This is a genomic window from uncultured Allobosea sp., from assembly GCF_945956895.1.
GTDB lineage: Bacteria > Pseudomonadota > Alphaproteobacteria > Rhizobiales > Beijerinckiaceae > Allobosea.
Genome location: NZ_CAMFJF010000010.1, coordinates 1 through 54942 on the forward strand (window position 1 = coordinate 1; position 54942 = coordinate 54942).

The window sequence follows — 54942 nt, forward strand, 5'->3', positions numbered from 1 at the left end:
ACGCCTCCACGCCCGCCGGCCGAGCCGACGGCGCCCGCAGCTCCCCGCGCCGCTCCTCAACCTTCCGCGCCGTCTGCCCCGGCTCCCCAGCCCGGTGCAGGCGCGCCGCCCTCAGCGGTTCCGCGCGGCGGTCCGGCCGTTCCGCCATCGGCCGCGCCGAGCCAGCCGCGCCCTCCGGGAGCCCCTCCTGCTGCGGCCCCTGTCGCTCCGTCGCAGTCCGGCACTCCCTCCCAGCCGGGCGCTGGCGCCGCGCCATCTGCGGTGCCGCGCGGTGGTCCGGCCGTTCCGCCTTCGGCCGTCCCGTCCCAGCAGCGTCCGCCGGCTGCGGCGCCGCAGCCCGGTGTTCCCGTTGCGCCCGGTCAGCCGGCAACAGGTGCCCCGACGCCTCCGTCAGGCGGCGCTCCGGCCCAACCCGGGCGTCCCGCCCTCGGAATCCCTGCGACCGGGGCGCCCGCCGCTCCGGCTCCAGCCCTGCCCGGCGCGACGGCTCCAACGCCGCCTGCCGGCGCGGCACCCGGCCAACCCGGGCGTCCCGCTCCCGGCATGCCGTCCGGTGGAGTGCCGGGTACCGGTGCGCCGGCGCAATCCGGCGTCGCGCCTGCCCCCGGCCAGCCCGGTGCCGTGCCGGGGCAGCCGCCGGCCGGTATTCCCGGCCAGCCGGCCCAGCGTGAAGGCCGCCGCGGCGGCATCTCACCAGGCGTGGCCGGCGCGATCGGGCTTGGCGCCGGCGTCATCGGCGGCATCATGGCCGCGCAGGGCGCGCAGCGCTTCGACGACATCCGCCGGGAGCGGCAGGAGCAGCGCGAGGGCGACCTGACCATCATCCGCGAGCCCGGTCGCACCATCATCCGCGACGATGACGGCCGCGCCATCATCCGCCGCGACGAGGACCAGCACTTCCGCGATCTCGGCTGGCAGGGTCGGTCCGAGCGCCGCGACGGCGAGATGCGTACGGTCTTCGAGCGGCCGGACGGCACGAGGATCGTCACCGTCACGGACGAGGAGGGCCGGCTGATCCGCCGCACCCGCATCGACCGCGACAATCGCGAGGTGATCATCATCGACAACACGCTGCGGGACCGTCCGGGGCGCTTTGCCGACGATGTCGTCGTGCTGCCGCCGCCGCCGCTGCCGATCCCGCGCGAGCGCTATATCGTCGATGCGGACCAGGCCGACGAGAACCTGATCTACGAGACGATCATCGCTCCGCCGATCGCCGCGATCCCGCGTCGCTACACGCTGGACGAAGTGCGTTACTCGCCGGACTTGCGCGCCCGCATGCGCAGCGTCGATATCGACACGATCAATTTCGATACCGGCTCCTGGCAGGTCGGACAGGATCAGGCCCGGCGCCTCGCGGTGATCGCGGATTCGGTGAAGCGCGCCCTGCAGCGCTCGCCCAACGAGGTCTTCCTCGTCGAGGGGCACACCGACGCCGTCGGCGCCGATGTCGATAATCTCTCGCTCTCCGATCGCCGCGCGCAATCGGTCGCGGAAATCCTGACGCGCGACTTCCAGATCCCGCCGGAGAACCTGACGACGCAGGGCTATGGCGAGCAGTACCTGAAGGTGAACACGCAGGAAGCTTCGCGCGAGAACCGGCGCGTCACGCTCCGGCGCATCACGCCGCTGCTCAACGGCCAGAACCAGTGACGACCGGGCGGGGCTGCCTTCGAAGCAGCCTCGCTCCCCAACAGGCGCAGGGAACAGTCGTTCCCTGCGCCTGTTTCATTCCCGGAGGATAGCCGAAGGGGGATGCCGCCATGAGAAAGCTTGCTCCGGTTCTGGTCGGATTGCTCGCCGCGAGCCTGGCGGGAGCGCTCGCCGCACAGGCACAGACCGTCTCGCCTCCCGTCGAGCAGCGGGCTCCGGGCGTGCCGCCGGCGCCACGGTCGGGAGAGGGCGTTCGCCCGGCTGCGCCCAACAACGCAGCCTCCCGCGCCGAGAAGCGCGGCGCTGGAGAGGACAAGGCGCAGGTTCGGCCCGAGCGCGATTTGCCGATGCCCAAGCCGGTTCCATCGATCATCGCACCTTGAAGATCGGGGTTGAGGGTTTGGTAGGGTTGCCGGGCTAGGGTGCCCGGCATGAGCGACTCCGTTTCCCTCGCCACCAGCATCGTCTCGATGCAGGCCGACACCACCCGGCAGGCGCTGTCGGTCGCGATGCTCAAGCAGAATGCCAACGCCGAGCAGGGCATCGTCGCCATGCTCCAGCAGAGCGCCGAGCAGACGCAGGCTACGCTGCCGGCCGGGCAGGGCACGCTGGTCGACCGGACCGCCTGAGCCATTCCTTCTCCTCGACAACCTGTTTGAAAATGGGCAGCCCTCATCCTGAGGAGCCGCGTCAGCGGCGTCTCGAAGGATGCTTCAGGAGGCTCCCGAACGATCTGGACCATCCTTCGAGACGCGCCTGCGGCGCTCCTCAGGATGAGGGCTGCGGGATACTCCACCAGTTGGTCTGGGAGGTATGCTTGCAGCCCGTTGCAAAGCGGCGGCGCTGCGCCTAACCTCGTCCGCGTTCCGAGGGGTGCCCGCAAGGGCTGAGACGGCTTTCGAAGCTGAACCCATCGAACCTGATCCGGGTCATACCGGCGGAGGGACTGGAACGCGGTGCAGCCTTGGCCTGCACCCGCATCACAGCGCTTGAACCGCTTCGACGCCGGATCTCCTGACCTGTACCAAGGAGGAGATCCCCTGATGAATGCCCACACCAAACCCCAGAAGAACAGCGTCAAGACGGCGCCGCAAAGCGTGACCACCGGGCCGATCATCGGCTCGCGCAAGATCTATGTCGCTGCGCCCGAACACCCCGAGATGCGCGTGCCCTTCCGCGAGGTCGTGCTGACGACCGATGCCGAGCCGCCGGTGCGCCTCTACGATCCCTCCGGCCCCTATACCGAGACCGATGCCAGGATTGACCTCAATGCCGGCCTCGCGCAGCCGCGTCGCGCCTGGCTCGATGCGCGAGGCTTCGAGCAGGTGGTGGGGCGCGCCGTCACGGCCGCCGATAACGGCAATATCTCGGCTGAGCAGCTCGTCCCGGCCTGCCCGGCGCAGCGCCCGATTCTACAGGCGAAACCCGGTCAACTGACGACGCAATACGAGTTCGCCAGGGCCGGCATCGTCACGCCCGAGATGATCTATGTCGCCCATCGCGAGAATCTCGGCCGCGCCGCCATGCTGGAGGGCGCCCGCGAGCGCCATGCCGATGGCGAGAGCTTCGGCGCCAATGTGCCGGAATTCGTGACGCCGGACTTCGTCCGCGATGAGATCGCGAGCGGCCGCGCCATCATCCCCGCGAACATCAACCATCCCGAGCTGGAGCCGATGGCGATCGGCCGCAACTTCCTGGTCAAGATCAACGCCAATATCGGCAACTCTGCCGTCACATCCGGCGCCGCCGAGGAGGTTGAGAAGCTGGTCTGGGCGATCCGCTGGGGCGCCGACACGGTGATGGACCTCTCCACCGGCCGCAACATCCACAACATCCGCTCCTGGATACTCAGAAATTCGCCGGTGCCGATCGGCACGGTGCCGATCTACCAGGCGCTGGAGAAGGTCGGCGGCGATCCGATCAAGCTCGACTGGGAGGTGTTCAAGGACACGCTGATCGAGCAGGCCGAGCAGGGCGTCGACTACTTCACCATCCATGCCGGCGTGCGTCTTCCTTACGTCCCACTGACGGCGAATCGCGTCACCGGCATCGTCTCGCGCGGCGGCTCGATCATGGCGCGCTGGTGCCTCGCGCATCACCGCGAAAGCTTCCTCTACGAGCGCTTCGACGAGATCTGCGAGATCATGCGCCGCTACGATGTCTCGTTCTCGCTCGGCGACGGCCTGCGTCCGGGCTCGATCGCCGACGCCAATGACCGCGCCCAGTTCGCCGAATTGGAGACGCTGGGCGAACTGACGAAGGTCGCCTGGGACAAGGGTTGCCAGGTGATGATCGAGGGCCCCGGCCATGTGCCGATGCACAAGATCAAGGAGAACATGGACAAGCAGCTCCGCGAATGCGGCGAGGCGCCCTTCTACACGCTCGGACCGCTGACCACCGACATCGCGCCGGGCTATGACCACATCACCTCCGGCATCGGGGCTGCGATGATCGGCTGGTATGGCTGCGCCATGCTCTGCTACGTCACGCCGAAGGAGCATCTCGGCCTGCCAGATCGCGACGACGTCAAGACCGGCGTCATCACCTACCGCATCGCGGCCCATGCCGCCGATCTCGCCAAGGGCCATCCGGCAGCGAAGATCCGCGACGATGCGCTCTCGCGCGCCCGTTTCGACTTCCGCTGGGAGGACCAGTTCAACCTGGCGCTCGATCCCGACACGGCGCGGGAGTTCCACGACGAGACCTTGCCGAAGGACGCCCATAAGGTCGCGCATTTCTGCTCGATGTGCGGGCCGAAATTCTGCTCGATGAAGATCACCCAGGACCTGCGCGCCGAGGTTCTGGCGATGAGCGACAACGAGCGCGCCAATCTGGAAGCGATGGCCCGCGATCAAGCGGCAGCGCAGATCGAAATCCAGAGGGAAGGCATGGCGGCGAAATCGAAGGAATTCCTCGACAAGGGCGGCAGTATCTATCTACCTGCTGCCGGATGAGCGGTTTCGACGAAAAGCTCGACGCAAGCAGCGTTGCATCGATCCTCGCGCGGGTGGCCAGGCGCCGCCCGCGCATCCATTGCCTGACCAATACGGTGGCGCAGAACGTCACGGCCAACATGCTGCTCGCCTTCGGGGCCGTGCCTTCGATGGCGAGCCATCCCGCGGAAGTCAGAGACTTCGCGGCCGGCGCCAGTGCGATCCTGATCAATCTCGGCACGATCAATTCGGAAGGCGAGCGGGCCATCCCGGAGCTGATCGCCGTGGCGCAGGAGCGCCGCATCCCGCTGGTGCTCGATCCGGTCTTCGTCGAGCATTCGCCCTTGCGGCTGCGGCTGGTTGGCGACGTGCTGGCGTCTTTCGATGTTCTGGTGCGCGGCAATGCCACGGAAATGGCGACGTTGGAGCCGCTTTTCTCGCTGCGGCCGGACACGGTGCGCGTCACCACCGGCGTGGTCGACCGGATCGAGACGGAAGACCGGGCGCTGTCGGTGGCGCATGGCCATGAGCTGATGAGCAAGGTGACCGGGCTCGGCTGCGCATCGAGCGCTTTGGTCGCTGCCTGCCGGGCAGTCGAGTCCGACCCGGTCATCGCGGCCGGAGCAGCATTGACCGCCTATGGCATTGCCGGCGAGATCGCGGCCGAGCGCGCGGCCGGTCCCGGCAGCTTCGCGGTCGCGCTGATCGACGCGCTCGCGACGCTGGACCCGCAGACGCTACAAGCCCGCATGGCGGGCGCGCGAAACCACGGGGACATGCCCTAGAGGGGGATTCAGCGCAGGCCGCAGGCGCGTTAGGGTCGCATGGCTGATTCGCCCGGCTGGAGGCGGCTGCGCCGGGGGGCGATCAACAATATGACGTATAACGAAGTTTGCGGGCAATCGTCCCGGCTGGTCCGGCTCGGCGTGCTGATGGCGCTCGGCCTCGCCGTCGGCGTTTTTGGAATCTGTGAGAAAGCCGCCGCCGCCGAAAACGGCACGGGCTTCTATCTGCTCGGCGGGCGCGGCGCGATGGCGGGCTACCTGCCGCCTCCCGGGGTCTATTTCGAGAGCGACACCTACAGCTACGATGCGAAGCTCGACGCCCGGAAGTCGCTGCCGGCGGGCGGACGTTTCGTCGCGGATGTGCGCAGCCAGGCCAGGGCGGATTTCCTGAGCGGTACATGGGTGACGCCCTGGGAGATCGCCGGCGGCAATGTCGCGCTCGGTGCCACCCTGCCCGTCGGCCGTGTCCGGGTCGGGGTCGGCACTGAGTACGATTCGCCGCGCACGAACCGCATCATCGGCGCCAGCCTGCGCGACAGCGCGGTGGTCGTCGGCGATCCCGTTTTCTCTGCGATGCTCGGCTGGCATGCCGGCAAGTTCCATTGGAACGCGACCGTCATGGTCAACGCACCTGCCGGCGACTACCGCAACGGCGAACTCGCCAATCTCGCCTTCCATCGCTGGGCGACGGATCTGTCCGGCGCCCTCACCTGGTTCGATCCGGAAACCGGCATCGACCTCTCGGGCGTTGCCGGCGTGACCTTCAACGGCGCCAATCCGGCCACGGACTACCGGACGGGCACCGAGTTCCATCTTGAATGGGCGGCCTCGAAGGCGCTGACCAGCGCCCTGTCGGCCGGCGTCATCGGCTATCACTACCAGCAGCTCACCGGCGACAGCGGGGCCGGCGCGCAGCTCGGCGCCTATAAGGGACGCGTGACCGCGCTTGGCGGCACGCTCGCCTATAATTTCACGGTCGGAAGGACGCCGGTCTCGACCCGCATCAAGGTTCTGCGCGAGTTCGCCGCGGAGAACCGGGCGCGCGGAACCGTGGGCCTGCTCACCGTCTCGCTGCCCCTGACGGCTTCGCCCTGACGGCAAGACCGCCAGGGGCGGTTCGCCGGTCTATGATCCAGGGAACGGCCGCCCCCGATCTCGCGGAGCGAGAGGGGGCGGCTATCGTCCGTTACGGCTTGCCGAACTGGAGGGCCGGAGGCACAGGGTTCGGCTTGAACGGAGCGACCTGAAGCGTCTTGGCGTCGAGGTCGAAGCTGGTCAGGTCGACCATGCGCAGGACCTGATCCTGATAGCTCTTGATGTAGTACTTCCTGGCGCGCAGATCCGCGACCGAGGTCCACTGCGTGTATTCGAGTTCCCCGCCCTTCGCGGCGGAGTCGATGAAGCCGACGGGGATGTCGAAATTGTTCATGATGTGCTCGACGAGACGGACCGTCTGCGGGCCATCGGGAGCCTGCTTCGCCGAAGCGACATAGCCGAGCGCGCGGATGAAGCGCGAGGGCGGGGTCGGGTCGCCCGGAATGCCGAGCAGTCCTGAGCCCTGGCCGAAGGGGGCGAAGGTCTTGCCGCCGATCTTCAGCGGGTCGGCCGCGACCGGCGAAAGCTTGACGTAGTTGCGGATGTTGTTGAGGTGCCAGTCGAAGGTCGGCGAGTTGGTCAGGACACCCATCGGGTTGTCATAGACCTTCAGCTTGCCGTCCACCGGCTCGATCACGATGGAGGCGCCCGTCGCGTCGTGGATCGGGAAGTGGAACGGCAAGGTGAAGTTCACCATCGGTGCCGGCAGATCGACGATCACGGTCTTGTCGAGCGCCGCCTTCACTTCCGCGACGGTCGAGAAATTCGACAGCACCCAGCTCAGGAACTCCCAGGGCGCAAGCGCGGTATTCGGGTCGGCCTGGGCGACCGGCGTGTAGCCCGCGAAGTCCGGGAAATACAGGGCGCCGCCGGCAAGACCCTTCTCGTTCATGCCGTCCGAGACGAAGGGCTGGCCGAAGCTCATCACGCCGACGAAGGCGTAGCGGGTGTTCCATTTCGGCGCGGCCATGTTGCCCGGGCGGGTGCCGACGAAGGCGTAGTTCCGCGGGACCACGACGACGTCGGATTGTGTCTGGAGTGCATATTCGAGGGTGCGGCCGTAGACCGGCGTGCCATCGGCGGCGATCATCAGGATATTCGTGCAGGCCTGGGCCGGCGCGGTGCTGACGAGCATGCCGGCGAGCAGGGCTGCAACGCCCTTCCTCGCGAACTTCCAATCAAAAATGTGCATTGTGTCCTGTCCCCCAAAGCAGTGTGCCACGGCTTGGTAAGGGGCCAATCACCGCGCAATCGTAAAGAAGCGCGCGGCCTTGCGCAGGCCGGGGAGGGAGCCGGAAAAGGTGGTGAATGAAGCTCTAATCGCCGGACGGGTTCGCGCGCGGCGCGCCCAGACGGGCCCGGCTCTACTGCGTCGGCGTGAGCGAGAGTGGGGCCGGCTTCGGCGTGGGGCGCGGCTTCGGCTTGCTGGCTGGCTTCGGTTCGGTGTTGAGGCCGAGCCGGGCGCGCAGCGAAGCGGCGCGCGCTTCGGTGATCCGGGCGCCGCAGAAGCCGAACTGGCCCTCGCGCTGGAATTCGCGGCAGATCGTTTCGCGCTCGGCCGAGAAGCCGGCCTGTTCGCGGGCGATCACGCGCTGCTCGACGGCGTCGGATTTGGCCGTCAGCGTGCGGTAGCCCTCGCGGACGGCGCGCTCGGCACTGCCGCGTGCCTTCTCGATCTCCTTGGCCTGCCCGGCGACGGTGCGGGCATCGGGGCCCCAGAGCCCGCGCGGGTCGATCCGGCATTGCGCAGCCTGCACGACGCAGGGCTCCGTCGGCTCGACCACGAGGAAGGCACCGTCGAGCACGTCGAAGACGATCGGGCAGATCGGCGCCTCCAGCTTGTAGCGGGGAACGCCGGCCGGGCGCCCGAGCGGGGTTGCCGGGACAGGCGCGTCGCCGAAGGAGACGGCACAGGGCTCGACCAGATTCGTGCTCTGGAAGCCATCGAGATTGAGCTTGAGGCCGTAGCCTGTCGCCGTCTTCGAGAAGAGGGCCTCGCCGTGATTGCCGTGGCGATGCAGGGCCTTGCCGAGGATGGCATCCTCGCCGGCAACCTTGATGGCGGGCATGCTCGGCACCTTCGGCGCGGCCGGGGCGCCGGGCTGAGAGGGCGCGGCCTGCTGGGTTCCCGGCGCGTTGAACGGCTGGGCGCCAGGCAGTTGCAGCGGCTGGGCGAGGGCTGCCGTCGCGGCCGCGGCGAGGGCCAGCGAGGCGAGGATGAGGCGCGTCGGTCGTGTCATGGCGGCCCAGTGAAACCGGAACGGCCTTTCTGCATGCAGGCCGACGCAAGGTTAGGCAAGGACGGGAAGGCCACACTCGGGCGGAAAGCGCGTTCCGGGGCAATTCGGCCGGCACTCCCGATTCTTAATCGGCTCGCCTGTCTTGCAAGGGGTGGAACACCCTCACTATATACGCCGCCAAGGGGCGGTTTAACCACCGTCAAACGTGGAATGCCGGTTTCGTTCGCCGCTGAAGCGGGGGCGATCCGGTCCATGGGCCGGCAGGCGACGCACAAGCGTCGCAGGTCGGCGATCTGCTCAATCGAAAGGGATCCCATCCATGGGTAAAGTCATTGGTATCGACCTCGGCACGACCAACAGCTGCGTTGCAGTGATGGAAGGCTCGACGCCCAAGGTCATCGAGAATTCGGAAGGCGCGCGCACCACGCCTTCCATCGTCGCCATCACGGATGACGGCGAGCGTCTGGTCGGCCAGCCTGCGAAGCGGCAGGCCGTCACCAACCCGGAGCGCACCTTCTTCGCGATCAAGCGCCTCATCGGCCGGACCTTCGAGGACCCGATGACGCAGAAGGACCTGAAGCTGGTCCCCTACAAGATCACGAAGGCCTCGAACGGCGACGCCTGGGTGTCCGCCGACGGCAAGGACTATTCGCCGTCGCAGATCTCGGCCTTCACGCTGACCAAGATGAAGGAGACGGCGGAGGCCTATCTCGGCCAGCCCGTCACCCAGGCCGTCATCACGGTTCCCGCCTATTTCAACGACGCCCAGCGCCAGGCCACCAAGGACGCCGGCAAGATCGCCGGCCTCGAGGTGCTGCGCATCATCAACGAGCCGACGGCGGCTGCGCTGGCCTATGGTCTCGAGAAGAAGTCGGCCGGCACCATCGCGGTCTATGACCTCGGCGGCGGCACCTTCGACGTCTCGATCCTCGAGATCGGCGACGGCGTCTTCGAGGTGAAGTCGACCAACGGCGACACCTTCCTCGGCGGCGAGGATTTCGACATGCGCCTGGTCGAATATCTCGCGGACGAGTTCAAGCGCGAGCAGGGCATCGACCTGAAGAAGGACAAGCTCGCTCTTCAGCGCCTGAAGGAAGCGGCCGAGAAGGCCAAGATCGAATTGTCGAGCGCGGCCCAGACCGAGATCAACCTGCCCTATATCACGGCGGATGCCTCGGGCCCGAAGCACCTCGCCATCAAGCTCTCTCGCGCCAAGTTCGAGAGCCTGGTCGACGACCTGATCCAGCGCACCATCGAGCCCTGCAAGAAGGCGCTCAAGGATGCCGGCCTGTCGGCGGGCCAGATCGACGAGGTCGTCCTCGTCGGCGGCATGACCCGCATGCCGAAGGTGCAGGAGGTCGTGAAGCAGTTCTTCGGCAAGGAGCCGCACAAGGGAGTGAACCCTGACGAGGTCGTCGCCATCGGCGCCGCGATCCAGGCCGGCGTCCTCCAGGGCGACGTCAAGGACGTGCTGCTGCTCGACGTGACCCCGCTCTCGCTCGGCATCGAGACGCTGGGCGGCGTGTTCACGCGCCTGATCGATCGCAACACCACGATCCCGACCAAGAAGAGCCAGGTCTTCTCCACCGCCGAGGACAACCAGAACGCGGTGACGATCCGGGTCTTCCAGGGCGAGCGCGAGATGGCGGCCGACAACAAGCTGCTCGGCCAGTTCGACCTGATGGGCATTCCGCCGGCCCCGCGCGGCATGCCGCAGATCGAGGTGACCTTCGACATCGACGCCAACGGCATCGTCTCGGTGACGGCGAAGGACAAGGCCACCAACAAGGAGCAGCAGATCAAGATCCAGGCTTCCGGCGGTCTGAGCGAGGCCGATATCCAGAAGATGGTGAAGGATGCCGAGGCGAACGCCGCCGAGGACAAGAAGCGCCGCGAGCTGGTAGAGGCCAAGAACCAGGGCGAGAGCCTCGTGCACTCGACCGAGAAGTCGCTGAAGGACTATGGCGACAAGGTTTCCGAGGCCGACAAGGGCGCGATCGAGACCGCCGTCGAGGCGCTCAAGACCGCGCTGACCGGTGAGGATGCCGAGGCCATCACGGCCCGCACCAACGAGCTGATGCAGGCTTCGATGAAGCTGGGCGAGGCGATGTATGCGGCGAGCCAGGCCGAGGGTGCTGCCGCCGAGGGCGGTGAGCCCGAGGAAGCCAAGAAGGACGACGTTATCGACGCCGACTTCAAGGACGTCTCGGACGACAAGAAGAAGAGCGCGTAACCTGCGCCTGTCTTCCGCTGGAACGTCATGGCCGGGCTTGACCCGGCCATCTCGTGACGAGAAGGCGGTTGTGAAGAAGAAGGCGCTTTCCTGTCGGAGATGGCCGGGTCAAACCCGGCCATGACGCCAAGGAGGCGAAGGGGCTGTTCGATCGATGTCGAAGCGCGATTACTACGAGATCCTCGGCGTCAGCCGGACCGTGACGGAGGTCGAGCTCAAGACCTCGTTCCGCAAGCTCGCGATGCAGCATCATCCGGACAAGAATCCCGGCAACAAGGAAGCCGAGATCAAGTTCAAGGAAATCAACGAGGCCTACCAGATCCTCTCCGACGGCCAGAAGCGCTCGGCCTATGACCGCTTCGGCCATCAGGCCTTCGAGAATGGCGGTGGCGCCGGCGGCAATGCCGATTTCTCCGACTTCATGTCGGATATCTTCGATTCCTTCTTCGGCGATGCAAGGCGCGGCGGCGCGCGCGGCGCCAATGGCCGCGAGCGCGGCGCCGACCTGCGCTACAATCTCGAGATCGGGCTGGAAGAGGCCTTCACCGGCAAGAACGAGTCGATCCGGGTGCCGACCTCGGTCTCCTGCGAATCCTGCTCCGGTACCGGCGCCAAGCCCGGCTCGAAATCGCGGCAATGCCCGACCTGCGGCGGCCATGGCCGGGTGCGCGCCAATCAGGGCTTCTTCTCGGTGGAGCGCACCTGCCCGACCTGCTCGGGCCGCGGCGAGGTCATCGACGACCCCTGCAAGAACTGCCAGGGCGCCGGCCGCGTCACTCGCGAGCGCACGCTCTCCGTGAACATCCCGGCCGGCGTCGAGGACGGCACGCGCATCCGCCTGGCCGGCGAGGGCGAGGCGGGCCTGCGCGGCGGGCCGGCGGGCGATCTCTACATCTTCCTCTCGATCAAGCCGCACGCGATCTTCCAGCGTGACGGCGCCGACCTGTTCTGCCGCGTGCCGATCGGGCTGGTCTCGGCCGCGCTCGGCGGCGAGATCGAGGTTCCCACGCTGTCCGGCGAGCAGGCGCGGGTGAAGATCCCAGAGGGCACCCAGACCGGCAAGCAGTTCCGCCTGAAGGCCAAGGGCATGAGCGTGCTGCGCTCGCGCGATGTCGGCGACCTCTACATCCAGGTCGTGGTCGAGACGCCGCAGAAGCTCACGGCGCGCCAGCGCGAATTGCTGGAGGAGTTCGAGCGCGAAAGCTCGCACACCAACCATCCCGAGACGGCGGGCTTCTTCGGCCGGGTCAAGGATTTCCTCGGCGGTTTCGGCGGCACGGCCTGAGTCTTCCAAGGCGTCATTCTCGGGCTTGACCCGAGAATCTCAGGAAAGAGAGGCGAATGAGCCTCCTCCGGCATGAGATGCTCGGGTCAAGCCCGAGCATGACGGTAAGAGCTCGACCATGAAAAAGGGCCGCCTTTCGGCGGCCCTTTTGCTTTTGAGGCTAATGCGTCAGACCTTGTCGACGGCCTTCTTGACAGCGTCCTTGCCCTTGCCGAGCGCCTGCTGGGCCTCGCCTTTCAGCTCCTGAGCCTTGCCTTCGGCCTCCCATTCCGGCTTGTTCATCGCCTTGCCGGCGGCCTGCTTGATGTTGCCGGCGGCCTCGTTGGCCAGGCCCTTGATCTTGTCGGTCGTGCTGCCCATTGCGGTGTCTTCCCTGAGAGGTCGGCCCCCAGCCGCTGTCGGCTGAAAGAACCGGCGCTGCGCGGAAAGGTTCCGGTTCTCAGGCCGTTCTCTCGGCTTGCATGGCAAGAGCCCGCAGAGCCTCGCCCGTCGCCGCGTCGGCCGGAAAGAAGGTCTCCAGCGCCAGCTCCGACAAGGTGATGTCCACGGGCGTGCCGAACACGGTGGTCGTCGAGATCAGCGATAGCGTGGTCTCGCCGAGCTTCAATTGCATGGGTACGACGATGGCCGCTTCCGCCTCGGCGTCGTGTCGCGTCCCTTGGCCGGGATGGGGATAGGCTACGAGCTCGCCGAGCAATTCGCCGAGTTTCGCGTCGGCCGTCGCGCGCACCTGCTGGCGCAGCCTTGCCAGGAGATGGGCGCGCCATTCCGCGAGGTTGAGAATGAAGGGCGCGAGCCCCTGAGGATGCAGCGAGAGGCGCAGCACGTTGACGGGCGGCTTCAGCAGTTCCGCATCGGCCACCAGCCCGAGCAATCGCGTCACCGCGTTGTTATAGGCGAGCAGCGTCCAGTGCCGGTCGACGGCGACCGCCGGATAGGGCTCGTGTCCCTTCAAGATCAGGTCGATCGCGCTGCGGGCGGCATCGAGCGACGGGTCCTCCAGCGAACGCTCCGGGTAGATCGGGGCATAACCGGACGCCAACAGCAGGGCGTTGCGCTCGCGAAGCGGCACGCCGAGATGCTCGGCCAGAAGCAGGACCATCTCGCGGCTCGGGCGTGAGCGGCCGCTTTCGATGAAGCTGAGATGCTTCTGCGAGATCTCGGCTTCGAGCGCGAGATCGAGCTGGCTGAAGCGGCGAAGCTGGCGCCAGTCGCGAAGCAGCGCGCCGATCGGAGGAGGCTGGTGTGTGTTCATGGTGGAGAAGCTAGCGATCCCGGCGGGTGGTTCCAATTACCTCCCGCTTAATCGACGGGCCGACGCGGTTCCGTCAGCATTCCCCCATCGAAACGGGCTTGAGGCCCGAAACCGCGAAGGAGAATTGCCATGTCGCTCATCCAGTCCTCGCCCCTGCTGCGCAGCGCTCTTGCTCTCGATGCCGCCGCCTGCGCCGGCATGGGCCTCATCCTCGCCGGCGCGGCCGCGCCGCTCTCGGCCCCGCTCGGCCTGCCCATGGATTTCCTGCGCGGTGCCGGGCTCGTGCTGCTGCCCTGCGCGGCGCTGCTCGGCTGGTTCGCAGGCCGTAAGACCCTGCCGCGCCTCGCCGTCTACGCGGTGATCGGCATCAACCTGCTCTGGATCGCCGACAGCATCGCCATCCTCCTGATGGGCTGGTTCGCTCCGACCGGGCTCGGCATCGCCTTCGTCCTGGCCCAGGCGGCGGCCGTCGCCATCGTGACCGAGCTCGAAATCATCGGCTTCAGGCGCTCGGGCGCGGCCTTGCACGCCGGTGAAGCGGCGGCTGCCCGATAGGGTACAAGCTGCTGCCCTGCGAGCGGGCAACAAAAAGCCCCGGATGCAGCTCGCATCCGGGGCAAGGCGCCTGGCCGATGATCGAAAGCCAGGTGGGAGGAGAGGGTTACCAGCTGGCGAGCACGGCGCCCTTGAAGCGCTCGGCGACGAAGGCCTTGATCTCGGGCGAATGGTAGCTTTCGACCAGCGTCTTGACCCAGGGCTTGTCCTTGTCGGCGCTGCGCACGGCGATCAGGTTGACATAGGGGCCCTTGGCGTCCTCGCGCAGGATCGCCGAGGCCGGGTCGATCTTGGCATCGACGGCATAGTTGGTGTTGATCGCGGCGGCGGCGACATCGGCCAGCGAGCGCGGGGTCTGCGCGGCCTCGATCTCGATGATCTTGAGCTTCTTCGGGTTGCCGACGATATCGGCCGGGCTCGGCTTGAAGCCGACGCCGTCCTTCAGCTTGATCACGCCCTTGTCCTGCAGCAGCAGCAGCGAGCGGCCGCCATTGGTCGGGTCGTTCTGGATCGCGACGGTGGAGCCGTCCGGCACCTGCGACCAGTCCTTGTACTTGGCCGAGTAGATGCCGAGCGGGAAGTTCACGGTCAGGCCGGCGCTCTCGATCTTGAAGCCGCGATCCTTCACCTGGTTGTCGAGATAGGGCTGGTTCTGGAAGGAATTGGCCTCCAGTTCGCCGGCATCGAGCGCCTGGTTCGGTACGACATAGTCGGAGAACTCGATGAGCTTGAGGTCGATGCCCTTCTTGGCGAGGACGGGCTTCACCTTCTCCAGGATCTCGGCATGCGGGCCGGGCGAGACGCCGATGCGGATCACCTGGTTCTGCTGGGCGAGCGCGGGGACGGCGGCAAGCGTCAGGGCGAAACCGGCAAGCAGCGCGGCGCGGCGGTTGAGGAGGGTCGTCATGATGTCGGTTCCTTCTGTCGAATGGGGATGAGTCTGGAAACGTCAGGCGTGACGCAGGCGCTTGTTGAGATGGCGGGCGAGCCGGTCGCCGACGCTCTGGACGAGCTGGACGAGGACGATGAGCACGGCGACGACCGCCGCCATCACGTCCGGCATGAAGCGCTGGTAGCCGTAGCGGATGCCGAGATCGCCGAGCCCGCCGCCGCCGACCGCGCCGACCATGGCGGAGAAGCCGATCAGGCTGACCAGCGCCAGAGTCAGGCCGAGCACGATCGCCGGCAGGGCCTCCGGCACCAGCACCTTTCTGATGATCTGGACGGGCGTGGCCCCCATCGCACGCGCGGCCTCGACCAGTCCCTGGTCGACCTCGCGCACCGCGCCCTCGATCAGCCTGGCGATGAAGGGCGTGGAGGCGACGGTCAGAGGCACAATCGCAGCGGCCGTGCCGATCGAGGTGCCGGCGATCAGGCGCGTGAACGGGATGATCGCGACGACCAGGATGATGAAGGGCGTCGAGCGCGTGGCGTTGACCAGCGTGCCCAGGAACAGGTTGGCGGCCGGCGCCGCGAACAATTCGCCGCGCTTGCTGGTGGCGAGGAAGACGCCGAGCGGCAGGCCGAAGAGCGTGCCGAGCCCGGCCGCGACCGCGACCATGGCGAGCGTATCCAGCGTCGACTGGGCGATGAGGCGGATGATTTCAGGAGACATGGCCGATCACCTCCGCCTTGAGCCCGAGGCTCTTCAGGGCGCCGAGCACGGCGTCGCTCTCCGGTGCGCGAGAGGGCACCGAGACGAGCAGGCTGCCGAAGGGCTGGCCGGCGATGGCGTCGATCCGCCCGGCCAGGATGTTGACGTCGACGCCGACGATGCCGCTCAGCCGGCTGATCACCGGGGCGGTTGCGTTCTCGCCGAGGAAGGTGATGCGCAGCACGATATTGTCGCCGGGACGCGCGTCCTTGCGGATGCGCTGGGCGAGATGCTCGGGCAGTTCGACGCCGGTCACGGTCTCGACGAAGCTCGCCGTCGTCGGGTGCTGCGGGTTGGTGAAGACCGCGAAGGTCTCGCCCTGCTCGACGATGCGCCCGCCCTCGATCACCGCGACGCGGTCGCAGATCTCCTTGATGACGGGAATCTCGTGGGTGATCAGCAGGATGGTGATGCCGAGCTCCCGGTTGACCTGTCTCAGCAGGGCGAGGATCGAGCGCGTCGTCTCGGGGTCGAGCGCCGAGGTCGCCTCATCGCAGAGCAGTACCTTCGGATCGGTGGCCAGCGCCCGGGCAATGCCGACGCGCTGCTTCTGCCCGCCGGAGAGCTCGGCCGGATAGCGCGCGCTCTTGTCGGACAGGTCGACCAGCGCGAGCAGGCGCTCGACCTTCTCGGTGATCTCGGCCTTGCTCGCGCCGGCGATCTCCAGCGGCAGCGCGACATTGTCGAAGACCGTGCGCGAGGAGAGCAGGTTGAAATGCTGGAAGATCATGCCGATCCGCCGGCGCTGCTGCCGCCAGCCGGATTCGGTGAGGTCCGTAACGTCCTGGCCCTCGATCAGAATGCGGCCTTCGGTGGCGCGCTCCAGCCCGTTGACGAGGCGGATCAGCGTCGACTTGCCGGCGCCGGAACGCCCGATCACGCCGAGGATCGTGCCGGCAGGCACGTCGAGATCGATCCCGGCGAGCGCGCCGACCGGCTGCTGGCCGCGGCGGCCGGGATAGGTCTTGCCGACACGCTCGAAGCGGATGGCCGGTTCGGGCAAGGAGAGGGGCAAAGCCCCGGCACTGAGCGTGCCGGGTCTGACGGGGGCGTTCATCATGTCCTCAGAAATGCGTGTGGCAGGACCAATGGGCGATGCCGAGCTGCTCGATGGTCACGTCATGGACCGAGCGGCGCTGGTCTTCCGCCGCTGCGGCGTCGAGCGGGTCGAAGGTGGTGGGGACGGCCTCGGCGAACCAGTTCGCGAGGCCGTTCCAGAGGGCGGAGAGAAGCTGCATCGCCGCCTCACGAAGCCAGCAGCAGCAGCGGCGAGCGCCGCTGCGAGCGGAAGAGCCGGCGCGCGGCGGTCTCGGCGGCGCCGGGCGTGGCGAAACGCTGCCCGTCCAGCGCCCGGAAAGCGGCGGAGGCGGAGACGAAGGTGAAGTCGCGCTCGTCGGCGCGGCGGCTCACGAGCCCGATCTGGGCCTCGCCGAGCTCGATGACATAGGCCTGCTGCGCCGGGCGGGCCCGGGCGGGAAGAGAATGAAGCTGGGACATGGAACTGCCTTCTGCCGCCGGTGCGGCATGTGTCGGAACGATTGGATGGGAAGGGCCTTTCGGCCTTGCGATCTCAGCGTCGACAGCGGCAGGGCATTCGGCGGAAGCGGGTTTGGCTTCGGCTCGCTTTCACAATGGTCATGTCAGTCTCCTCGATCTGGAGCCCACGACCCAGTCGTGGCGCTTTAGCGTTTGGTGACGCGGCGCAAGCTGCTGCTCAAATCTCCGCGGCTCCCCGATTGCTCCGGGAACACCTGCAATCTGATCGACGGCGTCCTGTTTGTCAACCGGATCGTTCTTTTGAAGAAACGACATGGTGGAGAATAATTTTCTCCATGCGCTCTTTGCGCTCTGCCAAGGATGCGGCAATGCGCGGCTTGACGAAGCCGCGGAAGCGGCGCCATTTGCGGCCATGCAGGCTCGCGCCGCCCTTCTCGATCGCCTTCGCCGCTCCGGGCTCGGAGCTTGGCTGGCGGTCGCCTATGCGCTTTGTGTGCTGGCTCTGGCGCTCGCGCCCACCCCGGCCCTGGCGACGCTGAGCGGCCATGATGGCTTCGTGCTGTGCTCCGGTGCGCCGGTTCCCGATGAGGGCCAGCCCGCCCCGCTCGGCGATCTCACCCATTGCAAGGGCTGCCCGCTCAATCCGGTCCTCGCCGGCCCTCCGGTCGAGATCGCGCCTGTGCCGATGCGCCTCGCCACGCGTCTGGCGTCGCCTGCATTGCTGGCGGAGGGCTTGCCGCATCGTTTCGCGGCCGGGCTCGCACAGTCGCGCGCGCCGCCGCTGGGCTGAAACCTCCGCCTGCCCATCCGCATCCAATTCCGGCCTGTCCGCTCCCAAAGCATCGGAAGCATCTGATGCCGAGACAAAACTGGATCGCATAGCGATCCAATTAGCGGCGGCACCTTCTCACGAGGCTGCGTCAGCGGCCCGTTCGTTCAGGGTATACATCATGAAGCTTTCCTGCTCGCTCGCCGCCGCGGCTCTCCTGCTCTCGGCCGGTTTCGCCACTGCGCATGAAATCAAGGCCGGTCCGCTCAAGATCGGCCATCCTTGGTCGCGCGCCACGCCGGCCGGCGCCAAGGTCGGCGGCGGCTATCTCTCGATCGAGAACACCGGCGCGACGGCCGACCGGCTCGTCTCGGTCTCCGTTCCTTTCGCGGCCCGTTCTGAAATCCACGAGATGGCGGTGAAGGACGGCATCATGACGATGCGGCCGCTGGAGCAGGGCGTCGAAGTGCCGGCCGGTGCCAAGGTCGAGTTCAAGCCCGGCGGCTACCACATCATGTTCATGGAGCTGAAGCAGCAGCTCAAGCAGGGCGAGATGATGAAGGGCACGCTGACCTTCGAGAAGGCCGGGACAGTCGATGTCGAGTTCAAGGTGGATTCGATCGCCGCCAAGGGCGGCGAAGGCGAGCACAAGGGGCATTGAGGCTCGGGCTGCGACCTTCCCTTCTCCCCTTGCGGGAGAAGGTGGCCCGAAGGGCCGGATGAGGGGTCGCGCTACGCTCTCCGTCATTGCGAGCGCAGCGAAGCAATCCAGGGGCGGCAGAACTCTACGTTCCCCTGGATTGCTTCGTCGCTTCGCTCCTCGCAATGACGGCAAGCGTCGCAAGACCCCTCACCCCAACCCTCTCCCGCAGGGGGAGAGGGGGTGTGGTTGCGGCTCTTCAGATCTTCGCGCGTGGATCGTGCTTGGCGATCCGCGACAGCAGGTAGTCGACCTCGGCCCTGGCCGCGGCGCTGAGGACCGAGCCCGGCTTGCGCTGGGCGTCATGGCTGAGGATGCCGCGCTTCATCATCGTGTATTTGCGCACGGCAAGGCCGACGCCCTGCTGCTGCTCGTAGCGCATCAGCGGCAGATGCGCGTCGAAGATGTCATGGGCCTCGTCGCGCTTGCCGGCCTTCTGCAGGCGAACCACGTCGATCAGCAGCTCCGGGAAGGCGTAGCCGGTATTGGCGCCGTCGGCACCGCGCTCCATCTCGAAATCGAGGAAGAGCCCGCCATTGCCGGTCACGATCGAGATCGGGCGCAGCGAGCCTTCCTTCTGGAACTTGCGCAGGGTCGAGATCTTCTCCAGCCCCGGCCAGTCCTCGTGCTTCAGCATCACGCAGGACGGGTTGTCCATGACGATCTTGCGGATCACCGCCGGCGTCATCACCACCGAGAGCGTCAGCGGATAGTCCTGGATGACGAAGGGGATGTCGCTGCCGATCGCCTCGACGGCCTGCGCGTAATAGCCGGTGATCTGGTCGTCGGTGCGGAGCGAGGGCGGCGGGGCGATCATCACGCCGCCGGCGCCGAGATCCATCACCTGCCGGGCGAGCGAGCGCATCGCCGCGAAACCGGGCGCCGAGACGCCGACGATGATCGGCTTAGCCCCCATCCTGGCGACGCAGCGCTTGACCAGCTCGACCGATTCCTCGGGCTCGAGCTTGGGCGCCTCGCCCATGATGCCGAGCACGGTGACGCCGTCAGAGCCGATGTCGTGATAGAACTGGAACAGCCGGTCGGCCGAGGTCCAGTCGATGCTGCCATCCGGATTGAACGGGGTCGGCGCGATCGGGAAGACGCCGGAAGCGTCGGGGGTGAGGCGCATGATGCGGTCCTTACAAGATGGCTGAAGATTGCTGTCCCACTCAGCCCTCATCCTGAGGAGCCGCGAAGCGGCGTCTCGAAGGATGCTCCAGATGGTCCCGGAGCCTCCTGGACCATCCTTCGAGACGCAAGCCATCGGCTTGCTCCTCAGGATGAGGGCTGAGAAGGCTTCAGGCGATGCGGGTGCGGACGGTGCCGACGCCGGCGATCTCGCCTTCGAGAACGTCGCCCTTGTTCACGGCGGCGACGCCTTCCGGCGTGCCTGTGAAGATCAGGTCGCCCGGCTTCAATTCGACGAGGCCGGAGAGATAGGCGATCGTCTCCTCGACATTCCAGATCTGCTTGGCGAGGTCGGAGGTCTGGCGCACGACGCCGTTGACGGTCAGCTCGATCTTGCCGGCGCTGGGATGGCCGGCATGGCTCGCCGGCACGATCTCGCCGATCGGCCCGGAGAGGTCGAAGCCCTTGGCCATGTCCCAGGGACGCCCGGCCTTCTTCGCGACGTTCTGGAGGTCGCGGCGTGTCATGTCGAGGCCTGCGGCATAGCCATAGACATGGGCCAGAGCCTCGGATTCGGGGATGTCCTTGCCGCCGGTGCCGATGGCGACGACGAGCTCCATCTCATGGTGGAGGTCTTTCGTCTTGGTCGGGTAGGGCATGTCGGCGCCGTTGATCAGCAGCGCGTCGGCCGGCTTGGTGAAGAAGAACGGCTCCTCGCGGTCGGGATCGCCGCCCATCTCGCGCGTGTGCTCCGCATAGTTGCGCCCGACGCAGAAGACGCGCCGCACCGGGAAGGAGCCGCCGCCGGCGACCGGAACAGCCGTCACGGCCGGCGGGTCGATCACATAATTGCTCATCGTGTTGCTCCCTAGCTAACAAGCTTGCGCCGTTCATGGGCGAGCGACGCCCGGACCGCAAGCGGCTTGCTTCGGCGGCGGGCCTGCGCGGGAGGCATCGCGGCCCGCATTTCGCAGGCGCGGTACTGGTTGTGCAGCGCGTCGTTGCAACCGGGGCGATTTGCTTTCTACACTGCGCTGCCGGGGGGAAACCGGCGAGCCTATGGAAGGAACGGCATGTGAGTACGGGAACCGTGAAATGGTTCAACGAGACCAAGGGTTACGGCTTCATCACCCCTGATGGCGGCGGCAATGACGTCTTCGTCCATATCAGCGCGGTGACGCGGGCCGGTCTGCGTGGGCTGAACGAGGGGCAGAAGATCAGCTACGATCTCGAGCCGGACCGGAAGACCGGCAAGAACTCGGCCGTGAACCTGCAGACGACCTGAGCGTCTGACGCGTTCTGCGGGAAGGCGATGGCGGCGCCTCTCCCGGGCCTCGGGCGGATCGCTTTCGGTCCCGGTTGGACCGAAGCGTATTTCCAGGCATTCCCGTCGCCTCGGGCGGCGGTGCGAGGGCGAAGCGCCCTCAGGGTCCAACACGAAGCTCCAGCCCTCATCCTGAGGAGCCGCGTCAGCGGCGTCTCGAAGGATGCTCCAGATGTCTCCGGAACCTCCTGAAACATCCTTCGAGACGCCACTTCTGACGAAATGGCTCCTCAGGATGAGGGCTCAGGGAATTGTCTGGGTGCCCTTAGGACCGGCCCGGCGCCGGATGGAACAGCCGGCCCTTCTCCACGATCAGCACGACGACGAGCGCTGCGATGCCGCAGAGCGCGAAGCCGAGCGTCAGCGGCACGACCGTGCCGTTGAAATGCTGGCCGATATAGAAGCCGAGCAGCGCGCCGATCACGGTGGTGACGAAGCCCTGCACCGAGGAGGCCGTGCCGGCGACATGGCCGAGCGGCTCCATCGCCATCGCCCCGAAATTCGGGCCGATCAGCCCGAAGCAGAACATCGCCCCGCCTTGCAGGATCGCGAAGCTCCACAGCGATTCATGCCCGGCCAGCGCCACCAGCGCGTGGATGCCGGTCAGCGCGATATAGCCGAGCAGGGCGCCGTGCGAGACGCGGCGCATGCCCAGTCGCCCGACGATGCGCGAGTTCAAGAGCGAGGACGCCGCCATGAACATCGCGATCAGCGCGAAGATGGTGGTGAACAATTCCGGCGCATGGAAGACGTCGACGAAGACCTGCTGCGCCGAATTGATGAAGCCGAACAGCCCGCCGAGCACGAAGGCCATCGCCAGCATGTAGCCGACGCCGATGCGGCTGGTCAGCGTCGTCCGGAAGGAGGCGAGCACGCTCGCCGGCTCGATCGGCTTGCGGTCTTCCGGGTGCTGCGTCTCGGGCAGCTTCAGGAGCACCCAAAGCATCACGACGGCGCCGAAGCTGGTCAGCACGCCGAAGATCCAGCGCCAGGGCGCGACCCAGAGGATCGCCTGGCCGATCGAGGGCGCCAGGATCGGGACGGCCAGGAAGACGATCATGGCCAGCGACATCACGCGCGCCATCTCGCGGCCGGCATAGCAGTCGCGCACGATCGAGACGACGAGCACGCGCGTCGCGGCCGCGCCGATGCCCTGCAGCACGCGCGCCGCCATCATCGCCTCGAAGGAGCCGGCGAAGGCAGCCGCGATGCTGGCGACGACATAGATGGTCAAGCCCACGAGCAGCACCGGGCGTCGCCCGAAGCGGTCCGAGATCGTGCCGTAGAAGATCTGCGAGACGCCGAAGCCGAGCAGATAGGCGGTGATGATCCATTGCCGCTGGTTGGCCTCGGCGATGCCGAGCGCCTCGGCCATCTGCGGCAGGGCCGGCAGCATCGAATCGATGGCGAGCGCATTCGTCGCCATCAGCGCGGCGGTCAGGCCCACGAAGGGGTAGAAACCCATGCCGTGGCGCGGCCGGGCAAGAGCGGACATGTCGTTCATGGCGATCGCGATGTTGGCAGCAAGACCTGGCGGCTGCGGTGATCCGGCAGCGGCGGGCGAGATTCTGGTTGCAGGATTAGCCCTGCCGGCCGCGCGCGACAACCGGCCCCGCCGGCCATGTGCCATGCGCCGGGCGCGTTTCCCGGTGCATGGCCGCAGCATCAGGCCGGCTTCTGCATCCTGGCGATCAGCGCATCGTCGATCTCGGTCGCGCGTCGTGCCGCCGGGCGTGCGGCGATGCGGGCGCCATAGGCTTCGAAAGCCGGCCGCTTTTCGATCGTGCCGAATTGCAGCCCCCACAGCACCTGCGAGCCGACATAGACGTCGGCGGCGCTGAAACGGTCGCCGGCCACGTATGCGCTACGGGTCAACGCATATTCGAGCGTGTCCATCACATCGGCGTAGGTGCCGTAGCCGATGGCGCGCGTCCGGTCGGGCGGCACTTCCATGCCGAAGGCCTTGTTGCTGACGGCGGCCTCGACCGGGCCGGCGGCGAAGAACATCCAGCGGTAATAGGGGCCGCGCAGATGGCTGCTCGGCTCGGGCGCGAGCCCGGCCTGCGGGAAGGCGTCGGCCATATAGGCGCAGATCGCGGCGCATTCGGTGACGACGGTCTCGCCATGGACCAGCGTCGGCACCTTGCCCATCGGGTTGAGCGCCTTGTAGCCCGCGCTCTTCATCGAGGCGTCGAAGCCGAGGATCTCGGCGCGATAGGGCTGGCCGATCTCCTCCATCATCCAGCGCGCGATGCGCCCGCGCGACATCGGGTTGGTATAGAGCACGAGTTCGTCTGCCATCGTCTGATGCCTCCGTGATGGTTCGAGCATGCCTCCATCCTGCGGCATCGGCGTGACGCTGTCAGGAGCTGTCGCCTGACGCGAGCGGGCCAAGCTGCTATCGTCATGGCGGAACAGGACGGGGACATGGACGAATCAGGCGTGACGCGCAGCGTATCCGTCAGCGACGGGCGGATGGCGATCGAGGGGTCGTCGACCCGCTATGTCCAGGATGCGGCGCGGCGCTTCCGGCTGTCGGCCTCGGGGCTTCGCTTCGTCGGCGGCTTCGAGAGCCGTGACGGGCGGCTGGAGGAGAGCCGGCGCTTCCTCGCCGAGGCCACCGTTACGGGTGGTGCCTTGCGCCGCGCCGGATTCGACGGCGAGGCCGGCATGATCGGCTTGACGCTGCGGCCGCTGTCGCAGGCCGGCGAACAGCCGCGCCTGCTGCTGCTGCTCGGTTATCGCGATGAGGATGGCAGCGCGTTGCCTTTCGCCGAGGCCTTCCTGGCTCCTGCCGTCTTCGAGGCGCTCAAGGCGGACATGCTTGCCGGCCTGGCGCAGGAGCTTGCGCTCAGCGCCACGACCAGTCTCTGGGTCCGCGAGGAAGATCGTGGACGCGAGGCCGGGGAAGGGCTCGACTGGTACCTGGGCCTCGATGCCGACGGCCGCTCCACACAACCAGCGCGTGGATTCATTGAGACCATCGAATGGCGGACGCGCCCGGTTCCGGTTGTCGTCGAGACCGCGCCTGCACCTGAGGCCGTCCATGAGGCCGGGGAAGACTGGCCGGAAACCACCGCCGAGCAGTTGGGCAAGCTCAACTGGAGCTTCCGCCTGCTCCTGCTGATGCTGGCCTTTATGCTGATCATCGTCGCGATGAAGTAGGTGCTGCGCGAAGCCCCGGAATGACAAAGGGGCTGGCTAGGACCGAGCCGGCGACCGTCTATGTCTCGTGACGGCGGATGCGGCGGATCATCTCGTTCAGTGCGAGCAGAACCAGCGCCAGGATGAAGGGCAGGATGTAGTAGACCACCCGGAAGATCAGCAGCGCGCCCAGGACCTGCTCGTAGGGAAAGCGGTTGAGCGCGACCAGCATCGTCGCCTCGAACACGCCGAGCCCGCCCGGTGCGTGGCTCGCGATGCCGATCAGGCAGGCGAAGATATAGGCGGCCAGGAAGGTCGGGTACTCCAGGCCGTAGCCGCCGGGCAGCAGCACGAAGAGCACGGCCGCCGCCGCGCAGACCTCGCAGGCGCCAAGTGCCATCTGGCCGAGCGTGGTGCCAAGGCCCGGCAGATGCAGGTTCCAGCCACGCACGCGGATCGTGCGCTCGTCCGTGGCGATCCAGGCGAGATAGCCGAGGATGCCGAGGCCCACGAGCCCGCCGACGATCTGGACGACCAGCGGCGATGTCCGTGCCAGCATCGCCACCGCATCGGCCGAATAGATCAGGCTGGCGCAGAGGATGGCGCCGAGGCCGAGCCAGAAGGTCAGGCCCGCGATGACCGTCAGGCTCGCGACTTCCGAGGCGCGCACGCCCTTGGGCGAATAGATCCAGTAGCGCACCGTGCCGCCGGTCACGATCGGAAAGCCGAGCGTGAACGAGACCGAATAGCTGGTGAAGGAGGCGAGTGCCGTGGTGCGATAGGGGATCGAGAGGCCGAGCCGGCGCAGCGCGAGCGCATCGTAGCCGGTGAGCAGCAGGTAGCTCAGCGCGGTGAAGGCGATGGCGAGGCCGAGCTGGCGCAGGCTGGCTTTTTCGAAGGCGCCGGCGAGCTGCCCGGGCTCCATCCCGCTGATGATATGCCAGAGCACGACCAGCGAGGCGCCGAAGATGACGCTGCTCGCGAGCGGGCCGAGCCACCACCAGCGGCTGCGCTTGCGCAGGGGCATTCCGGGCTCATGCGGGCCGAAGGACATGCGCTCTCGGGGTTGCGCGCCGCTGCGGGGTCGCGGCGGCGCGGTGGCGGGCAAGGCTCGGGTCCGAGCCCTGCCGGACAGATAGCGCCTCGGCGGCCAAGCACAAGCCGCCGCGGCGAATGGCCCCCATGAGGGAACCTGGCGGAAGCCGGCCCGGATCAGCCGCCGATATTGAAGGCGGCGAGAGCGGCCATGTTGACGATGTCGGAATCCTTCGCGCCGAGCGGCACGATCTGGATCGGCTTGTCGAGGCCGACGATCAGCGGGCCGATCACGGTCGCGCCGCCGAGTTCCTGCAGGAGCTTGGTCGAGATCGAGGCGGAGTGGAAGGCCGGCATCACCAGCACGTTTGCCGGTCCCGAGAGGCGGCAGAACGGATACTGGCTCATCACCTCGCGATTGAGCGCGACGTCCGCGGCCATCTCGCCGTCATACTCGAAGTCGACGCGCTGGTTGTCGAGCAGGGCGACCGCCTCACGCACCTTCTCCGAGCGCTCGCCAGCCGGATGGCCGAAGCTCGAGAAGGCGAGCATCGCGACCCGCGGCTCGTAGCCGAGCCTGCGGCCGACGCCGGCCGCCTCGATCGCGATCTCCGAAAGCTGCCGCGCCGTCGGCATCTCGGTGATCGCGGTGTCGGCCACCAGCACGGTGCGGTCGCGCGAGATCACGATCGAGACGCCGATCACGCGGTGCCCCGGCTTCTCGTCGATGACGCGGCGGACCTCCTCCAGTGCGATCGAGTAGTTGCGGGTGACGCCGGTCACCATCGCATCGGCATCGCCGAGCGCCACCATCGCCGCGGCGAAATGGTTGCGATCCTGGTTGATCAGGCGCTGGCAGTCGCGGAACAGATAGCCCTGCCGCTGCAGCCGCTCGTAGAGATATTGCGCGTAGGCGCTGTTGCGGTGGGAGAGCCGGGCGTTCTGGACCGAGATGCCCTTGGATTCAAGGTCGACGCCGAGGAAGGTCGCGGCTTCGGTGATGCGATCCTCGCGGCCGACGAGGATGGCCTGGCCGAGCCCCTGCGCCACGAAGGAGGCGGCGGCGCGGATGACCTGTTCCTCCTCGCCCTCGGCGAAGACGACGCGCTTGGGATAGCGCCGGACGCGCTCGAAGATGCGGTTCAGCGTGCCGGCGATCGGGTCGCGCCGGGCCGAGAGCTGCGCCTTGTAGGCGGCGGTGTCGACGATCGGCTTGCCGGCGACGCCCGAGTCCATCGCGGCCTTGGCGACCGCCATCGGCACGACATGGATCAGCCGCGGATCGAACGGCACCGGGATGATGTAGTCCTTGCCGTAGCGCGGCCGCGAGCCCTGATAGGCGGCGGCGACCTCGTCCGGCACGTCCTCGCGCGCCAGCATCGCCAGCGACTCGGCCGCCGCGATCTTCATCTCCATGTTGATCGTGGTGGCGCGCACGTCGAGCGCCCCGCGGAAGATGAAGGGGAAGCCCAGCACGTTGTTGACCTGGTTCGGGTAGTCCGAGCGGCCGGTCGCCATGATCGCGTCGTCGCGGATGGCATGGACCTCTTCCGGGGTGATCTCCGGATCGGGGTTCGCCATGGCGAAGATGATCGGGTTCGGCGCCATCGCGGCGACCATCTCCGGGGTCACCGCGCCCTTCTGCGACAGGCCGAAGAAGGCGTCCGCCCCCTCCAGCGCCTGGGCCAGCGTGCGCCGGTCGGTGACCGCTGCATGGGCCGATTTCCACTGGTTCATGCCCTCGGTGCGGCCCTGGTAGATCACGCCCTTGGTGTCGCAGAGGATGACGTTGTCGGGCTTGAAGCCCATCGCCTTGAGCAGCTCGATGCAGGCGATGGCGGCGGCGCCCGCGCCGTTGATGACGAGCCTGGTCGACTTGATGTCGCGCCCGGTGATGTCGAGCGCGTTGATCAGGCCGGCGGCGGCGATGATCGCGGTACCGTGCTGGTCGTCATGGAAAACGGGGATGTCCATCAATTCGCGCAGGCGCTGCTCGATGATGAAGCATTCCGGCGCCTTGATATCCTCGAGATTGATGCCGCCGAAGGACGGGCCGAGATAACGCACGGCCTCGATGAACTTGTCCGGATCCTCGGTATCGACCTCGAGATCGATCGAGTCGACATCGGCGAAGCGCTTGAACAGGACCGACTTGCCCTCCATCACCGGCTTCGAGGCGAGCGCGCCGAGATTGCCGAGGCCGAGGATGGCGGTGCCGTTGGTGATCACGGCGACGAGGTTCGAGCGCGTCGTGTAGTCATAGGCGCGCGACGGGTCCTCCGCGATCGCCAGAACCGGCACGGCGACACCCGGCGAATAGGCGAGCGAGAGGTCGCGCTGCGTCGCCATCGGCTTGGTCGGCACGATCTCCAGCTTGCCGGGCCGTCCCTGCGAGTGGAACAGCAGGGCCTCCTGGTCGGTGAAGGTCGGGCGGGCTCTCTTGGTCTTCGGACGGTCGTTCATCGAAGCGTCTTTTCTTGTGCGTTTCCTCGAGGGGGAACTGACCATACGGCGGCGGCGCCCGAGATCACAAGCGGCGAGTGCTTCACAAAATTCCTGTCGGAGTGAACCGGGTCAGGCCCGCGAGGCGGTGCGTACGCTGCGCACGAAATCGGCGACATAGCGGTCGAGCGCCTCGGTCTGTTCGTCGACCTTGCGGGCGGCTTCCGTGACCTGGATCGCGGCGTCGCCGGTGACACGCGCCTCGACGCCGACGGCGCCGACATTGGTGGTGACGGCATCGGCGCTGAGCGCGACAGCCTGCGCATCGGTGGCGATGGTCGACGCGATGCCGGCCTGGCGGCTGACGACGGCGGCGATCGCGCCCGAAGTCTGCTCGATCGTCGTCATCGTGCCTTCGATATGGGCGACGGCCTCGAAGGCGGTCGCGGCGGCGCCACGGATGTCGGCCAGCGTCTCGGCGATGTCGCGGGTCGCTTTCTGGGTCTGCTCGGCCAGGTTCTTCACTTCGCCGGCCACCACGGCGAAGCCCCGGCCGGCAGCTCCGGCGCGTGCGGCCTCGATCGTGGCGTTGAGGGCGAGCAGGTTGGTGCGGGCCGCGATCTCCTCGATGAAGTCGAGCACGGCACGCACCTTGTCGGCGGCCTCCGTCAGCCCCGCGACGTCGCTGCGCGTGCTGCGGACGTAAGATGCGGCGGCGCGCACCGTGTCGTCGGCATGGCTGGTCTGGCGGGTGAGCTCGCGGATCGAGGCCTCGATCTCCTCGACCGCGACTGCAACGCTGCCGATGCGGCGCGAGGCGCTGTCGGCTTCCTGCGTCACGCTCTCGGCGCGCAGCGTCGTCTTGTTGGCGTTCTCGACCATCTGGCCGGCGGCGCTATGCATGCCGCGCAGCGAGGCGCCGACATCGGCGAGCGCCTTGCCGACGGTGCGTTCGAGGTCGCTTGCGAGCGCGTCGAGCGTCGTCTTGCGCAGCGTCTCGACCTCGTCGCGACGGGTCTCGAGCGTCTTTTCGGCGGTGATGTCGAGCAGGATGCCGTCCCAGACCAGGGTGCCGTCGCGCAGGCGTCGCTTGGTCGATTCGCTGCGCAGCCAGACGATGCCGCCATCGGGAGCGTGATAGCGTCCTTCGAAGCGCCAGAGCGTCTCGGTCTCCTGCTGGTCACGGCGCATCTGCTCGAGGCGGGCGCGGTCCTCGGGCAGGAGCTTGCCGAGCCAGATTTCGGGGTCCCGTTCGACCTCTTCCTTGGTGATGCCGAGCAGCTTGTCGATGGCGAAGGAGGCGAACTGATAGGACATCGTGCCGTCCGTCCGGACGATCCGCTGGTAGAGCGTGCCGGGGGCGCGGTCGATCAGCGTGCGTAGCCGGTAGGCCGTCTCCCGTCTTTCACTGTCGTTGATGACGATGATGCCAGTCAGGAAGATGCCGATCGTCCCGACCAGGATCATGATCGGGACAGCCTCGCGCAGGAAGCGCTCGCCGGCGGTGCCGGGAATGAACACCACCGAGGCGACGAGGCAGACGGCGTCGATCACGCTCAGCGCCGCGAGGTCGCCGATGCCGAACGGGCGCCGGCGGCGCGCCAGCCACAGCGCATAGACGATGCCGATCACGGCTCGCGCGACGATGCCGGTGATGCCCGTGACCATGCCGACGCCGCCGCTGAGATAGCGCATCACGACCAGGGGCGCGGCCGTCAGGACGGCGGCGATCGGGCCGCCGACGGGGCCGGCGAGGATGGCGAAGCTGTTGCGGGAATCGACCACGAGACCCGGCTGGAGCACGAAGGGGTTGCCCATACTGACGAGGGCGCCGGCCGCGAACAGGATGCCGACGATGACCTGGCGCAGCCAGGCGCGGTTGCCGATGCGGGGCGTGGCGACAGTAAGGAGCAATCCCGCCAACAGCAGGAAGAACAGGCTCTGGGCGAGGTTGATCAGCAGCAATGTCGTGACCTTCGGCCGGTTAGGCCCGGGAACCTTGCTTTCAATTGTTGAAAGCCGTCCTAACGGATGGTCTTGGCGCCGCATTTTGCTAGCGTGCCGGCGCAATGCGCCAGAGTTCCTCGCCCGAAGCCGCCCGTCCTGCCGTGCCAGCTGCCGCTGCCGCCGATCGCGTCACGCCGATGATGGCGCAGTATGTCGAGATCAAGGCCGCCAATCCGGACTGCCTGCTGTTCTACCGGATGGGCGATTTCTACGAGCTCTTCTTCCGGGATGCCGAGATCGCCTCGCGCACGCTCGGCATCGTGCTGACCAAGCGAGGCAAGCACCAGGGCGACGACATCCCGATGTGCGGCGTGCCGGTCGAGCGCGCCGACGACTACCTCCAGCGCCTGATCGCCGCCGGCCACCGCGTCGCCGTCTGCGAGCAGACCGAGGATCCGGCCGAGGCCAAGAAGCGCGGCAACAAATCGGTGGTGAAGCGCGATGTCGTGCGCCTCGTCACCCCCGGCACGATCACCGAGGAGCGCCTGCTCGAACCCGGCCGCGCGAGCCTCCTCGTCGCCGTCGCCCGCCGCAAGACAGGCGAGGCGGCCTCGCTTTACGGGCTCGCCGCGATCGACATCTCGACCGGGCGCTTCACCGTGATGGAGACGCCGCAGGAGCGGCTCGCCATCGAGTTCTCCCGGCTGGAGCCGCGCGAGATCGTCTGCCCCGACGCCATTCACGACGATCCCGAGCTCAGGGAATTCTGGCGCGAGATCGCGGTGCCGGTGACGCCGCTCGCACGCGACGGGCTCGACGCGGCTTCTGCCGAACGGCGCCTGAAGGAATTCTTCGGTGTCGCCACGCTCGATGCCTTCGGCGCCTTCACCCGCGCCGAGATCGCGGCGGCCGGCGCGGCGCTGGCCTATGTCGAGCGCACCCAGCTCGGCGCCCGCCCGCCGCTCTCGGCCCCGGTGCGCGATTCCGGCTCGGCGACGATGCTGATCGACGCCGCGACCCGCGCCAATCTGGAGCTGACGCGCACGCTCGGTGGCGAGCGCCAGGGCAGCCTGCTCGCCACGATCGATCGCACGGTGACGCCGGGTGGCGCGCGCCTGCTGGCCGAGCGCCTCGCCGGCCCTTTGACCGATCCTGCCGCCATCGCCGCGCGCCACGACGCGGTCGAACTGCTCGTCGCGGATGCCGGCCTGCGCGAGGATCTGCGCTCCGCTCTGGAGAAGGTGCCGGATGTCGCCCGCGCGCTGGCGCGGCTCTCGCTCGACCGTGGTGGCCCGCGCGACCTCGCGGCGCTCGGCGCCGGGCTCGATGCCGCCCGCGCGATCGCGGCTCTCCTCGTCCGGCGCGGTGAACTGCCTGTCGAGCTGGCGCGCGCCATGCGGTCTCTCGGCGAAAGCGATCCCGATCTGCCGGTGCGCCTCAATGCGACATTGGCCGATGAATTGCCGCTCAACCGCCGCGACGGGCGCTTCGTGCGCGAGGGCTTCGATCCGGCGCTCGACGAGTTGCGCCTGCTCCAGATCGACTCGCGCAAGGTCATCGCGCAATTGCAGGCACGCTACGCCGCCGAGACCAACTGCCGGACGCTGCGCATCAAGCACAACGCCATGCTCGGCTATTTCGTCGAGGTGCCGCAGGTAACCGGAGAGGAATTCCTGCGCGATCCCTGGCGCGCGACCTTTGTGCATCGCCAGACCATGTCGGACGCGATGCGTTTCTCCTCGGTCGAGCTCGGCGAGCTCGAAGCCAAGATCGCCTCCGCCGCCGACCGGGCGCTGAAGCTCGAACTCGCGATTTTCGCCGCGCTCAGCGAAGCGGTGTTGGCCCAGGCCGAGCCGATCAAGGCGGCTGCTCTGGCACTGGCGGAGCTCGATGTTGCCGCGGCCCTGGCCGATCTCGCCGGCCGCGAAGGCTGGAGCCGCCCGCAGGTCGATGACGGTGTCGCCTTCACCATCGAGCGCGGTCGCCACCCCGTGGTCGAGGCCGCGCTGAAGCGCGACGGAAAACCCTTCGTCGCCAACGATACGGAGCTGTCACCGCCCGGCACGGAGGCCAAGGGCGGGCGCATCTGCCTGATCACCGGTCCGAACATGGCCGGTAAATCGACCTTCCTGCGCCAGAACGCCCTGATCGCCGTGCTCGCCCAGATGGGCTCCTTCGTGCCGGCGGCCTCGGCGCATATCGGCATCGTCGACCGGCTGTTCTCGCGCGTCGGCGCGGCCGACGATCTCGCGCGCGGCCGCTCGACCTTCATGGTCGAGATGGTCGAGACCGCGGCGATCCTGAACCAGGCCGGCCCGCGCGCGCTGGTCATCCTCGACGAGATCGGGCGCGGCACCGCGACCTTCGATGGCCTCTCCATCGCCTGGGCGGCGATCGAGCACCTCCACGAGATCAATCGCTGCCGCAGCCTGTTCGCGACGCATTATCATGAGCTGACGGCGCTCGGAGACCGACTGGATCGCGTCGCCAATGCGACCGTGCGCGTCACCGAATGGAAGGGCGAGGTCGTCTTCCTGCACGAGGTCGTGCCGGGGGCGGCTGATCGTTCCTACGGTATCCAGGTCGCCAAGCTCGCCGGCCTGCCGCCGGCCGTGGTCGAGCGCGCCCGCGCCATCCTTGGCGAATTGGAGAAGACCGAACGCGAGAAGCCGGTCGCCTCGCTTGTCGACGATCTCCCGCTTTTCGCCGTGCCGCAGCGCCGACAGGCTCCTGTGGTTCCCGAGGGCGAGCCGGACGGATTGCGCGAGGCGCTCGCGGGGATCGACCCGGACGAGATGACCCCGCGTGAAGCGCTGGAGGCGCTCTACCGGCTGAAGGGGATTGCCTGAGTCGCAGCGCCGGGCTGAACCTCAACGCCGTCATTCCGGACAAGCCGCGTAGCGGCGCCGATCCGGAATCTATCGTAGAGCGCCGAGCCCTATGATGGATCCCGGGTCTGCGCTTCGCTCCGCCCGGGATGACCGCGCGTTTTAATGGATCGGGGAACTACCCCAGCCGCTTGATGCTGGTGATCTCGCCGAAGCTCTTGGTGCGGATGCGGTCGCGCGCCTCCCGCAAGGGCTCGCGATAGACGCTCATCACATGCCCGCTGGCATGGAGCAGCGTGCCGGGGTCGGTCAGGATGCCGACATGGCCCTTCCAGAACACGAGATCGCCGCGCTGGAGCCCCGACAGGTCCTCGCGCAGCGCGACCGCGTGGCCGAGCGTCGCCTCCATCATGTCGGAATCGCGCGGCGCGGCGATGCCGGCCGCTGCGAGGCCAAGCTGGGTAAGCCCCGAGCAGTCGAGCCCGAGGCTGGTCTTGCCGCCCCAGAGATAGGGCACGCCCACGAAGCGTTCGGCCACCGCGACGAAATCCGGCTCATGCCGGTCGACCGGCGCGAGATGGGCGGCGAAGACATGGCCTCCGTCAGCGAGAACTGCGAAATCGCCCTTGCTGTCGACCACGGCGACGCTGGCGCCGAGCGAGAGCGCCGCGAGCGGCGGCAGTTTGATCGAGGGGCCGGGATAGACGAAGGTTCGCAAGCCCGCGACACGATGCGTCGGCGCGGGCCGGTCCGGCCGCAAGGCATCGTCGGGGATGTAGCCGACATAGCCGTCATCAGCGAGCTGTGCCCAGGCCCAGCCTTCCTCGCGCTCATAGACCTGCACCAGCTCGCCGGCCAGCGCCTCGGTGTCGAGCGGGGCATCCGGGCGCGGCTCGCGCCGCACGGGAGCGGAGGCCGCGACGATGCGCATCGGTTGCGGATCGGCGAAGCGGGTTGCCTCGACCTGGCCCGTCAGCGTGCGCGCTGCGAGATCGGGGCGGAAGGCATGGATGCGGCGGTCGAGAATCGTGGTCATGGCGGCAATCTACAGGATTTCGGGGCGCCGCAACCGTCATTGCGAGCGGAGCGAAGCAATCCAGCGGACTGGGCTGAACCGTTCCGCCCTGCCGCCCCTGGATTGCTTCGTCGCTCACGCTCCTCGCAATGACGGCTTGTTCCACGGCTGGGGTGGATGCTCAGCTCCCGCCGATCTCCTTGGCATGCTCGGTCACGAGATCGGCCAGCCGCTCGACGGCGAGTGCGCCTGCGACGGTACGCTGGATCACGACATTGCGGCGGTCGGCCTCGTCGCGCTTGCGTGTCAGCAGGCCGAGCTTGCCCAGCGTGTCCAGCGCCCGCGTGATCACCGGCTTGGTCACGCCGAGCTGCCTGGCGAGCCCGCGCACGGTATGCGGGGGCAATTCCAGATAGACGGTCAGCAGGATCGCGGTCTGGCGCGCCGAGAGATCGGCATCGTGGTCCCGCACCAGATCGAGATGCACCTGTCGCCATAGCTTGAGCGCCTGCGAAGGCTTGATCTCCAGAGGCATGAACGGGTCCAGATCGTTACGGACCCGTATCATTATCCCGGTGGCGCTGCCGCGCAATCGCCTTCGCGGATCAGCCTTAACCGCGTGGATGAAGCATCGGCCCGAAAAGTGGAGGCCGGTTTTCGGACCAGCCGATGCGGCATCAAAAACGCTGCTTCACCAGCGCATGGATCAGGCGAGCGCCCTGGCATTCCCCGCCTTCCGGGCGCCCCGGCTTGGGCGAGGGAGTCCAGGCATAGATGTCGAAATGGGCGTAAGCCTTGGTCTTCTCGACGAAGCGGTTGAGGAACAGGGCTGCCGTGACCGAGCCGGCCATGCCGCTGCTCGAGACGTGGTTGACGTCGGCGATCTTGGAGTCGAGCAGGCCGTCATAGGGCGGCCAGAGCGGCAGCCGCCAGACCGGGTCGTTCATGGCCATACCGAGCCGCGCGATCTCGGCTGCGAGCTTCTCGTCATGCGTATAGAACGGCGGCAATTCGGGACCGAGCGCGGTGCGGGCCGCCCCGGTCAGCGTCGCAAAATCGACCAGCAGTTCCGGTGCCTCCTCGTCGGCGAGCGCGAGCGCATCGGCCAGGATCAGCCGGCCTTCGGCATCGGTGTTGCCGATCTCGACCGAGAGGCCCTTGCGGCTCGCCAGCACGTCGCCGGGCCGGAAGGCGTTGCCCGAAACGGAATTCTCGACGGCGGGCACCAGCAGCCGCAGCCTGACCGGCAGTTTGGCCAGCATGATCATCCGGGCCGCCGCGATCGCCGCCGCCGCGCCGCCCATGTCCTTCTTCATCAGCAGCATCGAGGCATCGGGCTTGAGGTTGAGCCCGCCGGTGTCGAAGGCGACGCCCTTGCCGACGAGCGTGACCTTGGGATGGGCGGGATCGCCCCAGACCAGGTCGATCAGCCGCGGGGCCCGCGTCGAGGCGCGCCCAACCGCATGGATCATCGGAAAATTGCGGGCGATCAGGTCGTCGCCGACGATGCTGGTGACGCTCGCACCGCATTCGGCTGCCAGTCCGCGGATCGCCGCTTCGATCTCGCCGGGCCCAAGCCCATTGGCCGGCGTGTTGACGAGGTCGCGCGCCAGCATGGCGGAGTCGGCGATCAGGCTGACCTCCTCGCCGTCGACGCCGTCGGGCACGATCAGGCGCGCGCGCGCCGGGCTCGGCTTGCGGTAGCGGTCGAAGCGGTAGCCTTGCAAGAGCCAGCCCAGCGTCGCCAGCGCGGGATCGCCGATCTCGCCCGACAGCGCGTAGTCGCCGGCGGGCAGCAGCGCGGCGAGTCGGCCCGGCGCAAACGGGTCGGGCCGGCGCGCGGCCGCGTCGATGCCGAGAAGCACGGCAGCGAGAGCGCCTTGCGGGTCGGGCAGCAGGCAATGCTGGCCGGCGCGGGCCGCAAAACCCTGGGCGAGAGCAAAACTGCGATTGGCGGGAGGCAGCTGATCCTGAAGTGCGGGCCAGGTGCCGGCCGAGACGACGTGAACGGGAATGGCTGCGGCGGAAGCGGAGGTCAGGAGGCTGTGCACGGAGTGATGTTTCGGTTTCGGGCAGGGGGGGCCGGGGAGGGAATTAAGAATGCATTAGGGTTAACGCTTTATCACCGGATCGACCAGACGAACCCATCCAGACGACCCGTTTTCGGGAGGCGATCCGGCCATGCCTTCAGCCCGGCCCTATTCTTCAGCCTGCTCTGCCGTCCCAGTGCAGCCCATCTCCGTTCGTGCGGCCCGGCGGGGTTCCCGCGCCGGTTTCGGCCTTGCCATGTGCCTTGCGGCGGTGGTCCTGGCCGGCTGCCAGAGCCGCGGCGGCCTGGGCGATGTCACCGGTTCGATCGGCCGCGCGAGTCAGGCAAGCCAGCCGCGCACGGCGTCGGACTGGCAGGCCGAGCGCGAGACATGGGCGAAGCGCTACGACGCCAACCCCAAGGACCGCGACGCCGCCTTCTACTATGCGCGTGCGCTGCGCAGCCTCGAACAGAACGCGCAGGCTATGGCGGTGCTCCAGGGCGCCGTCCTCGCTCACCAGGACGATCGCGAGCTGCTCGGCGCCTATGGCCGCTCGCTTGCCGATAACGGGCGCCTGCAGGAGGCCGACGAGGTCCTGTCGCGGGCACATTCGCCCGAGCGGCCCGACTGGCGGGTGCTGTCGGCGCAGGGCACCGTCGCCGATCAGCTCGGCGACCATGCCCGCGCCCAGCAGATCTACCAGGCGGCGTTGAAACTCGCTCCGAACGAGCCGACGATCATGTCGAATTACGGGCTGTCGCTCGCCCTGTCGCGCAACCTGCCCGAGGCCGAGCGCGTTCTGGCCGAGGCCGCCGCATCGGATCGTGCGGATGTCCGCGTCCGCCAGAACCTCGTGCTGGTCCTCGGCCTGCAGGGCCGCTTCGGCGAGGCGGAAACCCTGGCGCGCCGCGATCAGAGCCCGGCCGAGGCCGCCCAGACCATCGCCTATCTCAAGCGCAGCGTCAGCCAGCAGAACAGCTGGGATCTTCTGAAGAGCGGCAAGGGCAAGGCGCAGTCCCCCGCCAGGCCGCCCATGGCGAACGGGACGGTTGGTGCGGCCGCCGCCGCCCCGCCCGCCTGAGAGGCGTTCCCGCAAGAGCTCGGCTTTCCTGAAAAGCCGTTACGCCGAAACGAAGAAGGCCGGAGCCACGGGGCCCCGGCCTTCTTCGTCGTTGGGCGGTTTGATCCCGGGTCTCGTGCGGCTTTCACTGCCACTTGAAGACCTGCACCAGCGCCGGCGTCAGGATGATGACGAACAGCACGGGCAGGAAGAACAGGATCATCGGGACGGTCAGCTTGGGCGGCAGCGCGGCCGCCTTCTTCTCGGCCGCCGTCATGCGCTGGTCGCGGCTTTCCTGGGCCAGGGTCCGCAGGGCGGTGCCGAGCGGGGTGCCGTAACGCTCGGCCTGGATCAGGGCCGTCGAGACCGATTTCACGCTTTCGAGGCCGGTGCGGAGCGCGAGGTTCTCATAGGCGATGCGGCGATCGGTCAGATAGGACAACTCGGCGGTGCAGAGCGCGAATTCCTCGGCCAGCGGCACCGACTGGTCGCCGATCTCGCCGGCCACCTTCCGGAAGGCGTGCTCGATCGACATACCGGATTCGACGCAGATCAGCAGCAGGTCGAGCGCATCCGGAAAGGCCAGGCGCATCGAAGCCTGACGCTTCCCGGCCTGGTTCGACAGGAAGATTTCCGGCGCCTTGATGCCGAGATACGCGCCACCGATGGAGATGGCGACCTTGATCATGAAGGACTGGCCGAAGCCGTTGATGACGAAGAGGTAGAACAGCGTGAACAGGAACAGCCCGACAGGGGCGGCCAGACGGAAGAACAAGAAGGTGACCTCGGCCTGGGGGCCGCGATAGCCGGCCATGGCGAGCTGCTTCTTGGCGTTCTCCGTGCCGAGCCAGTCGCCGAGCTTGAACTGCTCGACGACGCGCCGCATGTAGGCTTTCGGCTCCGGCCGCAGCGAGACCTTTTCGTTCTGTCGGTTGAGCCTCTCGCGCTCGCGGGCGCGGATTTTCTCGCGCTCCGTCGCGACGTTCTTCATGCGCTTCTGGAGGCTGTTGCCCTCGGTCAGCGGGATAGCGATCGTCAGCACGGTCGCTGTCGCTGCGATGGCGGCCAGCAGCGCCAGCAGGAACTGCGGATCTGTGACGCTGTTGACGATCTGTGAAAGCATCATCCGCCTCAGATGTCGAAATTGATCATCTTGCGCATCACCAGCACGCCGATCAGCATCCAGATGCCGCCCGCGACCAGCGCGAACTTGCCGGTCTGACTGATCCAGAGGATCTCGATATATTTCGGCGTGGTGAGCCAGACGAGCCCAGCCACCACCGGGGGCAGGGAGCCGATGATGCCGGCCGAGGCCTTGGCCTCCATCGATACGGCCTGGATCTTGTCCCGCATCTTGCGCCGTTCGCGCAGCACGCGCGAGAGGTTCGCGAGCGTCTCGGAGAGGTTGCCGCCGGTCTTTTGCTGGATCGCGATGACGATGCCGAAGAAATTCGCCTCGGCGCAGGGCATGCGCTCGTAGAGCTTGGTGGTCGCTTCCGACAGCGGCAGGCCGAGCGCCTGCGCCTCGATGATCAGCCTGAATTCGGTCTTCACCGGCTCCACGGCCTCATTGGCGATGATGCGCAGGCAGTCGTTGACCGGCAGGCCCGCCTTGATGCCGCGCACGATGACGTCGAGCGCGTTGGGGAATTCCACGATGAATTTCTTCAGCCGCCGGCTCTTGCAGCGCTTCAGGAACCAGGCGGGCAGGCCGAAGCCGCCGATGAACAGGCCGACGAGACCGAGGATCCAGTTGCCGCTCGCAAACCACAGCAGCAGCCCGAGGCCAACCGCTGCCCCGGCGCTGATCATGTAGTAATTCTTGGGAGTCCAGGAGAGGCCCGCCTGGCCGATGCGCGTTTCCAGCGAAACCTTGTTGCGCGCATTCTCGCGGTTCTCGATCTCCTTGAGGCTTTGGGCGACCTGGTTGCGTTTGTTCCGGGTCTGCGCCTCCCGGTCGATGCCGCGGACCGTGCTCGGGCCGGCGAATTCCTTGCGCCGCTTCTCGGCGCGCTTTTCGCCGCTGAGGGTCGGATACAGCAGCGCGTAGACAACGCCGCCGACGGCGACCATGGCCAGCAGGGCGACGGCGAGCGTGCTCATGGTCTTGTCCGGCCTTCTCGAAGGATCTTCCGCTTAGAGGGCATTGCTGGTGCCCGCCTCTTCGAGCTGGTCGAGCGCCGCGGCGAGACGCTGCTCCTCGTTGTAATAGCGCGCACGTTCCCAGAAGCGCGGGCGCCCGACGCCCGTGGCGCGGTGCCGGCCAATGAGCTTGCCGGCGGCATCCTCGCCGACCACGTCGTAGAGCATCAGGTCCTGGGTCGTGATCACCTCGCCTTCCATGCCCATCACCTCCGTGATGTGCGTGATCCGGCGCGAGCCGTCGCGCAGGCGCTGGGCCTGGATGATGACGTCGACGGAGGAGCAGATCATCTCGCGCAGCGTCTTCGACGGCAGCGAGAAGCCGCCCATCGTGATCATCGATTCGATACGGCTCAGGCATTCGCGCGGCGAGTTGGCGTGCAGCGTACCCATCGAGCCGTCATGGCCGGTGTTCATCGCCTGGAGCAGGTCGAAGGCCTCCGGTCCGCGCACCTCGCCGACGATGATGCGTTCAGGGCGCATGCGCAGGCAGTTCTTGACGAGGTCGCGCATCGTCACCGCGCCCGTGCCTTCGAGGTTGGGCGGGCGGGTTTCGAGGCGCACGACATGCGGCTGCTGGAGCTGGAGTTCGGCCGCGTCCTCGCAGGTGATGACCCGCTCGTCATCGTCGATATAGTTGGTCAGGCAGTTCAGCAGCGTCGTCTTGCCCGAGCCCGTGCCGCCGGAGATGACGATGTTGCAGCGAACGCGCCCGATGATCTTGAGGAGCTCGGCCCCCGGCGGCGAGATCGCGCCGAACTTGACGAGCTGGTCGAGCGTCAGCTTGTCCTTCCTGAACTTGCGGATGGTGAGGGCCGGGCCGTCGATCGCGAGAGGCGGCGCGATGACGTTGACGCGCGAGCCGTCGGCGAGGCGCGCGTCGCAGATCGGCGAGCTCTCGTCGACGCGCCGGCCGACCTGGCTGACGATGCGCTGGCAGATGTTCATCAGCTGGGCGTTGTCGCGGAAGCGGATATTGGTGAGCTGGATCTTGCCGGCGGTTTCGATGAAGGTCCGGCCTGCGCCGTTGACCATGATGTCGGCGATGTCGTCGCGCGCCAGCAGCGGCTCGAGCGGCCCGTAGCCGAGCACGTCGTTGCAGATGTCGTCGAGCAGCTCTTCCTGCTCCGCGATCGAGAGCACGACGTTCTTCAGCGAGATGATCTCGTTGATGATGTCGCGGATTTCCTCGCGCGCCGATTCCGAGTCGAGCTTCGCGAGCTGCGACAGATCGATGGCCTCGATCAGCGCCCCGAAGATCATGCTCTTCATCTGGTAATAGTCTTCGGATCGCGGGGCCGCCTCGGTGACCGGCGCGATCCTGCGTTCCTCCAACGCGGCCTGCTCGGGCTTGCGCGACGTTGCCTGCACGGCCGCGGGCGTCCTTGCATTCAGGTTTGGCGCGGTGCCTGCGCCCACGGATCGCTTGCCGAACATCTCAATACTCTCCCGCCCGGCCTGGGCCGGCACTCCGCCTGGCGTCCGGGCGTCTCCCCGTCATCATAGGCCCCCGTCGGTCACGAGGCCTTGCGGCGCTTCAGTTTCGAGACGAGCGGCTCGAACAGGCTGCGTCGGCCCCGCTTGGCTTCGCCGCGTCCGGTCAGCGCGCTGGCGATCTGGGTGAAGGCCTCGGTCGCCTTGCTCCCGGCCTGGACCTCGGCGATCATCTGGCCGTTATTGGCGGCCGTCCCGAACAGCTGGGCGTCGAACGGAATCGAGCTCAGCACGTCGATGCCGAGCGCCTTGGAGAATTCTCCGACACTGATCTCGGGCCGCTTGGGGACGCCGACCCGGTTGAGGACCAGCCGGGCGACGGCATCGTTCTGCCGTGTGGCGCGTGACAGATCGACCAGGTTCTTGGCGTTGCGCAGGGAGGCAAGCTCGGGTTCGGCGACGATGACGATCTCGTCGGCGCCGAGCACGGTGCGCTTCACCCAGGCGTTCCACTGGTGCGGCACGTCGAGGATGATGCAGGGTACCGAGGCCCGCAGCAGGTCGAGGAGCTGTTCGAGCGCATCCTCGTCGAGATCGACGGTCCGATCGAGGACCGCCGGTGCGGCCAGGAGCGCGAGATTGTCGCTGCAGCGCGACAGAAGCCGGTCCAGCAGGTTGGAGTCGAGGCGCTCCGGCGCGAACACCGCTTCCGCGATGCCTTGCGGCGGGTCCTGGTTGAAGTTGAGGCCGGCCGTGCCGAAGGCGATGTCGAGATCGACGATCACGGTCGAGGCGTCGAGATTGCGTGCGATCGCCCAGGAGACGTTATGCGCGATCGTCGAGGCGCCGACGCCGCCCTTGGCCCCCATCACCGCAATGACGCGACCGAGGTTGCGGGCCCCGGGGGACAGGTAGAGATCCGACAGCGTGCGCAGGACGTCGAGCGGTTCCAGCGGAGCGATGAGGTATTCGCTGACGCCCCGGCGGATCAGGTCGCGATAGAGCTGGACATCGTTGACATGGCCGATCACGACGACCTTGGTCCCGGCGTCGCAGCTATCGGACAGGGCTTCGAGATGCGCGACGAGCGTTGCCGGGTCGGCCACGGTTTCGAGCACGATGATGTTGGGCGTCGGAGCCGAGCGGAAGGCCTCGACCGCCGCGGCGGGGCCGCCCATCTGGATACGGGCATGCGCCTTGTCCATGCGGCGGTCGGCGACGGCGGCCTGCATGGTCGCGGCGACTGCCGGCGTTTCGCAGAAGGCCTGCAGCGTGATGCGCGGCAGCGGCGCGATGGTTTCGTCGCTGGACAGTTCGATCGCGGGGTTTTCGCGAGCCTCGGGCTGCATCAGCCGCCTCCGCCGACAGTGGAGTTGATCTGCGGCGTCTGCTGCCGGTACTGGGTCGAGGGATCCGTGCCTTCGCGGATCTTGGTGATGGCGCCCATGCGCTTGACGATGTCGGGGCGGCCCTCGTCGCGGGAGCGGACGAGATCGATCGGATCGGCCACCTGCGCGGCCAGCGTCGCCTGCGACGAGCAGCCCAGATTCCAGTAGGGCGCGTTCGAGGACGAGAACCTGAAATCGGAGCTGCCCATGTCGGTCGGCCATTGTCCGCAGCGATGCGCTACGCTTGCCTGGAGCGACGCGAAGGTCAGGCGGATCGGTGAGGCGAGGCCCGGGTCCTGGACGGGATAGCTGCGGACGCTGAGAAGGGCCGGCGAGACGCCGCCGCGCGACAGCGCCGCCTTGATGCCGCTCAGCGTGTCCTGTGTCGCATGGTCGCGGCGGGCGCCGGTCGGCACCTCGGCCACGAGGCCACCCTTGCCGGACTGGCGGAATTCGCGGGCGAAACTGGCGACGTCGTCGGCCTGCCGGGGATCGAGCGTCCGGCCGGAACGCCCGACGAAGACGTCGAGCGAGCGCGGCGCGTCGCGGAGCACGATCGGATGCCGCTCGCGCACGTCGTCCGGCCCGTAGGCCGAGTTGTCGGCATTGAGCGCGCGGTTGGCGCAGCCGCCGAGAAGGGCGCCGAGCGTCAGCACGGCGGAGATCAGGCGCAGTCCTGTCGAGTCGTTCCGGGAGGAAACCGTCATGGTCGGGCCATCCATCATCGTTGTCGCCGGGCGCTCAGTCGGCGATGAAGCCGACCCGGCCCTTGTAGGCCTGGGGAACCGGACCGCCGCCGCTGCCGTAGAGCTTGTTCAGGCGTCCGAGCAGGATCGCCTGGGAGTCGTGGCTCTCGATGAAGCCGTCATCCGGCCGCTGGACCTCGGTCGGCTGCATCGGCTTGGCGATATAGGGCGTGACCGTGATCATCAGTTCGGTCTCCTCGCGCTGGTAGTCCCGCGAGCGGAACAGCACGCCGATGACCGGCAGGTTCATCAGTCCGGGCAGGCCGTTGATCGAGGTCTTGGAGACGCGCTGGATCAGGCCCGCCGTGGCCAGCGTGCCGCCGGAGGGCAATTCGACCGTCGTGTCGGACTTGCGCACGCGGAAGGCGGGGACGGTGACGTTGGGCTGGCCGGAACCGCCCTGGAGCACGATCTGGTTCTCGAAGTCGAGCTCGGTGACCTCGGTGGCGATACGCATGCTGATCTTGTTGGCCGAGAGCACGATCGGCGTGAAATTCAACGCGACACCGACCGGCTTGTAGGAGACGCCGAGCGTGCAGACGGCCTTGGCCGGGTCGCAGGTGTAGCCAGTAGGGATCGGGATCTCGCCACCCGCGGTGAATTTTGCGCTCTCGCCCGAAACCGCGGTCACCGTCGGCTCTGCGAGGACGCGCGCCATGCCGGCCCGCTCCAGCGCCCGCAGCGTGAAGTTCTTGGTATTGCCGATGCCGGCGGTGATTGCTGAGGCGGACAGGGCCTGCGGCGAGAGCGAGAACGGGTTGTCGATGGTGGGGCTCACCGAGAAATTGCCGAGCTTCCACTCGCCGGTGGAGTTGATGCCGAGCTGCTTGATCGCCTTGCGCGACACTTCCGACACCGTCACCTTGACCATCACCTGGTCGCGGTCGCGAATGGTGAGCGAGTTGATCACCGCCCCGGTCTTCCCCGAGGGGCCGCCGCCGACGAAGGCCTTGGCGATGTCGACGGCCTGGGTGGCTTCCGAGGCGCTCGGCACCGTTCCGACGAGCAGGATCGAATCGCCCGCCGGCTTGATCTCGATCTGGGAGTTCGGCAGCGCCGTGCGCAGCGTCTGCCTGAGCACGTTGAGGTCGCGCCCCACATTGATCTCGAGCGCGGTGATCTGCTGGCCGTCCGCGTCCATCACGAACATCGAGGTGGCGCCGTCGGCGACGCCGATCACGAAGAGCTTGCGCGCGGTGCGGACCACCGCATTGGCGACCTTCGGATTGGCGACGAAGACCTCCTTGGCGTCGCGCGGCAATTCGACGATCAGCGAGCGGCCGATCGAAAGGTCGAGCTTGCGGGAGATCGCATTCTCGCTCGAGCCGACATTGAGGACGGGCGCGGGGCCGCTGCCGGTGGATTGGGCGATGGCGCTGCCAGCCGTCAGGGCAAGCGCGAGAGCCGTTGCGAGGCGGAGAGAGGATCTGATCATGGCTTCGCGCTCTTCGAGACGACGCCGTAGCGCACGAGGGTCAATGCGCCGTCGGTCTGATCCGGCGGCGTCTTTTCGCCGGCATCCTTGAGGCTGCGCAGGGCGAGCGAGAGCGTCCCGCTCTTCTGGGCCTGGACCAGGCCTTCGACCTGCTTCGGCTCGATTTCGAGCGTGGCCGTCTCGCCCACGACGACCTTTTCGCCGTTGCGCTCCTGCACGTTCTGGCCAATCGCCAGGACGCGGATGTTGTGCAGGATTACTTCGCTCGAAGAGGCGTCGCCGCTGCCCGAGGTGGAGATCACGTCGACGCGGTCATTGGGAAGGATGAAGCCGCCGGCGGTGTTGGCGCCGCGACTGTCGGTCGAGATCGCGACCGCGCGCATGCCCGAAGGCAGGACTGCGGAGAGGAAGCCCGTTCCGTCGGTCTTGATCAGCTTCTCGCGGCGGATCGGCTCGGCGCCGAGGGTGGCGTAGCGGGCCACCTGTCCGATGATCTCCTTCTCCGCCTCGGGCGTTTCGTCCTTGCGGATGATGCCGGTCGGCACGCTCGCGAGCGGCCAGTCGAGCCAGCGCAGGTCGTTCGCGGTCACCGTGTTGCCGACAGGGATGTCGGCGGCAGCGACCAGGACCGGCACGGTCGGGGCCGGTTCGATCTTCGCGGCCGGCGCGGGCGCCTGCGACGGCCCCTTGACGAGCAGCGCTGCGCCCAGGCCTGCCACCAGCGCGACCGCGAGAATGATGATGCGTGCGGGACTCATGAACGAACGACCCTCAGCCAAATCTGATTGGCTCTCGTCCCGGATCGTCGTTCGGAAACGTCAACTTATGGTTAATCGGTCGTATATTTTTTGAATGCCGGCGACGTTGCGGCAGGGCAGGCCGATCAACCGCCGATCGCGGCGTGCCAGATGGCGGTTTCCGGCAGGAGCAGGAGCGCGGCGAAGGCGAGCGCGATGCCATAGGGCACGCCCGCGTTGGCGGCATGCAGGCGCCGTGCCCAGGGCCATTGCTCCGCCAGGGCCGGCAGCGGGTGGGCGCGCAGCCGCAGGATGAGCATGGTCAGGATGCCGCCGAGCAGGCCGGCCACCGCCAGATAGGGGCCCAGCTGGTCGAAACCGAACCAGAGTGCCATCGCGGCGGCGAATTTGGCGTCTCCGCCACCGATCCAGCCCGCGGCGAAGAAGCCGAAGGAGACGGTGAGCACCAGCATGCATGACGCCAGGTGCCAGCCGATCGTCGAAAGCGGCAAGCCGAGCAGCGCCGCGCAGAGCGCGAAGGTCGCGATGAGGGACAGGCACAGCCGGTTCGAGATCGTCATCGAGACGAGATCGCTCGCCGCAGCGTAGCTGATGGCCAGCGGCAGGATTCCGAGCAGGATGATCAGCGACAGCGACATGGAATGATCCATTCCGATGCTGGGACGAGAATGGTCTGGCGGATTCCGCCGGACCCTTGTGTCGATCGCGGCATGCCGCGAAAGGTTCGGCGCCCCGGCAGGGCCGGAGCGCGCTTTGTTGTATCGGTAGCCAGGCAGCCGATCAGGAAACGGTAACGCCGCCCAGCTTGGTGGCGATACGCGAGAAGAGGCCGCTGAGCTGGGTGCCGAGAGCGGTGGCGCCGGCGATGATGCCGACGGCGACGAGGGCCGCGATCAGGCCGTACTCGATGGCGGTGGCGCCGGACTCGTCCTTGACGAAGCGAGCGAAAACGTTGGTCATGCTGAATCTCCTTTACACCACGGTTTGACGGCTGCCTGTGCTCTAGGTGGCTTCGGTCAGCGACAGGAACGACATTAGCCGGCCCATCTTGCTGATCGGTTAAGCGGATCGAAGAATTGGCCGGTTTCGCGGCGTGTTCTTTCTGTAGTTAATGCTCGATTTAACCGATGTGGACCGCCTGTGACCTTATTGAAAAAAGCGGGATGCGTGAGCTTTTTTCGGTAAACGAGGTGTTTAATAAGTCGAAAGTTGCGTTTTTATTTTCGGGTTGCCCGGAGTTGGACGCTTGGACGCTCTGTTATTCCGTTACGACATATTCTGCGGCGCGGCCTGAAATCGCTGAGCCCCGCGCGCTTAGGGTTTGATTCATCATTTTGGGCTTTGCTGGAGGGGTCGCAAAGCTTGAGGCGCCGCCATGTTGATCATCTCTGCTCATCAAGGGGGCCGTTGGCTTGCCCGCTGGGCGGCCGCGACAGCCCTGGCCGCCACCTTGTGCAGTGCCGCCGTCGCCGCTCCGCGTGCGCAATCCGAAAGCGTGATCGTCCTTGTCGATCACGCCAAGGTGGTGCGCTTGCCCGAGAAGGCCCAGACGGTCGTCGTCGGTAATCCGGCGATCGCCGATGTGTCGGTGCAGCGCAACGGTGTGATGATCGTGACCGGCAAGAGCTTCGGCGTGACCAATCTGATCGCGCTGGATGCCAACGGGACCCTCCTGGCGGAATCGCAGGTGCGGGTCGGCGCTGCGCCCGATTCCGTTCTGACAGTGCAGCGGGGCATGGATCGCGAAAGCTATGCCTGCAATCCCACCTGCCAGCCCTCCGTCCAGATGGGCGACAAGCCTGAATATTTCGCAGGTGCCGCAGGGCAGGCGACCGCCCGCAATGCGCTGGCGACGGCGACGCGGAACTAGCGCGTCGGCCCGAGAAGCGGAACGCGGCTTTCGGGCAAAGCCGATGCAGGAGCGAGGAGCCCGACGCTCCAGGGCCCGCCTCCCATCTATCCACGTACGCGCGCGAGGCGCGGCCCACGCGATCGACCATGGTTAGCGAAAGCTTCACATGGATTCCGGTGGCGAGGCAGAACCCCTAACCGATCCGAAATTCTTTTGCCGTAGAGCTTTCCAGCCTGAGCCGAAGCTCGATGGGGCAAACGGATGTCCGACCGAACGACATGCACGTCCACGCCGGATGGCGGATCCAGGCGCCTCAGCGCCGGCCGCCTGCTGCTGCGGCGCTTCCGCCGCTCGCAGGACGGGGCGACCGTCGTCGAGTTCGCCTTCGTCGCGGTTCCGTTCTTTGCCCTTCTCTTCGCGATTTTCGAGACGGCCCTGATGTTCTGGACCAATCAGGTCCTCGAGGAGTCGCTGTCGCAGGTGTCCCGCTCGCTGGTCACGGGGCAGTCGCGGAACCTTTACACCGGAGCGACCGGCGCGGTGAATGCGACGAAGTTCCGCGATGACATCTGCGCCGCTGCCCCGATGGGGCTGATCGATTGCTCGAAACTGTATGTCGACGTGCGGGTCTACAACAGCTTCTCCGCCGCCACGTCCGGAACGTCCGGCAACAATCCCCTCGCGGGCGGAAGCCTCAATACGAGCGGCTTCTCTTACGTGCAGCCGCAGGGCAACGACATCGTCGTTGTACGGGCTGTGCTGGACTACAGCCTCTTCCTGACGAGCTGGGCCTCCGCGGCGCTCGCCAATATCGGATCGGGCCGGCGCGGCATCGTCGTCAGCATGGCCTTCCGGGCCGAGCCCTTTCTGTGACGGGAGGGGGGAAGTGATGGATATGCTGCCGGGTTTTCGTCCACGTTCCCGCCTCTGGCGCAGGTTCTGCCGTGATCGGGACGGCGTGGCGGCGGTCGAATTCGCCATGATCCTGCCGGTGATGCTCGTCACCTATGTCGGGATGGTCGAGGTCGTGCAGCTTGTGATGATCAATCGCAAGGTCACGCAGCTGACCTCCGCCCTCAGCGATCTCACGGCGCGCGCCCAGTCGGTGGCGCCTGCGGATATCGACAACATCTTCAATGCCGCGCAGACCGTCCTGATGCCGTATGACTCCAGCAAGGCCGGGATGGTCATTGCCAGCATCGTCATCGACTCGACGGGCGTCGCGAAGGTGTGCTGGAGCAACCAGCGCAACGGGACGGCGCCGGGCCGGGGGACGACGGTCATCATTCCCGACAGCGTCAAGGTTCCCAATACCTCCGTCATCATGGCGCGCGCGAGCTACAAGTACACGCCGACCATCGGCTATGTCCTGACCGGGACCTTCACGCTCGGCGACAATCCGATCTATGCGCGCCCGCGCAACGGCCTGGCCGGCGGCACCTTGAACATCGAGCAGGTGAAGCGGACCGACGCCAATCCGTGCCCGCTCTTCACCTGACGTCGCCCCGGCCTGACCCGCGGTTCTCGCGATGCCGCACGCGGAAGATCGGGCCGAAACGTGCCGCGCGAGGCGTCAGCCGCGCAGCACCATGCGCCCGGTCTGGACCTCGTAACCCTGCAGCTTGCTGAGGAAGGAATTGCCCAGCAGGCTCATCGAGAGCGCTCCGGCCGGCAGGACGACGGCATCGACATTGCGGACGACGATGTCGCCGAGTCTGATCTCCCGCAGCGTCGCGCGGAACCCCGAGACCGTGCCGTTGGCGGTGCTGAGCATGACCCTGCGCGTCGAGGCGTCGCTCTTGATGCCGAGAGCCTGGGCATCGGCTGCCGTCAGCGCCACGATGCTGGCCCCGGTATCGACCACCATCTTGATGCGATAGTTTTCGACCGTCGGGTGCACGATATAGTGCCCGCGATAATCGGCGGCGACGGCGAGTGTCGAAGGCATGCGCGGTCCGGGCGGCTTCTGTTGCGGTGCGGACGCTGCGGCGGCGGGTTCTTGGTTCACCATGCGCGGGGCCAGGAACTGCGTATAGGACAGCGCGCCTGCGATCGCGGCACCGGCCACGCTCAAAGCCCAGATCAACGGTTGTGTCGCCACGGCTCCCTCCGGGCCTTCTGCCGGTGCTGCCACGATGCATGCGGAGCGCTGACGAAACGTGAAGGGGTTGCACGCATTTGCGTGCACCCGGAGAGAGTGGGCCTGCCCGATTGCGGACAGGCTTAACCCCGGCTTAGCGCGGTTCGCCCGCAAGCGTGGCGGCCAGCACGGCGATCTCGGCCCTACGGGGAATGCTCGGCTGGGCGCCGCGGCGCGTGCACGCGAGAGAACCGGCGGCGAGGCCGTCGCGCAGCGCTGCGGGCAGGTCCTTGCCGGCCGCGAGCGCGGCGGCGAAGGCGCCGGTGAAACTGTCTCCCGCCGCGACGGTATCGACGACCGCGACCTGCGGAGCCGCGAGACGGTGGCGGTTGCCGCCGACCCAGGCGATGACGCCCGCCGCCCCCAATGTCGCGATCGTGGCGATGCGGCGCTCGTCGTCGAGCCGGCGCGCGATCGCGTCGGGATCCCGCTCTGGCCATCCCAGCGCCTGCGCCAGCACCATGGCTTCGTGCTCGTTGACGATCAGCATGTCGAGCTGATCGAGCAGCGCGGGCGATGGCGCCTCGGCCGGGGCGAGATTGAGGATCACGCGCCCGCCGGCCTGCTTCATCGTGCGGGCGGCCTCCAGGCAGGCCTCTTCAGGCACCTCGCGTTGCAGAAGCAGGATGTCCTCGGCCGCGAGCTCGAGCTGTCGCAGGGCATCTGGCCGCGCAACGGCATTGGCGCCGGCTGCGACGATGATCTGGTTGGCGCCCTCGCGATCCGTCGCGATGAAGGCGGCGCCGGTCGGCTCGTCGACCTGGGCGACATGGTCGAGATCGACGCCGTCGGTGGTGAGCAGCGCCAGCGCGGCATCGCTGAACCTGTCCCGCCCGGTCGCGCCGACGAGCACGACATCCGCGCCGGCGCGCCGCGCCGCGAGCGCCTGGTTCGCGCCCTTGCCGCCGGGATGCAGGGCATAGCCCGGCCCGAGCACGGTCTCGCCCGGCCCCGGCAGGCGCTCGACCGGCGTCACCAGGTCGATATTGATCGAACCGAAGACGACGATCATGCGGCAAGATCCGCTGCGAGCCGCCTGACGCCGGCGACGAAGGCGACCTCGGGCGAGATGACCCGGACAGCATGATCCCGCGCCCGCAGGCCGGCGCCGTAGCTCTCGGCTAGGGCTCCATCCGCCACGAGATGAATCTCCTGCCCTTGGCCGAACAGGGCCTCGGCACCCGCGATTTCCTGCCCGACCAGCAGCGCCGAGAGATAGGGCCCGACCGCGCCGCCCGCCATCCGGCCGGCAAGGACCTCGGTGCGGGCCGCGAAGGCGCTGTTGAGCAGCCCGCCGGGCCGCCCGGCCGCAGCGCGCCCGCGCGCGGCACCCTCGATCGTATCCGCCTCGGACGGGGCCTCCGCCAGCCGGGCGAGGATCGAATCGTTGCGCAGGAGCCCGTAGACCTCGCCGGTCATGAAGCTGGCGAAGCGGGTGATGCGGCCCTGCTTGATCTCCGCCCATTTCGAATGGGTGCCCGGCAGGCAGGCGATGCCGTCGGTCAGGCCGAGCCCGACGATCAGGGTTTCCTCGCCGCGCATCACGTCGAAGGCGCCGTCATCGCAGCTCAGGCCCGGCAGGATGGTTGCGGTCGTCCCGGCATCGAGGTTGACCCTGATCGCGGCTGCCGCGATCTCGGCCGACGAAGCCGGGCAGGGAACATAGCGCGCCTCGATCCAGCCGTTGCGGCTGCCGACCATGCCGGCGAGCACGACCGCGGCGTCGGGCGTGGCGTGGCGGAAATCCCCGGCGAGCTCGGCGAAGGCCTCGGGGTAGCCGCCTGATGGAACCGACTGGATGCCGCGATCGGCGACACGTCGCTCCAGAACCGCACCCGTCTCCGAGATCAGGAAGGCGCGCGCACGGGTCGTGCCCCAGTCGAGCGCGATCAGAGGTTTGGGCATGGCAGGCTCCGGCAATAGCAGGCGACTGTCTCCGTCGTGCCCGGTCCGGTCAAGAGCCGGCCGCAGGGAAGCCTTGTATACGGCCGGCCTTCGCGGCAACCCTGCGAGCCTCGATCGCGGGAACGAATCGGACAAGCCGGATGCTCGAACTGCAAGCGGGCGGCCTCGACGCCGTCATCGTCCCTGACGCAGGCGGCATCGTCTCGTCGCTTGGCTGGCGTGCGCCGGATGGGCGTCGCCACGACGTGCTCTATCCGCCTGCCGGGCGGAAGCCGGGTACGGAGACGCCGAATTTCTTCGGGACCTGGGCGCTGCTGCCCTTCGCCAACCGCGCGTTCGGTTGCGTCGTCGACGATGGCGAGCAGCGCTTCCTCGTCCCCCAGAACGATCCGGGCGGCGCTATCCACGGCTTCGGCTGGCAGGCGGCCTGGGATGTGCTGGAGTACGACCGCGGTCATACCGTTCTCGAACATCGCCGAACCGAAGGTTCCGACCCCTATCGCTACCGGGCGCGGCAGGAAGTCAGCCTCGACGAGGCCGGTATGACCATCCGGATGGCGATCACCAACGAGGCGCGGACGGCACTACCGTTCGGCATCGGCCACCATCCCTGGTTTCCCTGCGCCGCCGACACGAGCCTCGTCATGCGCAACGAGGGCGCGCTGATCTTCGGGGAGGCCTTCCGCGCCACCGGCCAGCAAGCCTTCGCCGATGGCGGCCCTTATGCCGAGGCACATCCCTTCCGCGCAGAGGCTGTGACCGCCTGGAGCTTCCTCGGCTGGGACGGCACGGCCCGGATCGAGACGCCCTCGACCGGCCTCGCCATCACCCTGACCGCGAGCGACAATCTCGACTGCCCCGTCGTGTGGGCGCCGGCAGGTGCGGATTTCCTCTGCGTCGAGCCGCAGAGCCATGCGATCGGCGCGCCGAGCGAACCGGCAGCGCGCGCAGCCTCGCCGCTCAAGCGCCTTGCGCCGGGCGAGACGCTGGAAGGCTGGCTCCGGATCGCGCCCGAGGCGCTTTAGCGCCTGCAAATTTTTGCGGAAACTCACCCGTCATCCCGGGCTTGACCCGGGATCCATCGTAGAGTGCAGAGCCCTCCGATGGATTCTGGATCAGCGCCGCTTCGCAGCTTGTCCGGAATGACGGCGCGTTTTTCCGTCAAGCGGGTCGCTTTCGCCAGTCAGCGCCAGCCGTAGCCGCTCGGATAATAGGGCTGGTAGCCATAGGCGCCGGCTGGCAGGGCGGGACGCAGCAGGATCTGGCCGCGTGCCGCTTCCCAGTCGCCGCCACGGCGCTGCTGGGCGACGCTGGTCGCCTGGCTGCGATGCTTCGCCCTGGCGATCTTGTGCTTGGACGAGCCCGCCTTCGCGAGCTTGGCCTTCGAGGAGGTGGAGGCCTTGGCGAAGCGCGAGAGATTATCGGGCGCGGCGCCATTGAGCGCGATCCGGGTCTGGCTCGCGCCGTGCTTCTTCACCAGCGCGAAGAGTTTTGCGGCATTGGCCGGGTGCAGGCGGATGCAGCCATGCGAGGCCGGGCGGCCGAGCGCGCCCACGGCCCCCGTACCATGGATGGCGTAGCCGCCGCGGAAGAATACGGAATAGGGCATCGCGCCGCCGTATTTGCGGGAATACCAGTTCTTTTCGAGCCGGGTCGGCCGATAGACGCCGTTGGGCGAGCGGAAGCCCTTGCGGCCGGACGAGATCTTCCATTCGTAGGCTTCGCCATCGGTGGTGGTCACTGACATGCGCTGGGCGGGGATGTTGACCCTGACATCGACGCCGGCATGGGCGACGCCGGCAAAGGCCGACAGGATGAGGGCGGCCAGGAGGCCGAGAACGCGACGCATCACACTCACTCCGAAAGACGCGAACTGCTGAATGAGGCGTTGTCGAGCTCTGACGGCTGCCGCCCTTGACTCTAGGAGAGCGCCGCCGGTGCCGTGTTGTAAAGCGGGAAGGCGGAACGTGGTTTCCGGCGCTTCAGATCATCGGCAGCGAGGCCGGCTTGCGGCCGCGCGGGAAGGCGGCATCGATCCGGGCGATCTCCGTTTCGGAGAGGGCAAGGCCCAGTGCGCCGGCATTATCCTCGACATGGGCGACCCGGCCGGCCTTCGGGATCGCGAAGACGCTGGCGCGCCGCGTCAGGAAGGCGAGCGCGACCTGCCGGGGCGTTGCGCCATGGTTCGCGGCGATCTCGGCCAGGACCTTGCCCTGCGCACTGCCGGCGGCCGGGAAATCGCCATGGCCGAAGGGGCTGTAGGCGACGACGGCGACGCCGTTCTGCTCGCACCACGGGATCACCGCATGTTCGATGGCGCGTTCGCGCAGGTGGTAGAGCACCTGATTGCAGGCGATCCGGCCCTTGCCCGCTGCGGCGAGCGCCTCGTCGAGATCGTCCTCGTCGAAATTGCTGACGCCCCAGGACAGGATCTTGCCCTCCTGCTTCAGCGCTTCGAAGGCGGCGAAGGTTTCCTCCAGGGGATGCGGGCCGCGCCAATGCAGCAGGTAGCAGTCGAGCCGGTCGGTCCCGAGATGCTTCAGCGAGCGTTCGCAGGCCACCTGGACACCGCGCCGCGACGCATTGTGCGGCAGCACCTTCGAGACCAGGAAGACCTCGTCGCGCCGCCCGGCGATGGCCTCGCCGATCAGGGCCTCGGAGCGGCCGTCGCCATACATCTCGGCCGTGTCGATATGCTTCAGCCCGAGATCGAGCCCGCGCCGGAACGCGGCGATCGCCTCGCGTCGGTCGCCTTGCTCGCTATACCAGCTGCCCTGTCCGATCGAGGGGACGGAGGGGCCGGATATTCCGAAACTGCGTTGCATGACGCTCTCCCGATGCTGCGCCTCAATCGACCATGACGTCGAACCGCTCATGACGGATTTCGCCGTCCGTGTAGCGGATGCGCACGCGGAAGCTGTCCGGCCCGCGATAGCCGGCCCGTGAGGTGTATGCGAAGGCGAGCGAGGGGCCGACCTTGCCATCGCAATGCCGCATGGGTCCCGGCTCTTCGCTGCGCTCCGGCCGGGATGACCCGCGCTTCTTGAAACACGGTACGGCAAATGCCCGCCGATCAGGTCGGCGGCGTGCCGTTATCCGAGAGCACTTCGCCGGCGAGATAAAGCGAGCCGCAGATCAGGATGCGCGGCGGCGCTGGCCAGTCGCGCGCCGCGATCGTGCGCAGGGCTTGCTCAACCGAGCTTGAGACTTCCGCGACAAGGCCTGCGCTGCGGGCGGCCTCGGCGACTTCCTCCGCCGGGCGCGCGGCCAGCGAGTTATGGATCGGCACGGCGTAGAGCACCTGCGCCAGCCCCTTGAAATGGCGCAGCGTCGCCGTGGCGTCCTTGGTGGAGAGCAGGCCGGCGATCATCACGAGCGGCGCCGGATTGCGATCGGCGAGATCGGCCATGGCCTGGGCGAGCACGCGCCCGCCATCGGGATTGTGGCCGCCGTCGAGCCAGAGCTCGGCGCGCTCCGGCACGATCTCGGCCAGCGCCCCGCGCGACAGGCGCTGCAACCGCGCCGGCCAGTCGGCTTGGCGCATGCCGTCCTCGAAGGCCCGCGTCGGCAGGGCGCCGTAGCCGGCCGCCCGCAGCGCGGCGATGGCGGTGCCGGCATTGATGTGCTGGTGCCGGCCGGAGAGGCGCGGCAGCGGCAGGTCGAGCAAACCGTCCTGATCCTCGTAGACCAGCCGCCCACCGGCCTCGTGGACGTTGAAATCCTGCGCGCCGATCAGGATCTTGGAGGCGCCGGCGCGCTCGGCGGCGGCTTCCAGAACCGCGGTCGGCTCCGGCTCCTGCGGCGCGATCACGGCGGGCGCGCCGCGCTTGAAGATGCCCGCCTTCTCGCCGGCGATCTTGGTCACGGTGTCGCCGAGATATTCGGAATGGTCGAGCGAGACCGGCGTCACCACCGTGCAGGCGGGATGCGCGATCACATTGGTCGCATCGAAGCGTCCGCCGAGCCCGACTTCCAGCAGCAATACATCGGCCGGATGCTCGGAGAAGAGCAGCAGGCCCGCCGCCGTCGTCATCTCGAAGAAGGTGATGGGATCGCCGGCATTGATCGCCTCGCAGCGCTCCAGCGCCTCGACCAGCTTGTCCTCGTCGACGAAGCGCCCGCCGTCGGGCGCGCCCAGCCGGATGCGCTCATGGAAGCGCACCAGATGCGGCGAGATGTAGACATGGACCGAGAGGCCGGCCGCTTCCAGGATCGCCCGCATGAAGGCGATGGTCGAGCCCTTGCCGTTGGTGCCGGCGACATGGATCACCGGCGGCAGCTTCTTCTGGGGATCGCCGAGCCGCTCGAGCAGGGTCAGGATGCGGCCGAGCGAGAGGTCGATCAGCTTGGGATGCAGCGCCATGAAGCGCGCGAGCAAGGCGTCGGAAGACCCCATGGCGTGACGGCCCCCAGCCGTGAACTCTCTCGGATCGCCTCAGACCGCCTCGGCCACCGGGCGCGCGGACGCGGCCTCTTCCTTCACGGCCGGCTGCTTCGTCAGCAGGCGGCCGAGTCGGGCCAGCGTCTCCGGCAGG

55 protein-coding genes and 1 riboswitch (1 of these 56 only partly in view) are annotated in these 54942 nt (G+C 67.6%); of the genes, 19 read left to right on the top strand and 36 right to left on the bottom strand.

Annotated elements, in window-relative coordinates; all coding sequences use genetic code 11:
* The first annotated feature begins 543 nt into the window (after window positions 1-543).
* The 6 genes from Q0Q02_RS08385 to Q0Q02_RS08410 all read left to right on the top strand — a co-directional run bounded on the left by Q0Q02_RS08385 (window position 544) and on the right by Q0Q02_RS08410 (window position 6466).
* Window positions 544-1653: an OmpA family protein gene (locus Q0Q02_RS08385; RefSeq protein WP_293808425.1), complete on the top strand. Its 1110-nt coding sequence runs from the start codon at window positions 544-546 to the stop codon at window positions 1651-1653.
* A gap of 110 nt (window positions 1654-1763) precedes the next feature.
* Window positions 1764-2036, top strand: coding sequence for a hypothetical protein (locus Q0Q02_RS08390; protein WP_293808427.1), 273 nt, complete (start codon window positions 1764-1766; stop codon window positions 2034-2036).
* 48 nt (window positions 2037-2084) lie between these two features.
* On the top strand, window positions 2085-2282 hold the full coding sequence (locus Q0Q02_RS08395; RefSeq protein ID WP_293808429.1) for a hypothetical protein: 198 nt from the start codon (window positions 2085-2087) through the stop codon (window positions 2280-2282).
* Window positions 2283-2512: 230 nt separating this feature from the next.
* Window positions 2513-2617, top strand: a riboswitch (TPP riboswitch).
* 79 nt (window positions 2618-2696) lie between these two features.
* On the top strand, window positions 2697-4607 hold the full coding sequence (gene thiC, locus Q0Q02_RS08400; protein WP_293808431.1) for a phosphomethylpyrimidine synthase ThiC: 1911 nt from the start codon (window positions 2697-2699) through the stop codon (window positions 4605-4607).
* Entirely contained in the window at window positions 4604-5371 is a 768-nt protein-coding gene (locus Q0Q02_RS08405; RefSeq protein ID WP_293808432.1) for a hydroxyethylthiazole kinase, read from the top strand. The genes thiC and Q0Q02_RS08405 overlap by 4 nt, the downstream gene beginning before the upstream one ends.
* Window positions 5372-5461: 90 nt before the next feature.
* Window positions 5462-6466, top strand: a complete 1005-nt coding sequence (locus tag Q0Q02_RS08410) for a transporter (RefSeq protein ID WP_293808434.1) — start codon at window positions 5462-5464, stop codon at window positions 6464-6466.
* Window positions 6467-6557: 91 nt separating this feature from the next.
* On the opposite strand, the gene Q0Q02_RS08415 is transcribed toward Q0Q02_RS08410, so the two are convergent.
* A complete protein-coding gene (locus Q0Q02_RS08415) occupies window positions 6558-7658 on the bottom strand; it encodes a choloylglycine hydrolase family protein (RefSeq protein WP_293808435.1) in 1101 nt (366 codons plus the stop codon).
* Between the two features lie 172 nt (window positions 7659-7830).
* On the bottom strand, window positions 7831-8706 hold the full coding sequence (locus Q0Q02_RS08420) for a hypothetical protein (protein ID WP_293808437.1): 876 nt from the start codon (window positions 8704-8706) through the stop codon (window positions 7831-7833).
* Window positions 8707-9025: 319 nt separating this feature from the next.
* Between Q0Q02_RS08420 and dnaK the strand changes: the two genes are divergently transcribed.
* Window positions 9026-10939, top strand: coding sequence for a molecular chaperone DnaK (gene dnaK, locus Q0Q02_RS08425; protein ID WP_293808439.1), 1914 nt, complete (start codon window positions 9026-9028; stop codon window positions 10937-10939).
* A gap of 154 nt (window positions 10940-11093) precedes the next feature.
* Window positions 11094-12224: a molecular chaperone DnaJ gene (gene dnaJ / locus Q0Q02_RS08430; RefSeq protein WP_293808441.1), complete on the top strand. Its 1131-nt coding sequence runs from the start codon at window positions 11094-11096 to the stop codon at window positions 12222-12224.
* A gap of 168 nt (window positions 12225-12392) precedes the next feature.
* Here dnaJ and Q0Q02_RS08435 read toward each other — a convergent pair whose 3' ends face one another.
* Both Q0Q02_RS08435 and Q0Q02_RS08440 read right to left on the bottom strand, forming a co-directional pair.
* The gene (locus Q0Q02_RS08435; RefSeq protein ID WP_293808442.1) at window positions 12393-12584 is read right to left on the bottom strand and encodes a CsbD family protein; all 192 of its coding nucleotides are present in this window, start codon (window positions 12582-12584) and stop codon (window positions 12393-12395) included.
* A gap of 79 nt (window positions 12585-12663) precedes the next feature.
* A complete protein-coding gene (locus Q0Q02_RS08440) occupies window positions 12664-13479 on the bottom strand; it encodes a helix-turn-helix transcriptional regulator (protein WP_293808444.1) in 816 nt (271 codons plus the stop codon).
* A 129-nt stretch (window positions 13480-13608) separates the two neighbouring features.
* Between Q0Q02_RS08440 and Q0Q02_RS08445 the strand changes: the two genes are divergently transcribed.
* Window positions 13609-14034 (top strand): hypothetical protein, encoded by a 426-nt coding sequence (locus Q0Q02_RS08445; protein ID WP_293808445.1) that lies wholly within the window; start codon window positions 13609-13611, stop codon window positions 14032-14034.
* A 106-nt stretch (window positions 14035-14140) separates the two neighbouring features.
* Here Q0Q02_RS08445 and Q0Q02_RS08450 read toward each other — a convergent pair whose 3' ends face one another.
* Genes Q0Q02_RS08450 through Q0Q02_RS08470 form a run of 5 tightly spaced genes read right to left on the bottom strand, consistent with a single transcriptional unit; the run spans window position 14141 to window position 17185 of the window.
* Complete coding sequence (locus Q0Q02_RS08450; RefSeq protein ID WP_293808447.1) at window positions 14141-14941, bottom strand: MetQ/NlpA family ABC transporter substrate-binding protein; 801 nt, start codon at window positions 14939-14941, stop codon at window positions 14141-14143.
* Between the two features lie 42 nt (window positions 14942-14983).
* On the bottom strand, window positions 14984-15649 hold the full coding sequence (locus Q0Q02_RS08455; protein WP_293808448.1) for a methionine ABC transporter permease: 666 nt from the start codon (window positions 15647-15649) through the stop codon (window positions 14984-14986).
* On the bottom strand, window positions 15639-16748 hold the full coding sequence (locus Q0Q02_RS08460) for a methionine ABC transporter ATP-binding protein (protein ID WP_293808450.1): 1110 nt from the start codon (window positions 16746-16748) through the stop codon (window positions 15639-15641). The genes Q0Q02_RS08455 and Q0Q02_RS08460 overlap by 11 nt, the downstream gene beginning before the upstream one ends.
* 4 nt (window positions 16749-16752) lie before the next feature.
* On the bottom strand, window positions 16753-16926 hold the full coding sequence (locus Q0Q02_RS08465; protein WP_293808452.1) for a hypothetical protein: 174 nt from the start codon (window positions 16924-16926) through the stop codon (window positions 16753-16755).
* A gap of 7 nt (window positions 16927-16933) precedes the next feature.
* On the bottom strand, window positions 16934-17185 hold the full coding sequence (locus Q0Q02_RS08470) for a hypothetical protein (RefSeq protein ID WP_293808454.1): 252 nt from the start codon (window positions 17183-17185) through the stop codon (window positions 16934-16936).
* A gap of 412 nt (window positions 17186-17597) precedes the next feature.
* Between Q0Q02_RS08470 and Q0Q02_RS08475 the strand changes: the two genes are divergently transcribed.
* Window positions 17598-17975: a hypothetical protein gene (locus Q0Q02_RS08475; RefSeq protein ID WP_293808456.1), complete on the top strand. Its 378-nt coding sequence runs from the start codon at window positions 17598-17600 to the stop codon at window positions 17973-17975.
* Between the two features lie 160 nt (window positions 17976-18135).
* Window positions 18136-18615, top strand: a complete 480-nt coding sequence (locus Q0Q02_RS08480; protein WP_293808458.1) for a copper chaperone PCu(A)C — start codon at window positions 18136-18138, stop codon at window positions 18613-18615.
* Window positions 18616-18853: 238 nt separating this feature from the next.
* Here Q0Q02_RS08480 and Q0Q02_RS08485 read toward each other — a convergent pair whose 3' ends face one another.
* Together Q0Q02_RS08485 and Q0Q02_RS08490 are read right to left on the bottom strand one after the other, a co-directional pair.
* Entirely contained in the window at window positions 18854-19783 is a 930-nt protein-coding gene (locus Q0Q02_RS08485; protein ID WP_293808460.1) for a dihydrodipicolinate synthase family protein, read from the bottom strand.
* A gap of 169 nt (window positions 19784-19952) precedes the next feature.
* Window positions 19953-20639, bottom strand: a complete 687-nt coding sequence (locus Q0Q02_RS08490) for a fumarylacetoacetate hydrolase family protein (RefSeq protein ID WP_293808462.1) — start codon at window positions 20637-20639, stop codon at window positions 19953-19955.
* Window positions 20640-20857: 218 nt separating this feature from the next.
* Between Q0Q02_RS08490 and Q0Q02_RS08495 the strand changes: the two genes are divergently transcribed.
* Window positions 20858-21067: a cold-shock protein gene (locus tag Q0Q02_RS08495; protein WP_047581044.1), complete on the top strand. Its 210-nt coding sequence runs from the start codon at window positions 20858-20860 to the stop codon at window positions 21065-21067.
* 304 nt (window positions 21068-21371) lie between these two features.
* Here Q0Q02_RS08495 and Q0Q02_RS08500 read toward each other — a convergent pair whose 3' ends face one another.
* Both Q0Q02_RS08500 and Q0Q02_RS08505 read right to left on the bottom strand, forming a co-directional pair.
* A complete protein-coding gene (locus Q0Q02_RS08500) occupies window positions 21372-22610 on the bottom strand; it encodes a multidrug effflux MFS transporter (protein ID WP_293808464.1) in 1239 nt (412 codons plus the stop codon).
* A gap of 161 nt (window positions 22611-22771) precedes the next feature.
* Window positions 22772-23407 (bottom strand): glutathione S-transferase family protein, encoded by a 636-nt coding sequence (locus Q0Q02_RS08505; protein ID WP_293808466.1) that lies wholly within the window; start codon window positions 23405-23407, stop codon window positions 22772-22774.
* A 126-nt stretch (window positions 23408-23533) separates the two neighbouring features.
* Here Q0Q02_RS08505 and Q0Q02_RS08510 point away from each other — a divergent pair, with 126 nt between their 5' ends.
* Window positions 23534-24271 (top strand): hypothetical protein, encoded by a 738-nt coding sequence (locus Q0Q02_RS08510; RefSeq protein ID WP_293808467.1) that lies wholly within the window; start codon window positions 23534-23536, stop codon window positions 24269-24271.
* A gap of 58 nt (window positions 24272-24329) precedes the next feature.
* Here Q0Q02_RS08510 and Q0Q02_RS08515 read toward each other — a convergent pair whose 3' ends face one another.
* The 3 genes from Q0Q02_RS08515 to Q0Q02_RS08525 all read right to left on the bottom strand — a co-directional run bounded on the left by Q0Q02_RS08515 (window position 24330) and on the right by Q0Q02_RS08525 (window position 29692).
* Window positions 24330-25277 carry a lysylphosphatidylglycerol synthase domain-containing protein gene (locus Q0Q02_RS08515; RefSeq protein WP_293808469.1) on the bottom strand — a complete coding sequence of 316 codons (948 nt, stop codon included), beginning with the start codon at window positions 25275-25277 and terminating at the stop codon, window positions 24330-24332.
* 185 nt (window positions 25278-25462) lie between these two features.
* Entirely contained in the window at window positions 25463-27748 is a 2286-nt protein-coding gene (locus Q0Q02_RS08520) for an NADP-dependent malic enzyme (RefSeq protein ID WP_293808471.1), read from the bottom strand.
* Window positions 27749-27859: 111 nt separating this feature from the next.
* Window positions 27860-29692 (bottom strand): methyl-accepting chemotaxis protein, encoded by a 1833-nt coding sequence (locus Q0Q02_RS08525; protein WP_293808473.1) that lies wholly within the window; start codon window positions 29690-29692, stop codon window positions 27860-27862.
* 104 nt (window positions 29693-29796) lie between these two features.
* Here Q0Q02_RS08525 and mutS point away from each other — a divergent pair, with 104 nt between their 5' ends.
* A complete protein-coding gene (mutS, locus tag Q0Q02_RS08530) occupies window positions 29797-32523 on the top strand; it encodes a DNA mismatch repair protein MutS (protein ID WP_293808474.1) in 2727 nt (908 codons plus the stop codon).
* A gap of 157 nt (window positions 32524-32680) precedes the next feature.
* Here mutS and Q0Q02_RS08535 read toward each other — a convergent pair whose 3' ends face one another.
* The 3 genes from Q0Q02_RS08535 to Q0Q02_RS08545 form a co-directional block, all read right to left on the bottom strand.
* Window positions 32681-33538 carry an NlpC/P60 family protein gene (locus Q0Q02_RS08535; RefSeq protein ID WP_293808476.1) on the bottom strand — a complete coding sequence of 286 codons (858 nt, stop codon included), beginning with the start codon at window positions 33536-33538 and terminating at the stop codon, window positions 32681-32683.
* A 160-nt stretch (window positions 33539-33698) separates the two neighbouring features.
* On the bottom strand, window positions 33699-34052 hold the full coding sequence (locus Q0Q02_RS08540; protein ID WP_293808478.1) for a MarR family transcriptional regulator: 354 nt from the start codon (window positions 34050-34052) through the stop codon (window positions 33699-33701).
* Window positions 34053-34194: 142 nt separating this feature from the next.
* Entirely contained in the window at window positions 34195-35568 is a 1374-nt protein-coding gene (locus tag Q0Q02_RS08545) for a leucyl aminopeptidase family protein (RefSeq protein ID WP_293808479.1), read from the bottom strand.
* 235 nt (window positions 35569-35803) lie between these two features.
* On the opposite strand from Q0Q02_RS08545, the gene Q0Q02_RS08550 reads away from it, so the two are divergent.
* Complete coding sequence (locus tag Q0Q02_RS08550; protein WP_293808481.1) at window positions 35804-36628, top strand: tetratricopeptide repeat protein; 825 nt, start codon at window positions 35804-35806, stop codon at window positions 36626-36628.
* 124 nt (window positions 36629-36752) lie between these two features.
* Here the strand turns inward: Q0Q02_RS08550 and Q0Q02_RS08555 are convergent, their stop codons facing one another.
* From Q0Q02_RS08555 to Q0Q02_RS08595, 9 genes are all read right to left on the bottom strand, one after another.
* On the bottom strand, window positions 36753-37730 hold the full coding sequence (locus tag Q0Q02_RS08555; protein WP_293808483.1) for a type II secretion system F family protein: 978 nt from the start codon (window positions 37728-37730) through the stop codon (window positions 36753-36755).
* Between the two features lie 8 nt (window positions 37731-37738).
* A complete protein-coding gene (locus tag Q0Q02_RS08560; protein WP_293808485.1) occupies window positions 37739-38710 on the bottom strand; it encodes a type II secretion system F family protein in 972 nt (323 codons plus the stop codon).
* Between the two features lie 33 nt (window positions 38711-38743).
* Window positions 38744-40186 carry a CpaF family protein gene (locus tag Q0Q02_RS08565; RefSeq protein WP_293808486.1) on the bottom strand — a complete coding sequence of 481 codons (1443 nt, stop codon included), beginning with the start codon at window positions 40184-40186 and terminating at the stop codon, window positions 38744-38746.
* Window positions 40187-40266: 80 nt separating this feature from the next.
* Window positions 40267-41532: a P-loop NTPase gene (locus Q0Q02_RS08570; protein WP_293808488.1), complete on the bottom strand. Its 1266-nt coding sequence runs from the start codon at window positions 41530-41532 to the stop codon at window positions 40267-40269.
* Entirely contained in the window at window positions 41532-42278 is a 747-nt protein-coding gene (locus tag Q0Q02_RS08575) for a CpaD family pilus assembly protein (RefSeq protein WP_293808490.1), read from the bottom strand. Before Q0Q02_RS08575 ends, Q0Q02_RS08570 begins: the two co-directional genes overlap by 1 nt.
* 34 nt (window positions 42279-42312) lie before the next feature.
* Entirely contained in the window at window positions 42313-43752 is a 1440-nt protein-coding gene (locus Q0Q02_RS08580) for a type II and III secretion system protein family protein (protein WP_293808491.1), read from the bottom strand.
* Complete coding sequence (gene cpaB / locus Q0Q02_RS08585) at window positions 43749-44510, bottom strand: Flp pilus assembly protein CpaB (RefSeq protein WP_293808493.1); 762 nt, start codon at window positions 44508-44510, stop codon at window positions 43749-43751. Before cpaB ends, Q0Q02_RS08580 begins: the two co-directional genes overlap by 4 nt.
* 125 nt (window positions 44511-44635) lie before the next feature.
* Window positions 44636-45148: a prepilin peptidase gene (locus Q0Q02_RS08590; RefSeq protein WP_293808494.1), complete on the bottom strand. Its 513-nt coding sequence runs from the start codon at window positions 45146-45148 to the stop codon at window positions 44636-44638.
* A 142-nt stretch (window positions 45149-45290) separates the two neighbouring features.
* Window positions 45291-45470, bottom strand: a complete 180-nt coding sequence (locus Q0Q02_RS08595) for a Flp family type IVb pilin (protein ID WP_293808495.1) — start codon at window positions 45468-45470, stop codon at window positions 45291-45293.
* Between the two features lie 415 nt (window positions 45471-45885).
* Here Q0Q02_RS08595 and Q0Q02_RS08600 point away from each other — a divergent pair, with 415 nt between their 5' ends.
* The 3 genes from Q0Q02_RS08600 (at window position 45886) to Q0Q02_RS08610 (ending at window position 47860) form a co-directional block, all read left to right on the top strand.
* Window positions 45886-46380 (top strand): pilus assembly protein N-terminal domain-containing protein, encoded by a 495-nt coding sequence (locus Q0Q02_RS08600; RefSeq protein ID WP_293808497.1) that lies wholly within the window; start codon window positions 45886-45888, stop codon window positions 46378-46380.
* 243 nt (window positions 46381-46623) lie between these two features.
* The gene (locus Q0Q02_RS08605; protein WP_293808498.1) at window positions 46624-47235 is read left to right on the top strand and encodes a pilus assembly protein; all 612 of its coding nucleotides are present in this window, start codon (window positions 46624-46626) and stop codon (window positions 47233-47235) included.
* 85 nt (window positions 47236-47320) lie between these two features.
* Window positions 47321-47860: a pilus assembly protein gene (locus Q0Q02_RS08610; RefSeq protein WP_293808499.1), complete on the top strand. Its 540-nt coding sequence runs from the start codon at window positions 47321-47323 to the stop codon at window positions 47858-47860.
* 75 nt (window positions 47861-47935) lie between these two features.
* On the opposite strand, the gene Q0Q02_RS08615 is transcribed toward Q0Q02_RS08610, so the two are convergent.
* The 3 genes from Q0Q02_RS08615 to Q0Q02_RS08625 all read right to left on the bottom strand — a co-directional run bounded on the left by Q0Q02_RS08615 (window position 47936) and on the right by Q0Q02_RS08625 (window position 50407).
* On the bottom strand, window positions 47936-48463 hold the full coding sequence (locus Q0Q02_RS08615; RefSeq protein ID WP_293808501.1) for a TIGR02281 family clan AA aspartic protease: 528 nt from the start codon (window positions 48461-48463) through the stop codon (window positions 47936-47938).
* 133 nt (window positions 48464-48596) lie between these two features.
* A complete protein-coding gene (locus tag Q0Q02_RS08620; RefSeq protein ID WP_293808503.1) occupies window positions 48597-49514 on the bottom strand; it encodes a ribokinase in 918 nt (305 codons plus the stop codon).
* Window positions 49511-50407 (bottom strand): 2-dehydro-3-deoxygalactonokinase, encoded by an 897-nt coding sequence (locus Q0Q02_RS08625; protein ID WP_293808504.1) that lies wholly within the window; start codon window positions 50405-50407, stop codon window positions 49511-49513. The genes Q0Q02_RS08620 and Q0Q02_RS08625 overlap by 4 nt, the downstream gene beginning before the upstream one ends.
* 140 nt (window positions 50408-50547) lie before the next feature.
* On the opposite strand from Q0Q02_RS08625, the gene Q0Q02_RS08630 reads away from it, so the two are divergent.
* Window positions 50548-51432 carry a hypothetical protein gene (locus Q0Q02_RS08630; protein WP_293808506.1) on the top strand — a complete coding sequence of 295 codons (885 nt, stop codon included), beginning with the start codon at window positions 50548-50550 and terminating at the stop codon, window positions 51430-51432.
* A 158-nt stretch (window positions 51433-51590) separates the two neighbouring features.
* On the opposite strand, the gene Q0Q02_RS08635 is transcribed toward Q0Q02_RS08630, so the two are convergent.
* From Q0Q02_RS08635 to accD, 5 genes are all read right to left on the bottom strand, one after another.
* A complete protein-coding gene (locus Q0Q02_RS08635) occupies window positions 51591-52256 on the bottom strand; it encodes a L,D-transpeptidase (RefSeq protein WP_293808508.1) in 666 nt (221 codons plus the stop codon).
* Between the two features lie 133 nt (window positions 52257-52389).
* Complete coding sequence (locus Q0Q02_RS08640) at window positions 52390-53232, bottom strand: aldo/keto reductase (RefSeq protein ID WP_293808510.1); 843 nt, start codon at window positions 53230-53232, stop codon at window positions 52390-52392.
* 22 nt (window positions 53233-53254) lie between these two features.
* Window positions 53255-53404 (bottom strand): hypothetical protein, encoded by a 150-nt coding sequence (locus Q0Q02_RS08645; protein ID WP_293808512.1) that lies wholly within the window; start codon window positions 53402-53404, stop codon window positions 53255-53257.
* Window positions 53405-53480: 76 nt separating this feature from the next.
* Window positions 53481-54803 (bottom strand): folylpolyglutamate synthase/dihydrofolate synthase family protein, encoded by a 1323-nt coding sequence (locus Q0Q02_RS08650; protein WP_293808513.1) that lies wholly within the window; start codon window positions 54801-54803, stop codon window positions 53481-53483.
* 39 nt (window positions 54804-54842) lie between these two features.
* Window positions 54843-54942, bottom strand: partial view of an acetyl-CoA carboxylase, carboxyltransferase subunit beta gene (gene accD / locus Q0Q02_RS08655; RefSeq protein ID WP_293808514.1) — the final stretch only. Its footprint extends 797 nt past the window's final position; the window shows 100 of its 897 coding nt (coding positions 798-897); the start codon falls outside the window, past its right edge — the gene reads right to left on this strand; its stop codon occupies window positions 54843-54845.

Coding starts and splice junctions, on each gene's coding strand:
- Q0Q02_RS08385 (WP_293808425.1), top strand. CDS start 544: ATGCCGTCCGGTGGAGTGCCGGGTACCGGTGCGCCGGCGCAATCCGGC.
- Q0Q02_RS08390 (WP_293808427.1), top strand. CDS start 1,764: ATGAGAAAGCTTGCTCCGGTTCTGGTCGGATTGCTCGCCGCGAGCCTG.
- Q0Q02_RS08395 (WP_293808429.1), top strand. CDS start 2,085: ATGAGCGACTCCGTTTCCCTCGCCACCAGCATCGTCTCGATGCAGGCC.
- thiC (WP_293808431.1), top strand. CDS start 2,697: ATGAATGCCCACACCAAACCCCAGAAGAACAGCGTCAAGACGGCGCCG.
- Q0Q02_RS08405 (WP_293808432.1), top strand. CDS start 4,604: ATGAGCGGTTTCGACGAAAAGCTCGACGCAAGCAGCGTTGCATCGATC.
- Q0Q02_RS08410 (WP_293808434.1), top strand. CDS start 5,462: ATGACGTATAACGAAGTTTGCGGGCAATCGTCCCGGCTGGTCCGGCTC.
- Q0Q02_RS08415 (WP_293808435.1), bottom strand. CDS start 7,658: ATGCACATTTTTGATTGGAAGTTCGCGAGGAAGGGCGTTGCAGCCCTG.
- Q0Q02_RS08420 (WP_293808437.1), bottom strand. CDS start 8,706: ATGACACGACCGACGCGCCTCATCCTCGCCTCGCTGGCCCTCGCCGCG.
- dnaK (WP_293808439.1), top strand. CDS start 9,026: ATGGGTAAAGTCATTGGTATCGACCTCGGCACGACCAACAGCTGCGTT.
- dnaJ (WP_293808441.1), top strand. CDS start 11,094: ATGTCGAAGCGCGATTACTACGAGATCCTCGGCGTCAGCCGGACCGTG.
- Q0Q02_RS08435 (WP_293808442.1), bottom strand. CDS start 12,584: ATGGGCAGCACGACCGACAAGATCAAGGGCCTGGCCAACGAGGCCGCC.
- Q0Q02_RS08440 (WP_293808444.1), bottom strand. CDS start 13,479: ATGAACACACACCAGCCTCCTCCGATCGGCGCGCTGCTTCGCGACTGG.
- Q0Q02_RS08445 (WP_293808445.1), top strand. CDS start 13,609: ATGTCGCTCATCCAGTCCTCGCCCCTGCTGCGCAGCGCTCTTGCTCTC.
- Q0Q02_RS08450 (WP_293808447.1), bottom strand. CDS start 14,941: ATGACGACCCTCCTCAACCGCCGCGCCGCGCTGCTTGCCGGTTTCGCC.
- Q0Q02_RS08455 (WP_293808448.1), bottom strand. CDS start 15,649: ATGTCTCCTGAAATCATCCGCCTCATCGCCCAGTCGACGCTGGATACG.
- Q0Q02_RS08460 (WP_293808450.1), bottom strand. CDS start 16,748: ATGATGAACGCCCCCGTCAGACCCGGCACGCTCAGTGCCGGGGCTTTG.
- Q0Q02_RS08465 (WP_293808452.1), bottom strand. CDS start 16,926: ATGCAGCTTCTCTCCGCCCTCTGGAACGGCCTCGCGAACTGGTTCGCC.
- Q0Q02_RS08470 (WP_293808454.1), bottom strand. CDS start 17,185: ATGTCCCAGCTTCATTCTCTTCCCGCCCGGGCCCGCCCGGCGCAGCAG.
- Q0Q02_RS08475 (WP_293808456.1), top strand. CDS start 17,598: ATGCAGGCTCGCGCCGCCCTTCTCGATCGCCTTCGCCGCTCCGGGCTC.
- Q0Q02_RS08480 (WP_293808458.1), top strand. CDS start 18,136: ATGAAGCTTTCCTGCTCGCTCGCCGCCGCGGCTCTCCTGCTCTCGGCC.
- Q0Q02_RS08485 (WP_293808460.1), bottom strand. CDS start 19,783: ATGCGCCTCACCCCCGACGCTTCCGGCGTCTTCCCGATCGCGCCGACC.
- Q0Q02_RS08490 (WP_293808462.1), bottom strand. CDS start 20,639: ATGAGCAATTATGTGATCGACCCGCCGGCCGTGACGGCTGTTCCGGTC.
- Q0Q02_RS08500 (WP_293808464.1), bottom strand. CDS start 22,610: ATGAACGACATGTCCGCTCTTGCCCGGCCGCGCCACGGCATGGGTTTC.
- Q0Q02_RS08505 (WP_293808466.1), bottom strand. CDS start 23,407: ATGGCAGACGAACTCGTGCTCTATACCAACCCGATGTCGCGCGGGCGC.
- Q0Q02_RS08510 (WP_293808467.1), top strand. CDS start 23,534: ATGGACGAATCAGGCGTGACGCGCAGCGTATCCGTCAGCGACGGGCGG.
- Q0Q02_RS08515 (WP_293808469.1), bottom strand. CDS start 25,277: ATGCCCCTGCGCAAGCGCAGCCGCTGGTGGTGGCTCGGCCCGCTCGCG.
- Q0Q02_RS08520 (WP_293808471.1), bottom strand. CDS start 27,748: ATGAACGACCGTCCGAAGACCAAGAGAGCCCGCCCGACCTTCACCGAC.
- mutS (WP_293808474.1), top strand. CDS start 29,797: ATGCGCCAGAGTTCCTCGCCCGAAGCCGCCCGTCCTGCCGTGCCAGCT.
- Q0Q02_RS08535 (WP_293808476.1), bottom strand. CDS start 33,538: ATGACCACGATTCTCGACCGCCGCATCCATGCCTTCCGCCCCGATCTC.
- Q0Q02_RS08540 (WP_293808478.1), bottom strand. CDS start 34,052: ATGCCTCTGGAGATCAAGCCTTCGCAGGCGCTCAAGCTATGGCGACAG.
- Q0Q02_RS08550 (WP_293808481.1), top strand. CDS start 35,804: ATGTGCCTTGCGGCGGTGGTCCTGGCCGGCTGCCAGAGCCGCGGCGGC.
- Q0Q02_RS08555 (WP_293808483.1), bottom strand. CDS start 37,730: ATGCTTTCACAGATCGTCAACAGCGTCACAGATCCGCAGTTCCTGCTG.
- Q0Q02_RS08560 (WP_293808485.1), bottom strand. CDS start 38,710: ATGAGCACGCTCGCCGTCGCCCTGCTGGCCATGGTCGCCGTCGGCGGC.
- Q0Q02_RS08565 (WP_293808486.1), bottom strand. CDS start 40,186: ATGTTCGGCAAGCGATCCGTGGGCGCAGGCACCGCGCCAAACCTGAAT.
- Q0Q02_RS08570 (WP_293808488.1), bottom strand. CDS start 41,532: ATGCAGCCCGAGGCTCGCGAAAACCCCGCGATCGAACTGTCCAGCGAC.
- Q0Q02_RS08575 (WP_293808490.1), bottom strand. CDS start 42,278: ATGACGGTTTCCTCCCGGAACGACTCGACAGGACTGCGCCTGATCTCC.
- Q0Q02_RS08580 (WP_293808491.1), bottom strand. CDS start 43,752: ATGATCAGATCCTCTCTCCGCCTCGCAACGGCTCTCGCGCTTGCCCTG.
- cpaB (WP_293808493.1), bottom strand. CDS start 44,510: ATGAGTCCCGCACGCATCATCATTCTCGCGGTCGCGCTGGTGGCAGGC.
- Q0Q02_RS08590 (WP_293808494.1), bottom strand. CDS start 45,148: ATGTCGCTGTCGCTGATCATCCTGCTCGGAATCCTGCCGCTGGCCATC.
- Q0Q02_RS08595 (WP_293808495.1), bottom strand. CDS start 45,470: ATGACCAACGTTTTCGCTCGCTTCGTCAAGGACGAGTCCGGCGCCACC.
- Q0Q02_RS08600 (WP_293808497.1), top strand. CDS start 45,886: ATGTTGATCATCTCTGCTCATCAAGGGGGCCGTTGGCTTGCCCGCTGG.
- Q0Q02_RS08605 (WP_293808498.1), top strand. CDS start 46,624: ATGTCCGACCGAACGACATGCACGTCCACGCCGGATGGCGGATCCAGG.
- Q0Q02_RS08620 (WP_293808503.1), bottom strand. CDS start 49,514: ATGATCGTCGTCTTCGGTTCGATCAATATCGACCTGGTGACGCCGGTC.
- Q0Q02_RS08625 (WP_293808504.1), bottom strand. CDS start 50,407: ATGCCCAAACCTCTGATCGCGCTCGACTGGGGCACGACCCGTGCGCGC.
- Q0Q02_RS08630 (WP_293808506.1), top strand. CDS start 50,548: ATGCTCGAACTGCAAGCGGGCGGCCTCGACGCCGTCATCGTCCCTGAC.
- Q0Q02_RS08635 (WP_293808508.1), bottom strand. CDS start 52,256: ATGCGTCGCGTTCTCGGCCTCCTGGCCGCCCTCATCCTGTCGGCCTTT.
- Q0Q02_RS08640 (WP_293808510.1), bottom strand. CDS start 53,232: ATGCAACGCAGTTTCGGAATATCCGGCCCCTCCGTCCCCTCGATCGGA.
- Q0Q02_RS08645 (WP_293808512.1), bottom strand. CDS start 53,404: ATGCGGCATTGCGATGGCAAGGTCGGCCCCTCGCTCGCCTTCGCATAC.
- Q0Q02_RS08650 (WP_293808513.1), bottom strand. CDS start 54,803: ATGGGGTCTTCCGACGCCTTGCTCGCGCGCTTCATGGCGCTGCATCCC.